The organism is Pseudomonas sp. DF5, from assembly GCF_058148225.1.
Genome location: NZ_JBYVYM010000019.1, coordinates 1 through 57,377, shown reverse-complemented (window position 1 = coordinate 57,377; position 57,377 = coordinate 1). Strand labels below are relative to the sequence as shown.

Here is a 57,377-nt window from a genome sequence, read left to right as displayed (position 1 = left end):
GGAGCGTGGGAACGATCGGTTAGGTGAGTTTGAAACTGCCCATCTGCCGCGCCAAATCATCGGCCAGGCGCTGCAACGTCTGACAGTCTTCACGACAAGCCCTGACCTCCCCCGCCGTCGCCCGCGCCAAATCGGAAATCCCCTGCACGTTGCGGTTGATCTCTTCCGTCACCGCCGATTGCTCTTCCGTCGCTGTGGCCACCTGATGGTTCATGTCGCTGATGTGCTCGACCTGCCCGGTAATCGCCGTCAACGACACCCCGGTGCGCTGGCTTGACTCAACCCCCGTGCCGGTCGCCGCTTGCCCGGCGTGCATAGAAGACACTGCATGCTCCGCGCCCTGCTTGAGGCTGCCGATCATCTGCTGAATTTCGTCGGTGGACGACTGCGTCCGTCGCGCCAGGGTCCGCACTTCATCGGCCACCACCGCAAAGCCGCGCCCCATGTCCCCGGCCCGCGCCGCTTCGATGGCGGCGTTGAGCGCGAGCAAATTGGTCTGCTCGGAAATCCCGCGAATCACCGCCAGCACTTGATCGATGGACGCCACCTGTTGGGCCAACTCACCCACCGCTCCGGCGGCGACGCCAATTTCGTCAGACATACTTTCTATATGCCGAATCGACCCACCCACCACTTCCCGCGCCTGCAGCGCTTCATCCCGCGCGGTTTGCGAAGCGACCGCCGCATTGCCGGCGTTCTGGGCGATTTCCTGCACGGTCAGCCCCATCTCATGAACGGCTGTGGCAACCATGTCGGTCATTTCCTGCTGACGTCCGGAACGTTCAGCGGTGTTTTCCACCACCCGCGCCACCTGGCCGACCGCCGTGCGCAAACGCTCACTGGTGGCCAGCACTTCGCCGATCATCTCGCGCTGACTTTCCAGGAACCGATTGAAGCCGCGAGCCAGGTCACCCAGCTCATCGGCGCGGCTTGAATCTAACCTGTGGGTCAAATCTCCACCACCGCTACCGATGGCAACCAACGCCGCTGTTACCTGACGAATCGGTCGCACCAATCCACGAGCCAGCAACACCACCAATAAAAGACAAACCAACGCCACCGCCAGACCAATGCCGCCGCTCATCCACATCGCCCGGCGAGCTTCGGCGTAGATCTGCGACTGCGGCACTTCGGCCACCAGGGTCCAGCCCAGCTCACGCAGCGGCAGGCTCAAGGCCAGAAACTCTTCGCCATCGCGGGTAAAACTGCTGCTGCCAGACGCGGTGGAGGTCATCACCGCTTGCGCCGCCGAGGCACCGATTTGTTCGACCAGCGTGCGTTTGCCGCTGAACTGCGCCTCGGGGTGAACCTGGATCAACCCGTCGGAGCGCACCAGATAGACCTTGCCGCGCTCACCGAAGTTGAAGTTGTGGATCAGCTCCGACAGCTCTTTCATGCTCAGGCCCAGCCCGGCGACGCCCACGACTTTGTCGGCCTGTTCGACCTTGAGGTCGATGAACAGCGCCAACTCGCCGGTGGCGGTGTCATTGTCGATATTGAGGGTGCGCGGTTGATTGCTGTCGAGGAACGAATAGAACCAGGCGTCATTGGGATTGGAGCGGCTTAGCGTACGGTCCAGGCCCTTTTCGGTGAAGTAATGGTTTGAAGCGGTGCCGATGATCAACGCGGTAAAGGCTTTGTGCTCGGTCCGGATGCCTTCCAGGTAACTGACGAAGGCCGCGGTCTGGGCAGTGTTTTCGCCTCCGGCCAACCAGTCGCGCACCATGCTGTTACTGGCGATGTCCTTGGCGGCGGTGAGGGGTTGAACGAGGATGCGCTCGATGTCGTTGCGCATCGCTTCGATGCTCGACGGCAACGCCTGCTCGACCAGATAGCGCTGGGCGAGGCGGTTGACCACGAGGGTATAAATGCCAACCACGATCAGAATACTGACCAGCAGGGCAGTGCCCATGCTCAGGATCAACTGCCATTGAATACTGCGTCGCCAGAACTGCATGGAGCACCCCCAAAGAATAAGAGGCTGAAACACTGCAACAGCCATGCCGATTGTATACAACCCAAGCGACAAATTATTCCTTGGTTGTGCGCAAAGCCGATCAGGCCTGATTGATCGTCTTGGCGATCACTTCAACCGTGGCGCTGACTTGCTCTTGGTAACGGTCGAGTTCCTGCTGGTGACGCTTTTGCATTTCGATCTGCTGCGAGCACAGATTCATCGCCGCCAACACCAGCAAGCGGTCACCGATCAGCGTCGGGTATTTCTTTTTGGTCTCGGCCAGGGCGGCTTTCAACATTAATGCGGCGTCCAGCAGGGTCTGCTCTTCCCCGGCCGGCGCCTTGATTGAATAGTCATCACCCAGAATCGAGACGACTTTTACCCCTGCGGCGCCGTAACTCATGCGCTGACAGGGCCGGCGCTGACGCGCTCAACCAAGGCCTGAATGCGTGCAACGGTGGCGCCTTGCTTCTCTTCCTGTTCCATCAGGCTCAGTTGCAGGCTTTCGTTTTCATCCTTGACCTGGGCCAGTTCCGCACTCAGGGATTGGTTGGTGCCGAGCAAAGTCTGGTTCTGCTGTACCAGGTCGCTGACCAGTTGTTCCAATTGACTTAGGGATGCTTCCAACATTTTGATTTCCGGGCGTTTTCAAGGGGCGCGTACGATAAAGAAAAGTCACCGTGGATGCCAGGCTTATGCAGGCGCAAGGCCTTGATTTTCCTGGCGGGCGACCTTCCTCGCGAACTTTAAAGACTGTGATTGGCGAATCTGGTTCCTGCACTTCGTCGCCGCGACCTTTATGCGACAAATACGCGCAGCGCCTCAAGACTTTAGTCGTATGACCGATAAGTCATCCATACAACAGTCTCAGCCTCGCACGGAGGCGCTTTTTTCGGTGAACACCATGTCCCTAAGAAATATGAATATCGCACCGCGGGCGTTCCTCGGTTTCACCCTGATTGGCGCCATGATGCTGATCCTGGGGGTGTTCGCCCTGAACCAGATGAGCAAGATTCGCGGCGCCGCCGAGGAGATCACCTCAAACAGCGTACCGAGCATTAAAAGCCTCGACGAATTCACTCAGCTGACCCTGCGCCTGCGTGTGCTGGCCTATCGTCTGCTCGTGAATCGTGAGCCGGACGTCCAGCAGAAAACCATCGAGCTGCTGGAAACCCGAAACCAGCAGATCCGAGCGGCTCAGGCATCCTACGAAAAGTTGATAGCCAGCCCACAGGAACGTGCAGCCTATGATCAGTATGTGCAGTTGCTGGGGCAGTACCGCCAGATCGAAGACCGGATGAAGAGCCTGTCGCGCAACAATCAGATCGACGAACAGCGCACACTGGTCAATACCGATTTGCTGAACAACTCTGAAGCCATGAACACCGTGCTCAATCGCTTGCTGGAGATCAACACCCAGCAGACCATCGACACCAACCAGCAAGCCGCCGACCAGTATTCTTCGGCCTTCAACCTGGTGGTGACCCTGCTGGTCATCGCCACCGGCCTGACCCTGCTGTTCGCCTGGCTGCTGACCAACAGCATCACCAAACCGATCGCCAACGCCCTGAGCGCCGCCGAAGAAATCGCCGAAGGCAATCTGACGCGCCCGATCACGGTCGATGGCGAAGATGAAGCCGGTCGTCTATTGGCCGCCATGGCGAAGATGCAGGACAAACTGCGCGACACCCTGCAACGGATTTCCGGTTCGGCCACCCAACTGGCGTCCGCAGCGGAAGAACTGAACAGTGTCACCGACGAAAGCGCCCGCGGCCTGACCCAGCAAAACAACGAAATCGAACAGGCCGCCACCGCCGTCAACGAAATGACCAGCGCCGTGGAAGAAGTCGCGCGCAATGCCGTGAGCACTTCCGAAGCCTCGAAAAACGCCACCACTTCGGCGGGCGATGGTCGTGACCTGGTGCAGGAAACCGTCAGCGCCATCGAACGCATGAGCGCCGACGTGCAGAGCACCGCCACTCTGATCGGCGATCTGGCCAACGAGTCGCGAGACATCGGCAAAGTGCTGGACGTGATTCGCGGCCTGGCTGACCAGACCAACCTGTTGGCGTTGAACGCCGCCATCGAAGCGGCCCGTGCCGGTGAAGCCGGTCGTGGTTTTGCGGTGGTTGCCGACGAAGTGCGCGCCCTGGCCCATCGCACCCAGCAGTCGACCAGCGAAATCGAACGCATGATCGGCAGCATTCAGAGTGGCACCGAACACGCCGTGGACTCGATGCGCAACAGCACCGAGCGCGCCGAATCGACCTTGAACATCGCGCGTGGTGCCGGCCTGTCGCTGGATACCATCAACAGCGCCATCGTCGAAATCAACGAGCGCAACCTGGTGATCGCCAGCGCTGCCGAAGAACAGGCGCAAGTGGCCCGTGAAGTGGACCGCAATCTGGTGAACATTCGTGACCTGTCGGTGCAATCGGCTACCGGTGCCAACCAGACGAGTGCGGCCAGCAACGAACTGTCGCGCCTGGCGCTGGACCTGAACAACATGGTTGGGCGGTTTAGCCTGTAACGGCCGCTCCCTGTGGCGAGGGAGCTTGCTCCCGCTCGGCTGCGAAGCAGTCGCAATTGACCCACGCGTTGAACCTGGCGCACCGCAGCGCCGGTTTGGGGGTCGCTACGCGGCCCAGCGGGGGCAAGCCCCCTCGCCACAGGGGATGATTGCCGTCAAAAGCTTTTTGACAGCATCACATTTCAACAGGTTAGAATCGCTGGCACGCGGACTGCATGGTCAGTTTGCGCCCGCCTTTATGCTTCTGGAGTACTGCCTTTGAATGCGACAACCATCAACAGCCTGTTCTTGATCGGCGCGTTGCTGGTAGGTGCGAGCATTCTGGTGAGCTCACTTTCATCGCGCCTCGGGATCCCGATTCTGGTGATCATCCTCGCGGTGGGCATGTCGGCCGGTGTCGACGGCGCCGGCATTATTTTCGATAACTACCCCACCGCTTATCTGGTCGGCAACCTCGCCCTGGCGGTGATCCTGCTCGACGGCGGCTTGCGCACCCGGGTGGCGAGTTTTCGCGTGGCGTTGTGGCCGGCGCTGTCGCTGGCCACGGTCGGGGTGTTGATCACCACCGGCCTGACCGGCATGGCGGCGGCGTGGTTGTTCGACCTGAACCTGATTCAGGGCCTGCTGATCGGCGCCATCGTCGGCTCCACCGATGCCGCTGCCGTGTTCTCGCTGCTCGGCGGCAAAGGCCTCAACGAACGGGTGACCGCCAGCCTGGAGATCGAATCCGGTAGCAACGACCCGATGGCAGTGTTTCTCACCGTCACCCTGATCGACATGCTCGCCAGCGGCCAGACCGGCCTGCACTGGAGCCTGCTCGGGCACTTGCTGCGTGAGTTCGGTATCGGCGGCGTCATCGGTCTCGGCGGTGGTTGGCTGATGCTGCAACTGGTCAACCGCATCCACCTGGCCACCGGCCTTTATCCGATTCTGGTCATTGCCGGCGGCCTGGTGGTGTTTGCCCTGACCAACGCCCTGCACGGCAGTGGCTTTTTGGCGGTGTACCTGTGCGGCCTGGTGATCGGCAACCGCCCGGTGCGCAGCCGTCACGGCATTTTGCATATGCTCGACGGCATGGCCTGGCTGGCCCAGATCGGCATGTTCCTGGTGCTGGGGCTGCTGGTCACGCCTCATGACCTGCTGCCGATTGCTTTGCCGGCGCTGGGCCTGGCGCTGTGGATGATTCTGTTTGCCCGTCCGCTGTCGGTGCTGGCTGGCCTGCTGCCTTTCAAGGCATTCCATGGACGCGAGAAAGCATTCATTTCCTGGGTTGGCCTGCGTGGCGCCGTACCGATCATTCTGGCGGTGTTCCCGTTGATGGCGGGGCTGCCCAACGCTCAGCTGTATTTCAATCTGGCGTTCTTTATCGTGCTGGTGTCGCTGTTGGTGCAGGGCACGAGCCTGCCGTGGGTTGCCAGGCTTTTGAAAGTGACCGTCCCGCCGGAACCCCTCCCGATTTCCCGATCGGCGCTGGAAGTGCATGTCACCAGCGAGTGGGAGCTGTTCGTGTATCGCCTCGGTGCCGAGAAATGGTGCATCGGTTCACCCCTTCGCGAACTGAAAATGCCCGAAGGCACACGTATCGCGGCCCTGTTTCGTGGCCAGCAACTGCTCCATCCGTCGGGTAGTACGGTGCTCGAAGTTGATGATTTGCTCTGCGTGATCGGCCATGAACACAACCTTCCGGCCCTCGGAAAACTCTTCAGCCAGGCACCGCAACGGGGGCTGGATTTGCGCTTCTTCGGCGACTTCGTACTCGAAGGAGACGCCCAGCTGGGCGCGGTTGCTGCCCTGTACGGGTTGAAAGTCGAGGGCATCGATCCGAACATGTCCCTGGGCCACTTCATTGCCCAGAAAGTGGGCGGCGCTCCAGTCGTCGGTGACCAGGTGGAGTGGAACAACACCCTCTGGACCGTCGCGGTCATGGAAGGGAACAAGATTGGGAAAGTGGGCGTCAGATTCCCCGAAGGAAGTCGCCCCGGCCCCGGCCTGTTCCTCTAAACTCCACACTTCGCCTCGTTTTCGATCGGTCTCTATGTCAACTCTGCGTACCTTTTTCATCATGGCCCTGCTGGGCTTGAGTCTTTCCATCAACACGCTGCAAGCCGCCGAGCCGCCGTCCAGCGAAGCCGTGCAAGCGAGCCTGGACAAGATCGCCGACCGCAAACTGCCGGAGGCCGATCAGAAAGCCCTGCAAGCGGTTCTGCAGAGCACGCTCACCCAGCTCAACAACCGGCGTGATTACGACCAGAAACTGATCGACCTCAAGCAGCAGTTGGCCAACGCACCAAGACAGAACATCGAGAACCAGCGCGAACTGACCCGCCTCAAGGCCACCAAAGTGGTACCAGTGGGGCAACGCTATACCAAAGAGACGATTCAGCAGCTTGAGCAACTGCTGACCGAGCGCTCCACTCAGCAAAGCGATCTGCAGAAGGCCCTGGCCGAAGCGAACAGCCTGATCATTACCGCCCAGACCCGCCCCGAGCGCGCTCAGGCCGAGATTTCTGCCAGCCAGACCCGCATCCAGCAGATCAACAACATCCTCAAACTTGGCAAGGACAGCGGCAAGACCCTGACCGCCGAGCAACGCGATCAACTCAATGCCGAACTCGCGGCACTGAACGCCTTGATCCCGTTGCGTCGCCAGGAACTGGCCGGCAACAGCCTGTTGCAGGACTTGGGCAACAGCCAGCACGACTTGCTGTCGGAGAAATCCGATCGCCTGGATCAGGAGATCCAGGACCTGCAAACCCTGATCAACCAGAAACGCCTGGCCCAGTCGCAAGAGACCGTGACCCAGCAGTCCATCGAGGCGCAGAAGGCCGGTGGCAGTAGCCTGCTGGCCACAGAAAGCGCGGCCAACCTGAAGCTCTCCGACTACTTGCTCAAAAGCACCGACCGCCTCAACGAAGTCACCCAACAGAACCTGCAGACCAAGCAGCAGCTGGACAGCGTGACCCAGAGCGATTCGGCGCTGGACGAACAGATCAACGTGCTCAAGGGCAGCCTGCTGCTCTCCAAGATTCTCTACAAACAGAAACAGTCTCTGCCGCGTCTCAGGCTCGACCGCGATCTGGCCGACCAGATTGCCGACATTCGCCTGTATCAATTCGAAGTCAGCCAGCAACGGGAACTGCTCAGCAACCCGATCACCTACGTCGATAACCTGCTGGCGACTCAACCACCCGAGCAGGTCACCCCGCAACTGCGCAAGAGCCTGCTGGACCTGGCCAACACCCGCGCGGACCTGTTGGAGCGCTTGAATCGCGAACTGAGCGCGGTGCTCAACGAATCCATCACGCTGCAACTCAATCAGAAACAACTGCTCAGCACCGCGCAAAATCTGCGGGCTACGCTGGACGAGCAGATGTTCTGGATTCCCAGCAACAAGCCGCTGGATCTTGAGTGGATACACAGCGTACCGGAACGCCTGCAACGCCAGGTCACGACCCTGCCATGGGCCTCGAGCCTGAGCGAATTGACCGATGGCCTGACGCAACGACCGCTACTGTTCCTGCCGCTGGCCTTGCTGATCGGCGCGCTGCTGTGGCGCCGCAAAAATCTCTATGCCCGTCTGAACAAAGTTCACCAGGACATCGGCCATTTCAAACGCGACAGTCAGTGGCATACCCCGCAAGCGATTCTGATCAACATCCTGCTGGCGATGCCGGTTTCACTAGGCCTGGCGTTGTGCGGCCTGGCCTTGCAGATCGACGCCCGCGGGCAGAACGCCAATATGGGCGCGGCGCTGTTGCAGATGGCCCAGGCCTGGCTGGTGTTCTACACCGCCTACCGCATCCTCGCACCGGGTGGCGTGGCCGAACTGCATTTTCGCTGGGAAAAACCCCAGGTCGAATTCCTTCAAGGCTGGATTCGCCGGCTCGGGCTGGTGGTGATGGCTCTGGTGACCGTGGTGGCGGTCGCCGAACTGCAACCGGCGACGCTGGCTGATGACGTGCTCGGCATGCCGGTGGTACTGACCTGCTACGCCTTGATGGCCTGGCTGCTCAGCCGGCTATTGGTCAGCAGCCCGACCCACGAAAACGCCTCGCTGTTCCGCAAGGCCGTGGGAGTCATGTTCACCGTCCTGCCGATCGCGTTGTTCGTCGCGGTGTGCTTCGGCTACTACTACACCGCGCTGAAACTCAGCGACCGGTTGATCAACACCCTGTACCTCTTGATGTTCTGGCTGGTGATCGAAGCCACCTTCGTGCGCGGCCTCAGCGTTGCGGCACGCCGCCTGGCCTATCAGCGCGCCCTGGCCAAACGCCAGGCTGCGAAAGAGGCTGGCGACGGCGAAGCGGTGATCGAAGAGCCGACCCTGGACATCGAGAAGGTCAACGAGCAGTCCCTGCGACTGATCCGCCTGGCCCTGCTCGGCGGTTTCATCGCGGCGCTGTACTGGGTCTGGTCAGACCTGATCTCGGTGTTCTCGTACCTGGACAACATCACCCTCTACGAATACACCAGCGGCACCGGCGCCAACATGAGCATGGTGCCGATCAGCATCGGCGACATGCTTGGCGCGCTGATCATCATCGGCATCACCTTCGCGCTGGCGCGCAACTTGCCGGGTCTGCTGGAAGTGTTTGTGCTGTCCAAGCTCAACCTGGCCCAGGGCAGTTCCTACGCCACGACCACGTTGCTGTCCTATGTGATCGCCGGTGTCGGTTTCGTCTCGACCCTGTCCACGCTCGGCGTGAGCTGGGACAAGTTGCAATGGCTGGTGGCGGCGCTGTCGGTGGGTCTCGGTTTCGGGATGCAGGAAATCTTCGCCAACTTCATCTCCGGCATCATGATCCTGTTCGAACGCCCGGTGCGGATCGGCGACACCATCACCATCGGCAACCTGTCGGGCACCGTGAGCAAGATCCGCATCCGTGCCACGACCATCACCGACTTTGACCGCAAGGACATCATCGTCCCGAACAAGACGTTCATCACCGGGCAACTGATCAACTGGTCGCTGACCGACACCATCACCCGAGTGACCCTCAAGCTCGGCGTCGACTACGGCTCGGACCTGGACCTGGTCAAAGAGCTGCTGCTCAAGGCAGCCCGCAATAACCCGCGCGTGCTGAAGGACCCGGAACCCCAGGTGTACTTCCTGAACTTCGGCGAAAGCACCCTCGACCACGAGTTGCGCATGCATGTGCGTGACCTCGGTGACCGCAACCCGGTGCTCGATGAGGTCAACCGCTTCATCAATCGCGAGTTCAAGAAGCAGCACATCAACATCTCGTTCCGGCAGATGGAGGTCTATCTCAAGAACCTTCAGGGCCAGGAGTACAAGATGGTGCCGATCGAACCGGAAGCCAAAACCGTTGTTCCGGCACCCACCAGCAAACCGCGGCAAGAGCCGCCGCCTGTCGAACTCGACTAAGCGCGCTATCCCTAGCAGAATGCTCGGACATTCTGCTGGAGATGGCCGTTGAAAGCCCTCGACGAACTGACCTTCGACAATCGCTTCGCCCGCCTGGGCGATGCGTTCTCAACCCACGTCCTGCCCGAGCCCATTGCGGCTCCGCGACTGGTGGTCGCCAGCCCCGCCGCCATGGCGCTGCTGGACCTGGACCCGGCCGAGGCCGAAACGCCAGTGTTCGCCGAGCTGTTCGGCGGCCACAAGCTGTGGGCTGAAGCCGAGCCGCGGGCGATGGTCTATTCCGGGCATCAATTCGGCTCCTACAACCCGCAGTTGGGCGACGGGCGCGGCCTGTTGCTGGGCGAGGTCTATAACGAAGCCGGCGAGCATTGGGACCTGCACCTCAAGGGTGCCGGTCAGACGCCTTACTCACGCATGGGCGATGGACGGGCGGTGCTGCGCTCCTCGATCCGCGAGTTCCTTGCCTCCGAAGCCCTGCATGCCCTGAACATCCCCACCACGCGCGCACTGTGCGTGATCGGCTCCGACACGCCGGTCTGGCGCGAGAAACAGGAACGCGCGGCCATGGTCCTGCGCCTGTCGCCGAGCCATGTGCGTTTCGGGCACTTCGAATTTTTCTACTACACCAAACGCCCCGAGCAGCAGAAAGAGCTCGGCGAGCACGTGCTGGCCATGCACTTCCCACCCTGCCTGGAACAGCCGGAACCGTATCTGGCGATGTTCCGCGAAATCGTCGAGCGTAATGCCGAACTGATCGCCAAATGGCAGGCCTATGGGTTCTGCCACGGCGTGATGAACACCGACAACATGTCGATCCTCGGCATCACCTTCGACTTCGGCCCGTTCGCCTTCCTCGACGACTTCGACGCCCACTTCATCTGCAACCACTCCGATGACCAGGGCCGCTACTCCTTCAGCAACCAGGTACCGATTGGCCAGTGGAACCTCAGCGCCCTCGCCCAGGCCCTGACACCGTTCATCAGCGTCGAAGCCCTGCGCGAGACCCTCGGCCTGTACCTGCCACTGTTCCAGGCTCACTACCTGGACCTGATGCGCCGCCGCCTCGGCCTTACTACCGCTGAAAACGACGACCAGAAACTGCTGGAGCAGCTGCTGCAACTGATGCAGAACAGCGGTGTCGATTACAGCCTGTTCTTCCGCCGCCTGGGCGATGAATCACCCGAACTGGCCGTCGCCCGCCTGCGTGATGACTTCGTCGACATCAAGGGCTTCGATGCCTGGGGTGAGCGCTACATCGCCCGGGTTGCCCGTGAAGGTGAAGCTGATCAGGCGCTGCGCCGCGAACGGATGCATGCGGTGAATCCGCTGTACATCCTGCGCAATTACCTGGCGCAGAAAGCCATCGATGCGGCGGAAAGCGGCGACTATTCAGAAGTTCGTCGACTGCACGCGGTACTGAGCAATCCGTTCGAGGAGCAGCCGGGGATGGAGAGCTACGCCGAGCGGCCACCGGAATGGGGCAAGCATCTGGAGATCAGTTGTTCGTCGTGAGGCTTGTCAGATAAAGGTCTCTACGGACACACCAAAGCGCTCGGCCAACCAGCGAACCTGCCGCAGGTTGAGCTGGCGCTTGCCGCTTAAGATCTCCGAGACTACCGATTGTGTGCCCACACCGGGCAGTTCGCTCTGGCTCAGGCCGTGTTCGCGCATCATATAGCCAAGAACCTCTGCACCAGAGGCTTCGCGCATGGGGTGATGATTGCGATCCCACTCCGCAATCCAGTCACCGATGATGTCCACCAAGCTCATCAACGGATGCGACTCATCATCGCCGGTCATCTCAAGCAATTCATCGAGTGCCCGCGCCAACATGTCATAGTCGTCTTCGTTTTTCGGTTTTCGAAGCAATGGCGAGACGAACTCCCAATGCTCAGCAGCTTTTTTGATTAGAACACTCATACCCTTCCCTCCTTCCATTTACCTCGCTCATATTCGCTGTGATCCAGCACATGCTTGATATACAGCTTTTGAGACCGATACCTGACAAAAGCGATTAGCCGCAATTTGTTGCCACCGATATCGAACACATGAAACTCGCCGACTTTGTCGGTTGCGGGAAAAATAGACTTCATCGCCGCGAAGTCTCCCGGGTTACTCCCTTTGGCGAGTCGATACCACTGCTCCAATGCATTGGCTGCCCGCGGCCACTTTTCCTTGGCCTCACGGATCGGTTTTTCGGTGAACACATGCATGCAACATCCTTATCGCATTCTGCTATGGGGAGTTAATCACAGATCCAAAATATCGCAAGTTGCGATATTTCTCAGCAGACCAACGGTCTCGCTCAGTACGATTCAGCCTAGTTTCATCGCTATACGCTGCACGATTGAAAATATGAGCAAACGTCTCCACATAGGAGTGATCGGCTTCTTAACAGGACCTCCCTCATGACCGACCCACTCCTCATCCCCTGCCCCCACTGCAACGGCCTGAACCGCATCCCCGCCGAGCGCCTCAACGATCATCCAAAGTGCGGCCGCTGCAAGGCTGATGTCCTGCTGAACAAGCCGTTCGAATTGAAGCAAGGCGATTACGCCAGTCAGATCAAGGGTGACCTGCCGTTGCTGGTGGATGTGTGGGCGGATTGGTGCGGGCCGTGCAAGTCGTTTGCGCCGGTGTTCGAGCAGGCGGCGGGGCAATTGGCGGGCAAGTGTCGGCTGGCCAAGCTGGACAGCGAGGCGAATCAGCAGTTGTCGGCGCAGTTGGGGATTCGCTCGATCCCGAGCCTGATTCTGTTCAAGAACGGCCGGGAAGTGGCTCGCCAAAGCGGGGCCTTCCCGTTACCGCAGTTGATGAGCTGGTTGCGCAGTCAGGGGATCTGACTGCCTTTCAGGCATTTTCCAACAGGTTGTGCAGTTCGACGAATTGCTGGGTCAGTTTGTGCCGCGGGTCGAGGTGGATCAGCGGCGTGTTGGCTTGATGGGATTCACGCATGCGCACCGAACTGGCCAGGTAAACCGGCAGCACCGGCAACCCTTCGGCGATCAGTTCGTCGAGAATTTGCTGAGGCAGACTGGCGCGGGCCTGGAATTGGTTGACGACGATGCCTTCGACCTCCAGCCCTTCGTTATGGTCGTCCTTCAACTCTTCGATTTCCGCCAGCAGACCATACAGCGCCTGGCGCGAGAAGCTGTCGCAGTCGAAGGGGATCAGCACACGATCAGCGGCAATCAAGGCCGAGACGGCATAGAAGTTCAGCGCTGGCGGGGTGTCGAGGTAGATCCGGTCGTAATCACCGTCCAGCTCCTCGAGCAATTTACGCAGCTTGTTGATCTTGTGTTTGGCCTCAAGCTTGGGCTGCAAGTCTGCCAGCTCGGCGGTGGCAGTGATGACGTGAAGGTTGTCGAACGGAGTTTCGTAGATGTCGACCTGACCTTTCTTCGAGAACGGCCCGGAGGACAGGGTCTGCTTGAAGAAGTCGGCGATACCCATCGGGATATCATCACCGGTGAGCCCCGTCAGGTATTGAGTGGAGTTGGCCTGGGCATCGAGATCCACCAACAGCGTGCGATAGCCTTCGCTGGCGCTGACCGCCGCCAGATTGCAGGCAATACTTGATTTACCCACGCCACCTTTCTGATTGAACACCACGCGCCGCATGTCAAAACCTCCGTGTATCAAAGAATGACCGAGTGTAGTAGTCCACAACACTGCTTAGCTACCTCGCCAGCAACTAGACTACACAGTCATGGGCAAATCTCCGGCCGGAAAAGCTGACAACTCGTCCATCGATAGCCGATACAGCCGACAGACATGTCTGCTGTATTGCAAATAATGGCCAAACGACATCTTTTCGCGAACCGAACGGTACATTTCGCTGCGCAAAATGTAACCAGTATTTGCTACACGCCCGCAGCACCGGGATAATGCGCGCCACTCGGCGTTAAGCGCCACGTCAGGTCAGCTGCGGTTTTTGCGACTCACTGCGCTAAAGGAAGCCCACAGGGGCGAGATGAATGTCTGTGATCAACTTCAACATCGCCCAATGGCGCGCGTGGGCCCCTGGGCTTGAAAGCGTGGATGATTGGCAGGCCTGGAGCCGACAACCGGTCGTGCTCGAGCCCAGCGATGCCGCCCCCGACGTGTCGTTTCTGCCGGCCATGCAGCGCCGGCGACTCAGCCGTCTGGCGCGGATGGCGTTCAGTGTGGGCTGGCCCTTGGCCGATGGTCGCCAGGACCTACCGTTGGTCTTTATTTCTCGCCACGGCGAAACCCCGCGCACCTTCGAAATTCTCAGCGACCTGGCGACCGACCAACCGTTGTCGCCCACCCAGTTCAGCCTGTCGGTGCACAACGCGGTCATCGGTCTTTGGTCGATCATGCGTGGCGAAACCAGCGAAATGACCGCCCTCGCCGCCGCCGGCGATGGCCTTGAACACGGCATGTTAGAGGCCGCGGCGCTGCTTGAGGAAGGCGCGCCCGCGGTACTGCTGATCGTCACCGAAGAGCAACCGCCCGCCGCCTACTCGGCCTGGATCGATGATGTGCCTTTCCCTTATGCAGTCGGCCTGTTGATCACCCCCGGCAATCAGTGGCAGCTGTCGCTGAACAGCACCTCGCAAACGTTGTCCAAAGCCCACTGGCCGCATGCCCTGAATCTGTTACGTACGCTGCTCGGCCAGCAGACTATCTGCCAACATGCCTGGAAAAATCGTGTATGGACCTGGCAACGCAACCCGTAACCGACAAGAACCGCGACGCCTACTACTGGCGTCTGCTGGCCACCGCTGCAAGCTTCACCCTGTTCGGGTTGAGCAGCCTGTGCCTGCGACTGGTGGTGTTCCCGCTGTTGAACTGCCTGCCGGGAGACGCTCAGGTCCATCGTCAGCGTGCGCGACATACGGTCAGCCGGTGTTTCTGGTTTTTCATTCGGTTCATGGCGCGCAGTGGCGTGCTGACCTACGACATTCAGGGGGCGGAGAAGCTCGGACGACCAGGCCAGATGATCGTCGCCAACCACCCCTCACTGATCGATGTGGTGTTTTTGATCGGTCTGGTGCGTCACGCCAATTGCGTGGTCAAGAAAAGCCTCTGGGAAAACCCGTTCACTCGCGGTCCGCTACGCTGTACCGAATACATCAGCAACGATGGCAGCATGGACATGCTCGACGCCGCTGCCGACGCGCTGAAAAGCGGCCAGACTCTCATTATCTTTCCCGAGGGCACCCGGACCCGACCCGGCCAACCGCCGGCCTTTCATCGGGGGGCAGCGGCAATCGCCCTGCGCGGTGCGAGAATCCTCACGCCTGTGATTATCAAGGTCAACCCGAGCACATTGACCAAGGCCGAACCCTGGTATCGGATACCCAAACGCCGCGTGCACTTCAGTTTCCGCGTCGGGGCCGATATAGACCCACAGGCCTTCGCTACGCAAGGCCCTGCACCCCAGGCCTCGCGCAAGCTCAATGACTATTTGCACTCTTACTTTATCAAGGAGCTCGCCGAAGATGAGCGATCAGAACACCGTTAGCCTGATGCTGGAAATCAAAGAGCTGATCATCGAAGCCCTGGGCCTCGAAGACATCAGCGTCGACGACATCGGCGACGACCAGACGCTGTTCGGCGAAGGCCTGGGCCTGGACTCGGTAGACGCGCTGGAACTCGGCCTGGCGATCCAGAAAAAATACGGCATCAAAATCGATGCCGACGCCAAGGACACCCGTAATCACTTCAGCAACGTGGCGAGCCTTGCGGCGTTCGTCACTGCAAAACAGGCAGCTTGAGACCGGACCATGCAAACTCGTGACGACATTTTCAACACCCTGCGCGATGCTCTGGTCGAACTCTTCGAGCTGGACCCCGAGCGCATCAGTCTGCAATCCAACCTGTATCAGGATCTGGAGATTGACAGCATTGATGCGGTCGACCTGATCGATCACATCAAACGCCAGACCGGCAAGAAAATCGCCGCCGAAGAATTCAAATCGGTGCGCACCGTCAGCGACGTAGTCGAGGCGGTCTACCGTCTGGTTCAACCCGCCGCATGAGCCGACTGATCGGCCTTGGCCTGCTGCTGGCAGGCCTGCTGTACCCCTTTGCGGTGTATTTCGGCATGGAACATTTCGCCCCGTGGCAGTTCGGTCTGCTGCTGGGCAGCCTGTGGCTGGCGCGAGCGCTGACCGGCGAACGACGCCCCGGCAGCCTGTGGATGGCCGCGGTCGCCATCGGGTTTTGCCTGCTGCTGGCAGTGTTCGACAGCCCGGTGCTGCTGCGCTGGTATCCGGTGTTGATCAGCGCGTTCATGCTGGTGCTGTTCGGTCTCAGCCTGAAGTACGGCCCGCCGATGGTCGAACGTCTTGCCCGCCTGCGAGAACCGGATTTACCGCCCAGGGCCATTCGCTACACCCGCCAGGTGACCATTGCCTGGAGCGTGTTTTTTCTCTGCAACGGTTTGTGCGCCGCCGCCCTGACCCTTTGGGCGCCGCTGAGCTGGTGGATGTTGTACACCGGCCTGATCTCATACGGATTGATCGGCCTGATGTTCGCCATTGAATGGCTCATACGACAACGGGTACGAGGCCACCCATGAATTGGATAAAACTTGAGCAACTGTTGCTCAAGGCTCAGCCGGAGCGTGCCGTGACGGCCGAACCGGCGTTGAATCACGCGCAATTGTGCAACCGGGCCCTGAGCCTGGCTGCCGGTCTGCAAGCTCAGGGCGTGCAGCGCATCGCCGTGCATCTTGAAGACGCCGCCGACCTGGCCATTGCCCTCCTCGGTGCCTGGCGTGCCGGAGTCAGCGTACTGCTGCCAGCCGACCTGCAAGTGCAGACGCGCCAGCGCTGGTCGACCGAGGTCGATCTGTGGCTGACCGATCAGGCCGACGATGCCCACCTGAGCGATTATCGGCATCCGCCGCTGCCGGCCCACTCGCTGGACCTGGATCGTTGTCAGCTGAGCCTGTGCACCTCCGGTTCCAGCGGTGAACCCAAGCGCATCGACAAAACCCTGCGCCAACTGGCCAATGAAGTCGAAGCGCTGGAGCACTTGTGGGGCGCAGATCTGGGCGAAGCCTGCATCATCGGCAGCGTCGCCACCCAGCACATCTACGGGCTGCTGTTTCGGGTGTTGTGGCCGCTGTGTGCCGGGCGTTCGTTCGTGCGCAAGCAACTGGCTTTCCCCGAAGACTTGCAACGCGCCAGCCGTGAACACCCGGCCTTCGCCTGGGTCGCCAGCCCGGCGCTGCTCAAGCGCATGGGCGACAACCTCGACTGGCCAGCGCTGAGTGCAGTGCGCCGAGTGTTCTCCTCCGGTGGTGCGTTGCCCGCCGAAGCGGCGCAGAGCCTGCACGAACGCCTGCAACAATGGCCGACCGAGATCTTCGGCAGCTCGGAAACCGGCGGCATCGCCTGGCGTCAGGGTCAGAACCTCTGGCAGCCCTTTGCCGGCGTAGAGCTGAGCCAGGACAGCGACGGCGCCCTGCTTATCGCATCGCCATACCTGCCGGCAGGTCATATCGAACACACCGCCGATGCCGCGCGCATCGCCGCCGACGGCCGTTTCGAGTTGCTGGGGCGGCTGGACCGGATCGTCAAACTGGAAGAAAAACGTATCTCGCTACCAATGCTCGAACACGCGCTGATGGCGCACGCCTGGGTCGCCGAAGCGCGCCTGGGCGTGGTTCAGGAAAACCGCGCCTCATTGGGTGCGCTGCTGGTACTCAGCGAGCGAGGCATGCATGCGTTGCGCAATCAGGGTCGACGCAGCCTTACTCAAGCCTTGCGTCAGCATTTGAGTCAGCATTGTGAAACCCTGGCCCTGCCACGACGCTGGCGCCTGTTGCGGCAATTGCCGCTGAACGCGCAAGGCAAACTGCCCCAGGCCGAAGTTGAAGCCTTGCTGCTGGCGCCCCGTCCAAAGGCGCCGCAAGTGCTGGAGCAGATCGAAGTCGATGGCGAGTGGAGCCTGCAACTGGCCGTCCCGCCAGACCTGGCGTACTTCAGCGGGCACTTTCCCCGGGCGCCGGTATTGCCCGGTGTGGTGCAGGTGGAGTGGGCATTGAAACTGGGCCAGCAATTGATGGGCCTGCCGGCAAAATTCGCCGGCATGGAAGTGCTGAAATTCCAGCAACTGGTGCGCCCCGGCGATGAAATCCAGTTGCACCTGCGCTTCGACCCGGCGCGCGGCAAATTGTATTTCGCCTATCGCAACGAAACCGCCACCTGCTCCAGCGGGCGGATTTTGCTGGAGGCTGCCAGCGATGCATAACCTGTGGCGAGGGAGCTTGCTCCCGCTGGGCTGCGAAGCGGCCCCAAAACCATCCGGCGCAGACTTAATGGCGAGCGCTTCGCGCTCGAACGGGAGCAAGCTCCCTCGCCACAGCCAGTCTCTGCACAATCAGGGTTCTGTGGAGGTTTCGGATGCATAACCCCTGTGCCGTAATCCCGGTCTACAACCACGAAACCGCAATCACTGCCGTGGTCGATGCGCTGCTTGCCTGCGGCCTGCCCTGCATTCTGGTGGACGATGCCAGCAGCCTCGCCTGTGCCAAGGTGCTCGACCAACTGGCCCAGCGCGACAGGGTTTATCTGATCCGGCTCACCGTCAATCAGGGCAAGGGCGGTGCAGTGATGACCGGTCTGCGGGAGGCTTCGCGCCTGGGCTTCAGCCATGCCTTGCAGGTGGACGCCGACGGCCAGCACGACCTGCAAGACGTCAAAGTCTTCATCGAATACTCACGCAACCATCCCGAAGCGGTGATCTGTGGCTATCCGCAATACGACGCCAGCGTGCCGAAAGGTCGTTTGTACGCGCGCTACCTGACTCACGTCATGGTCTGGATCAACACCCTGTCGCTGCAGATTCGCGACTCGATGTGCGGCTTCCGTGTCTATCCATTACCGCCAACCCTGGCACTGATCGACTCGGCCAGGATCGGCAAGCGCATGGACTTCGACTCCGACATTCTGGTGCGCCTGGCCTGGCGCAATCAACCGATGCAATGGCTGAAAACCAGGGTTCATTACCCGCTGGACGGCGTTTCGCATTTCCGGCTGTTCTACGACAACGTACTGATTACGAGCATGCACACCCGGCTGTTCTTCGGCATGTTGCTGCGAGCACCGGTGATCCTCTGGCGACGGTGGCGGGCATGAACGGCAATGTAGACAAACAGCACTGGGCCGATCGCCAGGAACGCGGCAGTTTCTGGCTGATGAAGTTCACCGCATTCTGCGCAAAAGTCCTGGGCCGAAGGCTGCTGAGCCCGCTGCTCTACGGCATCGTGCTGTACTTTTTCCTGTTCGGACGCAGCGCCCGCCAAAGCGCCTGGCAATACCAGCAGCGGCTCGCCGACTGGAGCGGGCGCAGCGAATTGCGTCCGACTCATTGGCGGGTGTTCGGCCAGTTCATGGCCTTCGCCGACTCCATGCTCGACAAACTCGACGTGTGGAACGGCAAGCTGAGCATCGAACAGATCGAAATCATCGACCCGGCGCTGCTGCGCAACAAACTGCGTGGCACCCGCGGGCAGATGCTGGTGGGCGCGCACCTGGGCAATCTCGAGGTCTGCCGGGCACTGGCCGAGATCGGCGAGAAAGTCACCATGAACGTGCTGGTGCACACCAAGCATGCCGAACAGTTCAACCGCCTGCTGGGCGAAGCCGGGGCCACTAATCTGCGGCTGATTCAGGTCAGCGAACTGGACCCGGTGATCATGTTGCAACTGCATGAACGCCTGGAGCGCGGCGAGTGGCTGGCGATTGCCGGCGACCGTGTGCCGCTGCATGGCGGGCGCAGCGTGACGGTGGATTTTCTCGGTCACCAGGCAGCATTCCCGCAAGGCCCGTGGCTGCTGGCCGGTTTGCTGAAATGCCCGGTCAATCTGCTGCTGTGCCTGAAGAAACCCACGGGCGACTATCGACTGACCCTCGAACCGTTTACCGAGGCGGTGGTGTGGAAACGCAGCGAACGCGAACAGGTCATTCATCAGTGGGCCTCCCGCTACGCCGAACGCCTGGGTCACTATTGCCTTGAAGCGCCCCAACAATGGTTCAACTTTTACCCTTTCTGGAAGACCGATGACGACGCCAACGCTTGAGCCGGTAACCTTCGGCGAACTCCCTTTGCGCATCGAAGATGTGCTGGCCCTGGCCAACCGTCAGGTGCCAACGCAGTTGCAGGGCGACCCCGAGTTTCGCCAGCGCATCGCCAAGGGTCCGCAATTCCTTGATTCCCTGCTGGACAAGGAAGGCGTGATCTATGGCGTGACCACCGGTTATGGCGATTCCTGCGTCGTCGCGGTGCCGCTGCACCACGTCGAGGCGTTGCCTCGTCATCTGTACACGTTCCATGGCTGCGGCCTGGGCAAATTGCTCGACGCCCAAGCCACCCGTGCGGTGTTGGCGGCCCGTTTGCAGTCGTTGTGCCACGGCGTGTCCGGAGTGCGCGTGGAGCTGCTGGAACGTCTTCAAGCCTTCCTCGAACACGACATCCTGCCGCTGATTCCGGAAGAAGGTTCGGTGGGCGCCAGCGGTGATCTGACGCCGCTGTCCTACGTCGCCGCAACCTTGTCCGGCGAGCGCGAAGTGATGTTCCGCGGCGAACGCCGGCAAGCGGCTGATGTGCACAAGGAACTGGGTTGGCAACCGCTGGTATTGCGCCCCAAGGAAGCCCTGGCCCTGATGAACGGTACCGCCGTCATGACCGGCCTCGCCTGCCTGGCTTACGCCCGTGCCGATTACCTGCTGCAACTGGCCACGCGCATCACCGCGCTGAACGTGGTCGCTTTGCAGGGCAACCCGGAGCACTTCGACGAGCGCCTGTTCGCCGCCAAACCCCATCCAGGGCAGATGCAAGTTGCCGCGTGGTTGCGCAAGGATCTGGCAATCGATGCGCCGACCGCGCCGCTGCATCGCCTGCAAGACCGTTACTCCCTGCGTTGCGCGCCACACGTGCTCGGTGTGCTGGCCGACAGCCTGAACTGGCTGCGCTCGTTCATCGAGATCGAACTCAACAGCGCCAACGACAACCCGATCATCGACGCCGAAGCCGAACGCGTGCTGCACGGCGGGCACTTCTACGGCGGCCACATTGCGTTCGCCATGGACAGCCTGAAAAACCTGGTGGCGAACGTCGCCGACTTGCTCGACCGGCAACTCGCGCTGCTGGTGGACGAACGCTACAACCATGGTTTGCCGAGCAACCTGTCCGGCGCCCCCGCCGACCGCGCGATGCTCAACCACGGCTTCAAGGCGGTGCAGATCGGCACCAGCGCCTGGACCGCCGAAGCCCTGAAAAACACCATGCCGGCCAGCGTCTTCTCGCGCTCGACCGAGTGCCACAATCAGGACAAAGTCAGCATGGGCACCATCGCCGCCCGCGACGCCATCCGTGTGCTGGAGCTGACCGAACAGGTCGCCGCCGCCACGCTGCTGGCGGCCAATCAAGGCGTGTGGCTGCGCGGCCAGGCTGAAGACGCGCGCCCACTGCCACCGGCCCTGGCCGCGATGCACGAAGAGCTGGCCAAAGACTTCCCGCCGGTCATTGAAGACCGTGCCCTGGAAGGCGAATTGCGCTTGTGCCTGCAACGCATCGCCGAGCAACACTGGAGGCTGCATGCGTAGCAAGGGAGTGCTTCACACCGACACGGAAATCCTCGTCCCGTTCTTTGACGTCGACACCATGAACGTGGTCTGGCACGGCCATTACGTCAAATACCTGGAGGTCGCCCGCTGTGCGCTGCTGGACAGGATCGGCCACAACTACGACGCCATGGTTGCGTCGGGTTACGCCTGGCCGGTGATCGACTTGCAGTTGCGCTATGTGCGCGGCGCCGTGTTCGGCCAGAAGCTGAATGTGCGCGCCAGCCTGGTGGAATGGGAGAACCGACTGAAGATCAATTACCTGATCAGCGACCTTGCAACCGGCGAACGTTTTACCCGCGCTGTTTCAGTGCAGGTTGCCGTCGACATGAGCAGCCGCGAAATGCAGTTGGCTTCGCCCAAGGTGTTTACCGACGCGGTTGAAAGGGTGCTGCCATGAATTTGCGATTCCTTTGTAGCAGCTGGCGAAGCCTGCGTTCGACTGCGCAGCAGTCGCCACCGGATATGCCTGAACGACGGCTTCGCCGCCGGACGCAGCCTCGCAGGCTCGGCAGCTGCTACGGGATTGGTGTGAGCTTGATATTGATGCTGGGCTTTTCTTCGTTGGCCCAGGCCTTCGATCTGCAGCAACTGAGCGATCAACTGGCCAAACCCGATGTGATCCACGGCAACTTCATCCAGGAAAAACACCTGCGCGCCCTGCCCCAGCCGCTGACCAGCAAGGGCACCTTCGTTCTGGCGAAAAATCATGGCCTGCTCTGGCTGCTGAAAACGCCGCTGCAACAGGACTACCGCATCAGCGACAAGGGCATTGCCCGGCGGGATGCCAGCGGCTGGCAAATGCTGCCGAACAAGAGTGCCGGCGCCGAACAGAACCGTTTGTTCCTCGCCGTGCTGCAAGGCGACAGCAGTGGCCTGCAACGGGATTTCGAGTTGTCGCTGAGCGGCGATGCGCAGAACTGGAAGCTGACCCTGACCCCGCGCTCGATGCTGCTCAAGCAGGTGTTCAATCAGATCAACATTGACGGTGGCGAACTGGTGCACAACATCGAACTGCTCGAAACCCAGGGTGACCGAACCCTGTTGCGCATGCAGGACAGCACCAGCGCCCAACCTTTGAGCGATGCGGAGCAACATGACTTTGCCGAGTGAACGGACGCTGCCACGGCTGTTTCTGATCCTGCTGCTGGCGGTGCTCGCGCTTGCCGGTTGGCAGTGGCGCGATGGCGCTCCACTGTCCGCCAACCTGATGGAACTGGTGCCAGGTACCGCGCCGGACGCGCTGGAACTGCGCGCCGAACAACGCATGCAAGAACCGCTGAACCGGGAAATGCTGGTGCTGGTCGGCCATAAAAACCGTCAGCAAGCCATCGCCATGGCGCAAAAAATCGGTGAGCAGTGGCAGGCCAGCGGCGTGTTCGAAAAGGTCCAGTGGAACCTGCAAGCCGACTTGCCAGCGCTGCGCACACAATTGCTGCAAGGCCGACTGGCGATGCTGTCCGCGGCCGACCGCCAGCAACTCATCGAGCACCCCGACGCCTTTATCCAGCAACGGGTGCAAGCCCTGTTCGACCCCTTCACCGGGTTCAGCCTGGTGCCGAGCCAGGATGACTGGCTCGGCCTGACCGGGCGCATCCAGAACAGCCAGCCACAGCGCGGCTCGGTGCAGTTGGACATCGGCAGCGGCGTGCTGGTCGCCGATGCCGACGGCAAGAGCTGGGTGATGCTGCGGGCGCGAACCGTCGGCAACGCATTCGACATGAACCTGCCGCTGCAAGTGGCCGACCTGCTCCAGCACAGTCGCGAAGAAGCCGCCCAGGCGGATGTGCAACTGCTCGCCGCCAGCGGCCTGCTGTATGCCGCCAGCGGTCAACGGCAAGCCGCGCGCGAGATCACCTGGGTCGGCGGCGGCGCCACGATGGGGATTCTGTTGCTGCTGTTGCTGGCCTTCCGGCGTTGGCGGGTGGTGCTGGCGTTCGTCCCGGTGCTGGTGGGCATGCTGTTCGGCGCGGTGGCCTGCGTGGCGCTGTTTGGTCAGATGCATGTGATGACGCTGGTACTGGGCTCAAGCCTGATCGGCGTGGCGGTGGATTATCCGCTGCATTACCTGTCCAAAAGCTGGAGCCTGAAACCCTGGCACAGTTGGCCGGCCTTGCGCCTGACCCTGCCGGGGCTGACGCTGAGCCTGATCACCAGTTGCATCGGCTACCTGGCCCTGGCCTGGACGCCGTTCCCGGCCCTGACCCAGATTGCCGTGTTCTCCGCCGCTGGTCTGCTGGGCGCTTATCTGTCGGCGGTGTGCCTGCTGCCGGCGCTGCTCAAGGGCGCGCAGTTGCGTCCGGCGCAATGGCCGATGCGTATCGCCGAGTCTTTGCTGGCGCTGCGTCAGTCGTTGCTCAAATACGTACGCACGCCGGTATTGCTGGCGCTGCTGATCGCCTTCTGTGTCGGCGGGCTATTGCAGCTGCAGACCAAAAACGACATCCGCCAATGGGTCGGCACGCCACAGCAATTGACCGACGAAGCCCAGGCCATCGCGCGCATCACCGGCTATCAACCCACCAGCCAGTTCTTCCTGGTACGCGCAGCCAATCAGCAGGAGTTGCTCGAACGCCAGACGGCACTGAGCGAGCGCCTGGATCAGTTGGTCAACCTGGAGAAACTCCAGGGCTACCTGTCACTCAACCAACTGGTCAGCCCGCCGAGCGAACAACGCAAAGTGCGTGATGCACTGGGCAAGCTGTCGCAGTTCTGGCAACCATTGCTCGACCTTGGCGTGCCTGCTGACGCGCTGCAAGCCGAGTTGGCGAAGCTACAGGCGCTGCCCACCGAAGATATCGATGCGGCGCTGGCCGGCCCATTGGCCGAGCCCTACCGCACCCTGTGGCTGGGGCCGACCGATAACGGCGTGGCCGCGATGGTCAGCCTGCAAGGCTTGAACAATCCGGCGTTGTTGCGGGTCCAGGCGCTGGACTTGCCGGGTGTGCAACTGGTCGACCGCCTCGGCGACCTGAACAAGGTATTCGCCGCAACTCAAATCAGCGCCGCTGAATTGAAACTCGCCTCCTGCGTGTTGATCGTGCTGGTGCTGATCCTGCCATTCGGTCTCGGTGGCGCACTGCGAATTGTCTCCCTGCCACTACTGGCGGCCCTGTGCAGCCTGGCAAGCCTCGGCTGGCTCGGGCAGCCGCTGACGCTGTTCAGCCTGTTCGGCCTGCTGCTGGTGACAGCCATCAGCGTCGACTACGCGATCCTCATGCGCGAACAGATCGGCGGCGCCGCCGCGAGCCTGTTGGGCACCATGCTGGCAGCCGCAACCACATGGCTATCGTTTGGCCTGCTGGCGGTGTCCAGCACACCGGCTGTGAGCAACTTCGGCCTGTCGGTGAGCCTCGGCCTGGCGTACAGCTTCATCCTGGCGCCGTGGGCCGGACGCCAAGTCCACACCGCCCCGGTTGCGGAGCCAGCAGCATGATGGTCGCGGCGTTCTGGGTCATGGCCCTGGTGTTGTTCGCCATGGCCACCCATGTCGGTAGACGTTTCGGTCTGATTCCGATCGTCAGCCAGTTGTTGCTGGCAACCTTCGGCCTGCCGCTGCTGATGTATTTCTGGATCGAACCGGGCTGGCAACTGAGCGGTGCCGACCTGATCTCGCCGGGTTGGCTGAAGAACCTCTACAGCCTGAGCTTTGCCTTGCTGCTGGGGCACATCCTCAGCGACGTGATCGACCTGCAACTGGATCGCCAGAGCCTGAAAATCGCCCTGCCGAGTTTCTGCATTCCGTTTGCCTGCGGGCTGGCGACAGCGGTCTGGCTACTGCCGCCACAGCCGTGGATCAGCTCGCTGGCGGTCGGTCTGTTGTTCGCCATCACAGCGATTCCGGTGCTGTACCTGTACCTGCGACACATCAACTACCCGCCCGCCGCCACCCGACGCCTGGTGCAGACCGCGATATTGATCGACCTGACCTGCTGGACCCTGTTCGCGCTCGCACAGGGCAGCCTGCACTTGAGCAGCCTGTTGCTGCCGCTGGCCGGCGCCTGTCTGCCGTTGCTGCTGCGACTGCTCGGCTTGCGCCAACCGTTGCTGCATAGCGGCTGCTTCTTTGCCCTATTGGTAGTCGCCGAACACTTCAAGCTCAATGCGCTGATTTTCGGCATTGGTTACCTGCTGTGCATGGCCGCGCTCAAGGTGCCGTTGGTGCTGCCATTGCCGACGGTGTGGATGAGTCGTTTGCAGACCTGGATCGCCATCCCGTTGATCCTCACGTTCGGCATCGTGCAGATCAACGTGCACAGCGCCATCGACAGTCTCGGCGCGGTGCAACTGGCCGCGCTTGTCCTGTTGCCGATTGCCAGCAAATTGTTGGGCAACTGGCTGGGCCTCGGCTGGGCCGGCGTCTCGTTTGAAGGTGCCAGCCGCTGGCGGGAAAGCCTTTTACTGAATATCCGCGGCTTGAGCGAAATCGTCTTTCTCAACCTGCTGCTGCAACAACAACTCATCAGCCCCGAGCTATATTTCGCGCTGATGTTGATGGGCCTGATCGCAACCCTGCTGCCGGCATTCGCCGGTATGCACCGAATCCCTTTGAACATCGCCGCCTCGGCAAGGAGCTCCCGTGCCAACAGTTGAAATGGAACATCGTCAGGTGGTGGTGATCGGTGCCGGCCCCTCGGGCGCTATCGCCGCCGCGCTGCTCAAGCGCAAAGGCCATGATGTGCTGATGATCGAACGCCAGCATTTCCCACGGTTTTCCATCGGTGAAAGCCTGCTGTCCCACTGCCTGGATTTCGTCGAAGAAGCCGGCATGCTCGACGCGGTCAATGCGGCCGGTTTCCAGTTGAAGAACGGTGCGGCGTTCGCCTGGGGCGATCAGTACAGCACTTTCGATTTCGGCGAGACGTTCAGCAATGGCAAGCCGACGACCTTCCAGGTCCAGCGCGCCGACTTTGACAAGCTGCTGGCCGACCAGGCTGAACTGCAGGGAGTCGACGTCCGATACGGCGAAGCCATCGTCAGCGTTGATTTCAGCTTGGCGAAACCGCAGCTCGATGTGCTTCGCGAAGATGGCAGCCAATACCGCGTCGAGGCCGATTTCGTGCTCGATGCCAGCGGCTACGGTCGCGTACTGCCTCGCTTGCTGGACCTTGAGGCACCATCGAACTTTCCGGTGCGCCAGGCGGTGTTCACCCACGTCGAAGACTGTATCGACAGCCCGGCTTTCGAGCGGGAAAAAATCCTCATTACCACCCATCCAACCCAGCGCGACATCTGGTTCTGGACCATCCCGTTCAGCAATGGCCGTTGCTCGGTGGGCGTGGTGGCGGCCGCCGAACACTTCGCAGGCCGCACCGAGAATCTCGACGATTGCCTGCGTGGCTTTATCGCTGAAACTCCAAGCCTGGCCGGGGTGCTTAACAACGCAGTGTGGGATACCCCCGCTCGGACCATCGGCGGCTATTCGGCCAACGTCAAAACCCTGCACGGCCCAGGCTTCGCCTTGTTGGGCAATGCCGCAGAATTTCTCGACCCGGTGTTCTCCTCCGGCGTGACCATCGCCATGCGTTCGGCGAGCATGGCTGCCGGGGTGCTGCACCGCCAACTGCAAGGTGAAAGCGTCGACTGGCAGACCGAATTCGCCGAACCGCTCAAGCGTGGCGTCGACACTTTCCGCTGCTACGTCGAAGGCTGGTACGCCGGGACCTTTCAGGACGTGATTTTCTATCAGGGCGGCACCGAGGAAATTCGCCGCATGATCAGCTCGATCCTCGCCGGTTACGCCTGGGATGAACGCAACCCATTCGTCAGCGAAGCCAAACGTCGACTGCGGATGATCTCGGACCTGTGCGCAAAGGATGCGACATGAGTTATTGGAGCGACAGCTACGTCGAAGAAACCCGTTTCGGCTTCTGGTTCCTGCGCAGCCACACCTGGCAGCACCATGTATTGCGAGTGGCGATCAACGATTTGCGCAGCCTGTTCAGCGAGCCATTGCCCAACAAACCGGTCTTGCTCGACGCCGGCTGCGGCCAGGGCAAGTCGTTCCAGTACCTGCGCCAGACCTTCGCACCCAAACGCCTGATCGGGCTGGATGCCGACCCTCACAGCCTGAACCTGAGCGGAGAAGAAGCGGCCCGCCAGGGCATGGAGGTAGAGCTGATCGGCAGTGACTGCGCGAGCATTAAAGTGCCGGATGCCAGTGTCGATCTGCTGTTCTGTCACCAGACCTTCCATCACCTGGTCGAGCAGGATCAGGCCATGGCCGAGTTCTATCGGGTGCTCAAGCCGGGCGGTTATCTGCTGTTCGCCGAGTCCACCGAGGCTTACATTGATACATGGGTAATTCGCTGGTTATTCCGCCACCCGATGCACGTACAAAAGAGCGCCGCCGGCTACCTGGAGATGATTCGTCGGCAGGGTTTTGAATTCGGCCCGCAAAATGTGTCTTACCCTTACTTGTGGTGGAGTCGCGCCAAGGATTTCGGCCTGCTCGAACGCTTCGGCTTGCGCCAGCCAAAACCCTTCGGCCAACGGGAAGAAACCCTGGTCAATGTGGTTGCGCGCAAGCCCCTTGAAGAGTGTGCCTGATGATCCGTTTCCTGCTTCTGGGTTGTGTCCTGCTGCTGAGCGCCTGCGCCAGCCAGGCACCGCTGCCCGAGCAAAGCCCAAGCCTGACATTGCCGCTGCAACTGCACATCGAACGGCAGATGGCCGAGCAGCGTCAGGACTGGCTGCTGGTGATCCAGCGTGAAGGCCCGAGCATTCGCTGGTCGATGATGGACCCGTTGGGGATTCCCGTGGCACGGCAGAAACTGATCGATGGCCAATGGCAAACCGACGGGCTGCTGCCGCCCAATCCGGAAGCCCGGGAGCTGTTCGCCGCCCTGTTGTTTGCATTGACCCCTGAAGGCGAGTTGCACGGCAACTATCCCGCGGCCCGCCAGCATGACGGACAACGGTCGCTGGCACCGCGCTGGAACATCCGCTACTCACAACCAAGTCTTTCGCAACCAAGCTTTTCACAACCACCGAGCTTTGAATTGAACGTGTCCCAAGGCCCGCACTATCGCGTCACCCCGTTGAGCGGGAGCACGCCATGACCGCTTACCTGAACGCCCTCGGGGTAATCTGCGCCCTCGGCCGCGACAAGCAGGAAGTTGCCCGAAATCTGTTTGCCGGCGATTGCTCGGGCATGCGCAGCGAGGCCGGCCGGGTCGCTGAGCGCTCGTTGCCAGTGGCGGCGGTGCGTGGTGATCTGGCACCGATTCCGCCTGAGCTGGCTCATCAAAGCAGTCGCAACAATCAACTGCTGCTGGAGGCAGCGCTGCAAATTCGCCAAGACATCGAGCAGGCAATCCGGACCTACGGCCGCGACCGTATCGGCGTCATTCTGGGCACCAGCACCTCAGGCATCGACGAGGCCAGCCGCGGTCTGGCCCACTACATCCGTGAACATCACTTCCCCGCCGATTATGACTATCAGCAGCAAGAGCTCGGCGCACCGGCGACGTTTCTCGCCGACTGGCTGCAATTGAGCGGCCCGGCCTATGTGATCTCCACCGCCTGCACCTCCAGCGCCCGCGCACTGATGAGTGCTCAACGGCTGCTCGACCTGGGCATGTGCGATGCTGTGTTGTGCGGTGGTGTCGACAGTTTGTGCAAGCTGACTCTCAATGGTTTCTCAGCCCTGGAAGCGGTGTCCGAACAGCGCTGCAACCCGTTCTCGGCCAACCGCAACGGCATCAACATCGGCGAAGCTGCGGTGCTGTTTCTGATGAGTAAAAGCGCCGGCAGCAGCCGACCGATTGCCCTGCTCGGCAGTGGCGCCAGCTCCGATGCGCACCATATTTCGGCACCGGAACCCACCGGCCGTGGCGCCCAGCAAGCGATGCGCAAGGCGTTGAGCCGCGCAGGCCTGCTGCCCCAACAGATCAGTTATCTGAACCTGCACGGCACCGCCACCCAACACAACGACGCCATGGAAAGCCTGGCTGTGACGGCGCTGTTTCCGCAAGGCGTGCCCTGCTCATCGACCAAACCGATGACCGGCCACACCCTCGGTGCCGCCGGAGCCCTGGAAGCGGCGTTCTGCTGGTTGAGCCTGAGCGCGGATAACTGCGAACATGCCCTGCCCCCCCATATCTGGGACGGCCAGCCCGACCCCGAGTTGCCGGCGTTGCATTGGGTGACCCCGACCGACCACCTGACGTCCATTGCACCCCGCTACCTGATGAGTAATTCCTTTGCCTTTGGTGGCAATAACGTCAGCCTGATTATCGGAGACGCCCCATGATTACCTGGCCGCTCGCCGAACTGCTGCCCCATGCCGGCGACATGATCCTCATCGATCAGATCCTGTCGTTCGACGACGAGCAGATCTATACCCGACTCACCGTCAAGCCCGGTCTGTTCAGTCGCCCCGACGGCAGTCTGCCGGCCTGGGTCGGCATCGAGCTGATGGCCCAGAGCGTTGCCGCTTATGCCGGTTGCCATGCACGCCAGAAAGGCAATGCGGTGGAACTCGGATTCCTGCTTGGCACCCGTAAGTTCGAATGCAACGTGGAACACTTTCCCGCCGGCACCGAACTGATCATCCACGGCATACGCTCGCTGGAAGACGATAACGGCATGGGCGTGTTCGAATGCCACATCACCGCTCCCGGCATCCACGCCACCGCCCGGCTGAACGTGTTCCGCCCGCCTCAAGCCGCTCAATATCTGCACGAACCCCAAGGAGTCGAGTGATGACTGAATCAGTACTGGTCACCGGCTCCAGCCGTGGGATTGGCCGCGCTATCGCGTTGCGTCTGGCCCAGGCCGGACATGACATCGTGTTGCACTGCCGCAGCGGCTTGGCGGACGCCGAAGCCGTCAAAGCCGAAGTCGAGGCGATGGGCCGTAATGCGCGTGTCCTGCAATTCGACGTGTCCGACCGCGCCAGCTGCAAAGCCATTCTCGAAGCCGACGTGGAAGCCCATGGCGCCTATTACGGCGTGGTGCTCAACGCCGGCCTGACCCGTGACGGCGCCTTTCCGGCCCTGAGCGAGGAGGATTGGGACATGGTGATGCGCACTAACCTCGACGGTTTCTACAATGTGCTGCACCCGGTGATGATGCCGATGATCCGTCGTCGCGCCGCCGGGCGGATTGTCTGCATTACCTCGGTGTCCGGGCTGATCGGCAATCGCGGGCAGGTCAATTACAGCGCGTCCAAGGCTGGGCTGATCGGTGCGGCCAAGGCGTTGGCGATTGAACTGGGCAAGCGCAAGATCACTGTTAACTGTGTCGCACCCGGCCTGATCGACACGGCGATGCTCGATGAAAACGTGCCGGTGGAAGAACTGATGAAAATGATCCCCGCACAACGCATGGGCACCCCGGAAGAGGTGGCCAGTGCAGTGAATTTCCTGATGTCGGCGGAAGCTTCGTACATCACCCGGCAGGTTCTGGCCGTCAACGGAGGCCTGTGCTGATGAAGCGCGTCGTCGTCACCGGCATGGCCGGCATCACCTCACTGGGCAGCGACTGGGACACCATCGCCGCCAACTTCGCCGCCAACCGCAGCGGCATTCGTCGCATGCACGAGTGGGATCGCTTTACCGAACTCAATACCCGCCTGGCCGGGCCGATAGACGACTTCCAGGTGCCCGGCCACTGGACGCGCAAGCAGTTGCGCAGCATGGGCCGGGTATCGCGGCTGGCAGTCGGCGCTGCAGAACAGGCCCTGGCGGACGCCGGGCTGTTGGGTGATGAGTCGATCAAGGACGGGCGCATGGGCGTGTCCTGCGGCTCGTCCACCGGCAGCACCGACGAGATCAAGGCGTTCGGCAAAATGTTGCTCAACTCGGTGGCCGAAGGCCTGAACGCCAACTCCTACGTGCGGATGATGCCGCACACCACGGCAGCGAATATCAGCATCTTCTTCGGCCTCACCGGCCGACTGATCCCGACCTCCAGTGCCTGCACCAGCGGTAGCCAGGGCATCGGTTACGCCTACGAGTCGATCAAGTTCGGCCGCCTGCCGCTGATGCTCGCCGGCGGCGCCGAAGAGCTGTGCCCGACCGAGGCCATGGTGTTCGATGCGCTCTACGCCACCAGCCTGAAAAACGATGCCCCGCAAACCAGCCCGCGCCCTTACGACAGCGGCCGCGATGGCCTGGTCATCGGTGAGGGCGGCGGCATGCTGGTACTCGAAGAGCTCGAACACGCCCTGGCGCGTGGCGCCCGCATCCACGCCGAGATCGTCGGTTTCGGCAGCAACGCCGACGGCCAGCATGCCACCCGCCCCGAGCTGATCACCATGCGCCGGGCCATGGAGCTGGCTTTGGAAGACGCCGGGCTCGACCCAAGCGCCATCGGCTATGTAAATGGTCACGGTACGGCGACAGAACAGGGTGACATTGCCGAAACACTGGCGACCAACAGCTTGTTCGGCGAACACATGCCGATCAGCTCGCAGAAGAGTTTCCTCGGCCACACCCTGGGAGCCTGCGGCGCGCTGGAATCCTGGTTCAGCATCGAAATGATGAACCGCGACCTCTACGTGCACACCTTCAACCTCGATGAGGTCGATCCGCAGTGCGGAAAGCTCGATTACCTGCGCGGTGAATTCCGGCAGATGAGCAACCAGTACGTGATGAACAACAACTTCGCTTTTGGTGGGGTCAACACCTCGTTGATCTTCCGCCGCTGGTCGTAAACGAAATACCAGGGTCAAGGAGACCAGCATGCCGGCGCCAATGCCGTGACCAACATCGTCAGCTTCTACAAGAGCAATGAGCGCGGATGCCAAGACGTATGAGTGCCACACCGGGGCGATCATGGCCGGGGTTGCATTGAAGGGGGATTTGGCGAAGGTTCAGCAACAACACTTGTGGTGAAGGGGCTTGCCCCCACGCTCAGCGCAGGGGCCGCCCAGCCACTTACTGCGCTTGAATCAACTTGCTTTCAGCGACACCAGCACGGCCTGTCTTGTCGTCGACGACTTGCAGGTTGTTACGCGCCTTGATGAAACCCACTTTCACTTCCTGCCAGACAAAGTAGTTTTTGCCCGCTTCTGCGGTGAGTTTCAGTTCCGAGTCGTTTTCCGCCGAAGACACCAGCGTCTGCTGGCCAGCCGGGACGGCCAACATCAGATAGGACTTGGCGACTGTCTGCCCTACAGGCTTGCCATTGAGGGTCACCGGCATTTTCACCCCGGCGCCCATGCTCTCGTTGCGATAAACGTAGATATTGGCTTTGTCGGGGCTCACCTGGAACGTCTTCGCTTGAGCGTCCTGGGTTTCATCGGCCATTTTTACTGAAGCACAACCACCGGTCAGAGCAAACAATGCCAGCAATGCGGTGAACGTTAACTGCTTGAACATCCTGTATCTCCCTAGTTTGTGATGAATCCAAGACGGTATCGGCCGATACGAAAAAAGATCTAGGCTGCATCCAATAAAACCTTTAAGTCCTACGGTGTCAGCGTGCGCGTCAGCGACTCAACAAACGCCTTGACCATCGGTAACTTCTGATCCTCGCGCTGCACCACCACACTTCTCGATCAAGCTACAGGTTCCCCACACCTACGTTCTCAGTAAACAAATGAAACAAAGGGAAAGCGGAGCATGTCATTTCGGAAACGTCCCACAGCCAGAGTTTTAGCTTCCCGGTAGGGTCCATGTTCCCCAACGACAGGTCGGGATTACCCCAAGGATGAAAAAAACATGAATAACAAGGCAGTCATCGTTTTCAGTGGCGGACAAGACTCAACAACCTGCTTGATCCATGCATTGAAAATGTATGATGAAATACACTGTATTACGTTTGATTACGGCCAGCGTCATCGCGCGGAAATTGAAGTTGCGCAACAGCTTTCGGCGAAGCTTGGCGTCACGGTGCACAAGGTGCTCGACACTTCATTATTAAATGAGTTAGCGATCAGCAGCCTTACTCGCGATAGCATCCCAGTACCAACCTCTTCCAGTTCAGGGGAGAGCCTGCCAAACACTTTCGTTCCCGGTCGAAATATTCTGTTTTTAACGCTGGCGTCTATTTATGCATATCAAGTTGGCGCCACGACTGTAATCACAGGCGTTTGTGAAACCGACTTTTCAGGCTATCCGGATTGTAGGGATGAGTTCATCAAGGCTATGAATAAAGCCGTTGAATTGGGGATGAACTATAAGTTACGAATTGAAACACCGCTCATGTGGCTGAACAAGTCTGAAACTTGGGCCTTGGCCGATCTTCATGGAAAGCTTGAATTGATTCAGCACCACACACTGACTTGCTACAACGGAATAAAAGGCAGTGGATGTGGTGACTGTGACGCCTGCAATCTTCGAGCAAAAGGCTTGAATGAGTATCTCGAAAACAAATCAACGGTGATGAAAAGCCTGAAAGAAAAACTGCAAATTAAATAGCGTTTAGCAGTGCAGGGGAAACCCACCCCTGCCTTTACGCAGCCTATGTTCCAGCCACATACCTCTTAAATAAGGACCTTGCCCCATACGCAGGCAACACGTTAAAAATAGCGAAACACATTTTTATGGCGACCTGGACATAAACGATACTAAGTATCTCCGCATTCGCCATCGTGCCGTAAAACGCAATAAAACAAAAAATAAAACTGTCTATTATCACTGCAAAAAACGTACTTAAAAACACACGCAAAAATAATAGCCTTGCATTCGTAAGCTCCTTTATTTTGCTCAGTAAAAAAGAATTTACATACTCAGAAAAAATAAAAGACACAGAGGACGCTACCAACACCGAGGACACGTGCGTCATGACTTCGCTGTAAGGCGCATCAAGCTTCCAACCTGACAAGCCGGGAAGATAGCTGGTCGTACTCAGCAGAATAGTAATGAACGAATTACTTGCGAAAGCAAATAAAATGGCTTTTCTTGCCAATCTGAGGCCATAAAACTCATTTAACATATCGACTATTAAAAATGTCAGCGGATACAGAAAAACTCCGGGAGTTACGACAACACCAAGCGACTCGACATACACAAGCTTTGTCGCGGCAATGTTAGTGAAAATATATAGCGCAAAAAGCAGTAGATTGAGAGCGACATAAACCATCCACGACCTTTCATGCCGATCATTTACCTCATACGCCGTCAACGCAGCCCCGCCAGAATAAAACTTCCTGTACACCGACTTCATCTCTAACCTGCTTAAATCATCCACTATTTCACTTTTTAACAACTCATCGAGCTTCACTTTTATGACCTTCCCCGTTGAGACAATCATGACAACGGCAAGACCCTTACTATTCTCGAACCCTAACAACTTATACCTTTTGTTTTCCGAAACACTATCCATTGAACCTCTCCTCCATTACCTCCCCAATTACAAGAACAACATCAGAGCAACAGCAAGGTTCACTGCTTATGGACAACCGTTTCGTCGTTTTGTCGTACACCAACTTTTCTTTACTGCCACTCGGCAAGCCCTTCTTAACTATTAACAAATCCCCCGACTCATTCACACCTCTAATTTCATTTTCCAGAAGCACACCGATTAAATTGCAGGCCGTACCGAAGTAGTAAGTCAGCGGATGGGTTGCGACCAACTCGCCAATCCTCTTACCAAGACTCCGCTCAAGCAAGCTCTCTTTAATGATAGGGACGGCTGCGGGGTTCATATTGCCCTGCAAAGATACGCTACTTTCTATGATTTCCCTTTCTTCAAAATCAACAGTCTCTATCTCCTTATAAGAGACACCAAAAAAATCAGAAATTTTGCGAATTGTAGATTGCTGAACATTCACAACCCTCCCTTCCAGAATGTTATATATCGTAGTCCGGGTTAACCCACTCGCATTGCACAAAGACAGTTGCGTTTCACCACGACTCCTTATCAAATATTTAATATTATTCTTCAAATTTTCTGTTTTTTCTTTCTTATACATTAAATATCAACCACTTATTACTTGAGCCAACTGCACCCTTGCTGAAACTACAGAGGCGCCGCTGTGAGGCACCAGCATCCTACACCTCTAGGAGTTACACAAAAATTAATGCCGCGAACATGACAAACAATCGTTAAATAATATTTCAATCCGATTCTTTGAATGCCATTCTGTTGTTATCAACCTCTCAACTTGGCGAAACGTCTTACATCCATTTCTTACAGCAAACTCCTACATAACTCGCCTGACAAGAAATGAATCATTTAATTGCGCAGATGTTCATTTATTTGATTAATTAAATAGAATTTTCTGGTAATAAATCTATCGATCCACTCTCCTTTGCACGCCACCAATCAATCTTGGCTTACTGCATGGGGTTAGTGGTTTCTTAAATCTTGAAGGAAATTCCAATATGAAAAAGATCCCCCCTACCCCCTCGGGTTCTCAAAATCCATCATCCGACAACACTATCGATTTACCCAAGCTCTCCGAAATCACCGAACGCCGCGTCAGCGCCCGCCTGCGCCATCCAGACCGCCCCGACCCTGTCAGCCACGTTTTCACCATTGTCCCGAGTGCCGACACGGAATCCCTGCTCTGTCACGCCTGCGAAACCCTTGCCTCGCTGAATGTCATGAGCACCGATCTGGCCGGCGAACTGGAAGGCTCGCGCCGCAATGTGGCGTTGGCAATCCAGCAACTGGCCGTGTTGGGGGAATTATTGGTCAATCGGGTGCTAGACAAACTGGACCTGTCCGATGGGTCATCCGCAGCTCCGTCAAACAGCCAATGCTGAGAAGTACCGTTCTGCTACCAAATGGAGGTTTTTTGTCATGGATCGATACATGCCTATTACCGGCATCGACTGCACCATCGCATCGTTGGTGATCGACACCGAAGCGCCACTGGACGTGTTGCACGAAACCGCGGCCTACCGCATTCGCACCGCGACCCAACTGCTGGAAAGTTTCGCGTTTAGCGAGGGCGTTTACAGTGAGCTGGCGCGGGTGTTGGTGACTTCATTGCGCGATGGCTGCAATTTGATGGATGTCATTGGTCGACGATTGCAGGTGCAGGTCACGGTGTAGTGCCTGGTAAAGAAAAACGGGTGACCTCACTGGGGTCACCCGTAGTTACGGCTTCAAAGGCTCTACCTTACGCGTCAACAACTCCACAAACGCCTTGGCCATCGGCGACTTCTGATCCTTGCGCTGCACCAGCCACACCGCCGAAATTGCCTCCGGATCGAGCAACGGCCGATACACCACACCATCGATACGCATCCGCTGATAAGACGCCGGCAACACCGACACACCCAAACCCGCCGCTACCAGCCCGATGATGGTCATCGCCTCGCCAGCCTCCTGGGCAAAATGCGGGCTGAAGCCGGCGTCCCGCGCCAGGCTGAGCAGTTGTGCGTACAGACCGCTGCCATAGCTGCGCGGAAAAAATACGAACGGCTCGAGGGCCAGGGCGGACAGGAACAGACCTTCTTCACTGCCATCCACCAGCGGATGCTTGGAGCTGAGCACCGCCACCAACGGCTCACGCATCAATTCCACAACGCTGAGCGAGTCCGGCAAGCCCAGCGGTCGCATGATGCCGACCTCGATCGACTCGTCCACCAGCGCATCGGCCACTTGGGTGCTGCTCATCTCCCGCAGGTTCAGGTGCACCGCCGGGAAGCGCTGGCGAAATGAGAAAATCGCCTGGGGAATGGTCGAGTTGAACGGCGCCGACGAGGTGAAGCCGATCTTCAGTTCACCCAATTCACCGAGTTGTGCCCGCCGAGCCACGTCCGCCGCTTTGTCGACCTGAGCCAGCGCCAGTCGCGCCTCTTCCAGAAACAGCCGACCGGCCTCACTCAACTCGACCCGACGATTGGTCCGCTCGAACAGACGCGCCCCCACTTCCTGCTCCAGCGCCTGAATCTGCTGGCTCAGCGGCGGCTGCGAGATGCCCAGCACCTGGGCGGCGCGGCCAAAATGCAGCTCTTCGGCGACGGCAATGAAGTAGCGCAGGTGACGCAATTCCATGAAAACTCCATTAGGTCGTTAAACCTATCAAACAGGTCGAACAATATATTGGATAGAAACATTAGCCAGCTATATGATTTTTTCATTGCCTGACCGGCTGCGTCCTCCGAGGTCCGAAGTGAAAACTGCTGTCGCCCCACTCGCCCATGAAATCCCGCCCGCCGCGCTGAATGATGTCGTCGCTGAACGCAACGAGATCTACATCGAGAAAGGCACACCGATGTTTATGCGCACGGTGCTGGCGCTGTTCTCCGGCGGCTTCGCGACCTTTGCCCTGCTCTACTGCGTGCAGCCGATGATGCCGCTGCTGTCCCGCGAGTTTTCCATCAATGCGGCCCAGAGCAGCCTGATCCTGTCGGTCGCCACCGGCCTTCTCGCCATCGGCTTGCTGATCACCGGCCCCATCTCCGATCGCATCGGGCGTAAACCGGTGATGGTCGCCGCACTGTTCGCCGCCGCACTCTGCACCATGGCCAGTGCGATGATGCCGAGCTGGCAAGGCGTGCTGGTGATGCGGGCGCTGGTCGGGCTGTCGCTGAGCGGTCTGGCGGCGGTGGCAATGACTTACCTGAGTGAAGAAATTCACCCGCAGCACATCGGCCTGGCCATGGGCTTGTACATCGGTGGCAACGCCATCGGCGGCATGTGTGGACGCTTGATCGTCGGGGTGCTGATCGACTTCGTCAGCTGGCACACGGCAATGCTGGTCATCGGCAGCCTGGCGCTGATTGCCGCCGCGGTGTTCTGGAAAATCCTGCCCGAGTCGCGCAATTTCCACGCCCGCTCGCTGCACCCGCGTAGCCTGCTCGACGGCTTCACCATGCACTTTCGCGACGCCGGCCTGCCGCTGCTGTTTGTCGAAGCGTTCGTGCTGATGGGCGCGTTCGTTACCCTGTTCAACTACATCGGCTATCGCCTGCTGGCCGAGCCGTATCACATGGACCAGGCCCTCGTCGGGCTACTCTCGGTGGTGTACCTATCGGGCATCTACAGCTCGGCGAAAATCGGCGCCCTGGCCGACCAGCTCGGCCGGCGCAAAGTGCTCTGGGCAACCATTGTGGTGATGCTCGCGGGCCTTGCGTTGACGATGTTTACGCCCCTGCCAGTAGTGATCTTCGGCATGCTGGTCTTCACCTTCGGCTTCTTCGGCGCGCATTCGGTGGCCAGCAGCTGGATCGGTCGTCGCGCGACCAAGGCCAAGGGGCAGGCAACGTCGTTGTACCTGTTCAGCTATTACGCCGGGTCGAGTATCGCGGGGACGGCGGGCGGCATGGCCTGGCATCTGGGTGGCTGGAACGGGATCGGGCTGTTCATCAGCGCATTGCTGGTGATTGCGCTGTTGGTGGCGTTGAAATTGGCGAAGTTACCGCCGTTGGAGAATTTGAAAGCTTAAGGCTGCGATCTTTTGATCTTGATGCAAAAACGCCCGGCAAATGCCGGGCGTTTTTTATCGGGCGACGATCACTCGTGATACTGCGCCGACAGCTCATGCACCGCGCGCAAGAAAGCGCCTGCGTGCTCCGGATCGACTTCCGGCGTAATGCCATGGCCGAGGTTGAACACGTGGCCACTGCCCTTGCCGTAGCTGGCGAGGATCCGGCCGACTTCGGCGCGGATGGCTTCTGGCTTGGCGTAAAGCACGGTCGGGTCCATGTTGCCTTGCAGGGCGACTTTGTTGCCGACGCGTTGACGGGCCTCACCGATGTCGCAAGTCCAGTCCAGACCCAGCGCATCAGCGCCGGCGTCGGCGATGCTTTCCAGCCATAGGCCGCCATTCTTGGTGAACAGGATGACCGGCACTTTGCGGCCTTCGTGCTCGCGGATCAGGCCACTGACGATTTTGCGCATGTAGGCCAGGGAGAATTCCTGATACGCCGCCGCCGAGAGATTGCCGCCCCAGGTGTCGAAGATCTGCACCGCTTGCGCGCCGGCCAGGATCTGGCCATTGAGGTACGAGGTGACCGACTGCGCGAGCTTGTCCAGCAGCAGGTGCATGGCTTGCGGGTTGTCGTAGAGCATGGCCTTGGTCTTGCGGAAGTCTTTCGACGAACCGCCTTCGACCATGTAGGTGGCCAGGGTCCATGGGCTGCCGGAAAAACCGATCAGCGGCACGCGGCCGTTCAGTTCGCGGCGGATGGTGCTGACTGCGTCCATCACATAGCCGAGGTCTTTCTGTGGATCAGGAATCGGCAAGGCTTCGATGTCAGCCAGGGTGCTGACGACCTTCTTGAAGCGCGGACCTTCGCCGGTCTCGAAGTACAGGCCTTGGCCCATGGCATCGGGGATGGTCAGGATATCGGAGAACAGGATCGCCGCATCCAGTTGCGGATAGCGGTCGAGCGGTTGCATCGTGACTTCGCACGCGAACGCCGGGTTCATGCACAGGCTCATGAAGTCACCGGCCTTGGCACGGCTGGCGCGGTATTCAGGCAGGTAGCGGCCGGCCTGGCGCATCATCCACACGGGGGTGACGTCTACGGGTTGCTTGAGCAGGGCGCGGAGGAAACGGTCGTTCTTCAGGGCAGTCATGTCGGCATCCGGAAAAAAAGTGCGGGCATTTTCTCAGAGCGCGACGCAAAAGGCACGAATGCAGGTCAGCCTTTTGTCTATCGGGTCAATTTGTCGCAATGATTTCGTTGGTTTCAGCAACAACCGGAAACCAATGTGGGAGCGGGCTTGCTCGCGAAAGCGGTGTGTCAGTCAATACATCAGGTGACTGATACAAAGCATTCGCGAGCAAGCTCGCTCCCACATTTTTGATCGCATTTCAGGTTGAAATGTAATCAGACGCCCAGGTAATCGAGGATCCCTTCGGCGGCATTGCGGCCTTCGAAGATCGCCGTTACCACCAGGTCGGAACCGCGCACCATGTCACCACCGGCGAAGATTTTCGGGTTGCTGGTCTGGTGCTTGTACTGACCTTGTTCTGGTGCCACAACGCGGCCCTGGCTGTCGGTCTGGATGCTGAACTGATCGAACCACGACGCCGGGCTTGGACGGAAACCGAACGCGATGACCACGGCGTCGGCCGGGATGATCTCTTCGGAACCCGGGATCGGCTCGGGGCTGCGACGGCCACGGGCATCCGGCTCGCCGAGACGGGTCTCGACCACCTTCACGCCTTCGACCTTGTCTTCACCGACGATTGCGATCGGCTGGCGGTTGTAGAGGAATTTCACGCCTTCTTCCTTGGCGTTCTTCACCTCTTTGCGCGAACCCGGCATGTTCGCTTCGTCACGACGATAGGCACAGGTCACCGCCTTGGCGCCCTGACGAATCGAGGTACGGTTGCAGTCCATCGCCGTGTCGCCGCCGCCCAGCACCACCACCTTCTTGCCTTTCATGTCGACGAAATCTTCCGGCGACTTTTCAAAGCCCAGGTTGCGGTTGACGTTGGCGATCAGGAAGTCCAGCGCGTCGTGCACGCCTGGCAGGTCCTCGCCGGCGAAGCCGCCCTTCATGTAGGTGTAGGTGCCCATGCCCATGAAGACCGCATCGAATTCTTCGAGCAGTTGTTCCATGGTCACGTCCTTGCCCACTTCGGTGTTCAGGCGGAACTCGATGCCCATGCTGGTGAAGACTTCGCGGCGATTGCTCAGCACGGTCTTTTCCAGCTTGAACTCGGGAATGCCGAAGGTCAGCAGACCGCCGATTTCCGGGTTCTTGTCGAACACCACCGGCGTCACGCCGCCACGCACCAGCACGTCGGCACAGCCCAGGCCCGCAGGGCCCGCACCGATTACCGCAACACGCTTGCCGGTCGGCTTGACCTTGGACATGTCCGGGCGCCAGCCCATGGCGAACGCGGTGTCGGTGATGTACTTCTCGACCGAACCGATGGTCACCGCACCGAAACCGTCGTTGAGGGTGCAGGCCCCCTCGCACAGACGATCCTGAGGACACACCCGGCCGCAGACTTCCGGCAGGGTGTTGGTCTGGTGCGACAGCTCGGCGGCCTGGAGGATGTTGCCCTCGGCCACCAATTTGAGCCAGTTGGGAATGAAGTTGTGCACCGGGCACTTCCATTCGCAATACGGGTTACCGCAACCCAGGCAGCGGTGGGCCTGATCGGCCGACTGCTGGGGTTTGAACGGTTCGTAGATTTCCACGAACTCTTTCTTGCGTTGACGCAACAGTTTCTTCTTCGGATCCTTGCGCCCGACATCGATGAACTGGAAGTCGTTATTCAGACGTTCAGCCATAGTTAAAACCTCATCAAACTCTTCAGGCGCATATCACTGCGGGTTGGCACGGGTGCTGGAAAGCAACGATTTCAGGTTGGCAGCCTTGGGCTTGACCAGCCAGAAACGACGCAGATAGTCATCGAGGTTTTCAGCGAGGTTACGACCCCACTCGCTGTCGGTTTCCTCGACGTATTCGTTCAGCACGCGTTGCAAGTGGCTGCGATAGGCTTCCATCGCCTCACCGCTGATCCGCTGGATTTCCACCAGTTCGTGGTTGACCCGGTCAACGAAGGTGTTGTCCTGGTCGAGCACGTAGGCGAAACCGCCGGTCATGCCTGAGCCGAAGTTGTAACCGGTCTTGCCCAGAACGCAGACGAAACCACCCGTCATGTACTCGCAGCAGTGATCGCCTGTGCCTTCCACCACAGTGTGAGCACCGGAGTTACGCACCGCGAAACGCTCGCCCGCGGTGCCGGCGGCGAACAGCTTGCCGCCGGTGGCGCCATACAGGCAGGTGTTGCCGATGATGGCACTGTCCTGCGTCTTGTAGAGGCTGCCTTTCGGCGGAACGATGACCAGTTTGCCGCCGGTCATGCCTTTGCCGACGTAGTCGTTGGCATCGCCTTCCAGGTACATGTTCAGGCCACCGGCGTTCCAAACGCCAAAGCTCTGACCCGCCGTGCCTTTGAAGCGGAAGGTGATCGGCGCGTTGGCCATGCCCTGATTGCCGTGTTTGCGAGCGATTTCACCGGAAATCCGCGCGCCGATGGAACGGTCGCAGTTGCAGATATCCAGGGCGAAATCGGCACCGCTCAGGTCGTTGATCGCCGAGGTGGCCATGTCGACCATTTTCTCGGCCAGCAGGCCTTTGTCGAACGGCGGGTTGCGGTCGACCTGGCAGAATTGAGGCTTGTCTGCCGGGATGTGATCGCTGCCGAGCAACGGGGTCAGGTCCAGGTGGTTCTGCTTGGCGGTCTGGCCTTCGAGGACTTCCAGCAGATCGGTACGGCCGATCAGCTCTTCGAGGGAGCGCACGCCCAGCTTGGCCAGCCACTCACGGGTTTCTTCGGCGACGTAGGTGAAGAAATTCACCACCATGTCGACGGTCCCGATGTAGTGATCCTTGCGCAGCTTCTCGTTCTGAGTCGCGACGCCGGTGGCGCAGTTGTTCAGGTGGCAGATGCGCAGGTATTTGCAGCCCAGGGCGATCATTGGCGCGGTGCCGAAGCCGAAGCTTTCAGCGCCGAGGATCGCAGCCTTGATAACGTCGAGGCCGGTTTTCAGGCCGCCGTCGGTCTGTACCCGTACCTTGCCGCGCAGGTCGTTGCCACGCAGGGTCTGGTGGGTTTCGGCCAGGCCGAGTTCCCACGGTGCGCCCGCGTATTTGATCGAAGTCAGTGGCGATGCACCGGTGCCGCCGTCGTAGCCGGAGATGGTGATCAAGTCCGCGTAGGCCTTGGCCACACCGGCCGCGATGGTGCCGACGCCCGCTTCCGCCACCAGTTTCACCGAGACCAATGCCTTCGGATTGACTTGTTTCAGGTCGAAAATCAGCTGCGACAAGTCTTCGATCGAATAGATGTCGTGGTGCGGCGGTGGAGAAATCAGGGTCACGCCCGGCACTGCATAACGCAGTTTGGCGATCAGACCGTTGACCTTGCCGCCTGGCAGCTGACCACCTTCGCCGGGCTTGGCACCCTGGGCGACTTTGATCTGCAGCACTTCAGCGTTGACCAGGTATTCCGGGGTCACACCAAAGCGGCCTGTGGCGACCTGCTTGATTTTCGAGCTCTTGATGGTGCCGTAACGTGCCGGGTCTTCGCCGCCTTCGCCGGAGTTCGAACGCGCGCCGAGGCGGTTCATGGCTTCGGCCAGGGCTTCGTGAGCTTCCGGCGACAGAGCGCCCAGCGAAATACCAGCGGAGTCGAAGCGCTTGAGCACCGACTCCAGAGGCTCGACTTCGCTGATGTCCAGCGGCGTGTCGAGGGTCTTGACCTTGAGCAGGTCACGGATCATCGACACCGGGCGGTTATCCACCAGTGACGTGTATTCCTTGAACTTGCTGTAGTCGCCCTGCTGCACTGCGGCTTGCAAGGTGTTGACCACGTCCGGGTTGTAGGCGTGATATTCGCCACCGTGGACGAACTTCAACAGACCGCCCTGCTGGATCGGCTTGCGCGGGCTCCAGGCTTCGGCCGCCAGGGCTTTCTGCTCGGTTTCGATGTCGACGAAGCGTGCACCCTTGATGCGGCTTGGCACGCCACGGAAGCTCAGTTCGCAGACTTCTTCGGACAGGCCGATGGCTTCGAACAGCTGCGCACCGCGATACGACGTGATGGTCGAGATGCCCATCTTCGACAGGATCTTGAGCAGGCCCTTGGTGATGCCTTTGCGGTAGTTCTTGAACACCTCATAGAGGTCGCCCAGCACTTCACCGGTGCGGATCAGGTCGCCCAGCACTTCATAGGCCAGGAACGGGTAGACCGCCGAGGCGCCGAAACCGATCAATACCGCGAAGTGGTGCGGATCACGAGCGGTCGCGGTTTCCACCAGAATGTTGGAGTCGCAACGCAGGCCTTTTTCGGTCAGGCGGTGGTGCACGGCACCAGTCGCCAGCGAAGCGTGGATCGGCAACTTGCCCGGAGCAATGTGACGGTCACTCAGTACGACCTGGGTGCGACCGGCGCGAACGGCTTCTTCGGCCTGATCGGCGACGTTACGCACCGCGGCTTCGAGACCGACGCTCTCGTCATAGTTGAGGTCGATGATCTGACGCTCGAAGCCTGGGCGATCGAGGTTCATCAGCGAGCGCCACTTGGCCGGAGAAATGACCGGCGAGCTGAGGATCACGCGCGAGGCGTGTTCCGGCGACTCCTGGAAGATGTTGCGCTCGGCACCGAGGCAGACTTCCAGCGACATGACGATGGCTTCGCGCAGCGGGTCGATCGGCGGGTTGGTGACCTGCGCGAACTGCTGACGGAAATAGTCGTACGGCGTACGCACGCGCTGGGACAGCACGGCCATCGGCGTATCGTCGCCCATCGAGCCGACGGCTTCGTAGCCTTGCTCGCCCAGCGGACGCAGCACCTGGTCGCGCTCTTCGAACGTGACCTGGTACATCTTCATGTATTGCTTGAGCTGGTCGACGTCGTAGAACGCTGATCCGTGGTCGTTGTCTTCCATGGTCGCCTGAATGCGCAGGGCATTCTTGCGCAGCCATTGCTTGTACGGATGACGGGACTTCAAGCGGTTGTCGATGGCGTCGGTGTCGAGGATCTGACCGGTTTCGGTGTCCACGGCAAAGATCTGGCCCGGGCCGACACGCCCCTTGGCGATCACGTCTTCAGGCTGGTAGTTCCAGACACCGATTTCCGAGGCCAGGGTGATGAAACCGTTCTTGGTGGTCACCCAACGCGCCGGACGCAGGCCGTTACGGTCGAGCAGGCACACCGCGTAACGACCATCGGTCATTACCACGCCAGCCGGGCCGTCCCACGGTTCCATGTGCATCGAGTTGTATTCGTAGAACGCACGCAGATCCGGGTCCATGGTTTCAACGTTCTGCCACGCAGGCGGAATGATCATCCGCACGCCACGGAACAGGTCGATGCCACCGGTGACCATCAGCTCGAGCATGTTGTCCATGCTGGAGGAGTCGGAACCGACACGGTTCACCAGCGGGCCGAGTTCATCCAGATCCATCAGATCATTGGTGAACTTGGTGCGACGGGCCACGGCCCAGTTGCGGTTGCCGGTGATGGTGTTGATCTCGCCGTTGTGGGCAAGGAAACGGAACGGCTGCGCCAGCGGCCATTTCGGCAGCGTGTTGGTCGAAAAGCGTTGGTGGAACACGCAGATCGAAGTTTGCAGGCGCTGGTCGCTGAGGTCTGGATAGAAGGCGGTCAAATCCGCCGGCATCATCAGGCCTTTGTAAATAATGGTCTTGTGGGAAAAACTGCAGATGTAGTGATCGACATCGGCGGCGTTGGCCACGGACGAACGACGACGGGCGCTGAACAGCTTGATCGCCATGTCCTGATCGCTCAGGCCTTCACCACCGACGAACACTTGCTCGATCAGCGGCAGGCGCTCGAGGGCCAGGCGGCCGAGGACGCTGGTGTCGATCGGCACTTTGCGCCAGCCGACCAGGGTCAGGCCTTCGGCCAGGATTTCGCGGTTCATGTTCTCGCGAGCGGCTTCGGCTTTCACCGGATCCTGGTTGAAGAAGACCATGCCCACGGCATATTGCTTGGGTAGTTCGACGCCGAAGGTTTCCTGGGCGATGGCACGCAGGAACACATCCGGCTTTTGAATCAGCAGACCGCAACCGTCACCGGTCTTGCCGTCGGCGTTGATCCCACCGCGGTGGGTCATGCAGGTCAGGGCCTCAATGGCCGTTTGCAAAAGGGTATGACTGGGCTCGCCCTGCATATGGGCTATCAGGCCAAAACCGCAGTTATCCTTGAATTCATCTGGTTGGTACAGACCTGCTTTCATAGACACTTTCTCACCAGGCTGCCTCTTATCGAGGCAAATTTCTTTTCAATTCAACCAGTTACCATCCGCGCCGAACGTACGCCAGCTTTGCGGGGGCAAAAGGGAGGTCATTGTACACACCGACACAGAGGCTCACAAATTTGACGACGAAATGTCGCAAATCTATGTCGCATTTGTGAAAGGTTTAAAGCGATATGCTGTGCTAGTCAAAATTTTTTTAATTTTGACCGCAGCGACTCAAAGACTACTGTGACGCAGACACCACAAGGCACGCGGCCGCAGGGACTGTTGGCGGCATGCGCTTGTAGAAATTTTGAGGTGCTTGGAGAGGCGGCCTGGGTAAGGCCGCCGAATCTTCAGCGAGTTGTTGCCAGTTCCTGTTGGACGCTGGCGACAGTGCGAGGCCAAGGTTTACCAGCCTGAACCTTCGCTGGCAAGGCCTTGATGGCAGTAACGGCTGCATCGCGGTTGGCGAAGCTACCGTAGGTGATGACGTAAAGCGGCTTGCCGTTGAGCACTTTCTTGAAATAACGGTACTCGCCGCCCTGCTCTTTGACGAAGCTTTGCGCGGCCGATTCGGAGCTGGTGCCGAGGATCTGCACCACGTAGTTACCCGGCGCCTGGCCTGCATACCAGCTGCCACCGGCGGCTTTGGCCACGGTGGCTGGCTTCTCGACAGGTTTGGCCACGACAGCCGGCTTGGCGGGCGCTGGAGCCGGTTTGGCAGCCGGCGCAGGGGCTGGCTTAGCCACAGGCGCTACTGGCTTGGCAGTCGCGACCTGAGTCGGGACAGGCGTCGGTTTGGCGGCCGGTGTTGGCGCTGGCCCCGCTGGAACGCCAGCCGGCGGCGCGGTGGTGGTCACGGTCGGCGGTGTAGCGCTGGAGCCTTCGACCGGTACGCCATCATCGCCTTCGGTAATGCCACCAGCCGCTTCGGCCAACGGACCGCGCATCACTGGCTGCGAGTTACCGACCAACGGTAATGGCATCGGCTGCGTATTACCGGCGAACTCCACGGCGGGAGCACCTCCGCTGTTAGGTTTTGGCGTGCCCTGGCCCAACGGCAGTTGTGCCTGTTCGTTGGCAGGCGCGCCGGTGGTCGGTGCTTTGTTGCGACCCGGCATCAACCAGGCGGCGGCTACCGCGACCACGACGACGGCGGAAATCGCCAATACGTGTTTCTTCGGCATGTTGAACCCCATACTTGGACGCTTGACCGCTGAGCGGCTGGCAATCATGGCTTCGATCATTGCATCGCGGGCGACCTGGTTGATGTTGCCAGGCCAACCGTCGGAGCTTTCGTGAATATCAGAGATCTGATCCGCGGTGAAAAGTTCGATTCCCCGGCCAGCACCTTCGAGACGCTGATCCAGATATTCGCGGGTTTCTTCTTCGGTGTAGGGCTGCAATTCGATGACGTGAAAACGCTCTTCCTCGAGGCTCAGCGCATCAAGTTGAGCAATCAGCGAGGACTCACCGAACAGGAATACGTGCGGACGACCTTCAGGGGCACCGGCAGCCAGGGCCAGCAGAGCCTCCAGCGCGGACTCGTCAAGTTGCTCGGCGTCGTCCACCAGCAAATAGACTTCCTGCCCCGTAAGTGCAAGCTGCACCACTTGAGCCAGGATCGCGCCGATCTCGGCCTGGGCAACGTCCAGCGCCTGAGCCACTTGATTCAGCACACCAGCCGCATCGCCGGCGCCACGGGCGGAAACCACCACGCTCTGCACTGACTGTTTGTTGGTGCTGGCCACCAAGGCCTGGCGCAACAGGGTTTTACCGCTGCCTTGCGGACCGGTGACCACCAGCAGCAACTGGCTGTAGCGAGCCAGGTGGTGTAACTGGCCCAGCACCGGCTTGCGCTGGGCCGGAAAGAATTTGAAGCCAGGCACCCGTGGAGCAAAAGGGTCATGACTTAACTGGTAATGGCCGAGGAAAGCCTCGTCGGCATGCAAACTAGTCATCGGGATCTTATTAACCTTTAAGCTGAGCCAGGGCGCGGTAATCCGCTCCCAGCGTGGCCTGTAAAACCTCTTTCGGATAATCGTCGGTCACCACTGCTTCGCCCATGTGGCGCAGCAGCACCAGGCGTAAACGACCGTCGATCACTTTCTTGTCAATTGCCATGTGTTCGAGAAAATCGGCTTCGGTCATCTCTTCCGGCGGGATGACCGGCAAGCCGGCGCGCTGGAACAGGCGAATACCACGATCACGCTCCGCTTCGCTGATCCAGCCCAGGCGCGCTGACATTTCCAGAGCCATTACGGTGCCAGCAGCGACCGCTTCACCATGCAACCAGACACCATAGCCCATATGGGTTTCGATCGCGTGACCAAAGGTATGGCCCAGATTCAACGTGGCACGCACGCCGGTCTCTTTCTCGTCGGCACCCACCACCGCAGCCTTGGCCGCGCAGGAGCGTTCGATGGCGTAAGTCAGGGCGGTCTGGTCCAGGGCGCGCAGGCGATCGACGTTTTCTTCGAGCCAGGTCAGGAATGGTTCGTCGCAGATCAGCCCGTACTTGATGACTTCCGCCAGCCCGGCAGACAGTTCGCGGGCCGGCAGAGTGTTGAGGGTGGCGGTATCGATCAGCACCACGTTGGGCTGATAGAAAGCGCCGACCATGTTCTTGCCCAGCGGATGATTGATCCCGGTCTTGCCGCCCACCGAAGAATCGACTTGCGACAGCAACGTGGTCGGCACCTGGATGAAATCGACGCCCCGCTGGTAGCAGGCGGCCGCAAAACCGGCCATGTCACCGATCACACCGCCACCGAGGGCGATCACCGTGGTGCGGCGGTCGTGCCGAGCAGTCAGCAGGCCATCGAAAATCAGTTGCAGGGTTTCCCAGGTCTTGAAGGCTTCGCCGTCGGGCAGCACCACGGAAATGACCGAGAACTGCGCCAGACTGCGGGTCAGACGCTCGAGGTAGAGCGGCGCGACAGTCTCGTTGGAGATGATCGCCACCTGCCGCCCGCGGATATGCGGGGCCAGCAGCTCAGGCTTATCCAACAAACCTTCGCCAATATGAATCGGGTAGCTGCGCTCGCCTAGATCGACCTTGAGTGTCTGCATGTGTCCCCACAGTGAAGATGGAATCAGGCGTCCTGCCTTGAGTTTACGAATTCCATGGCGTCTGCTGGTGTGACGCCGTCCGGTAGCCATCCGCCACAACCTTGAGCGACTGCGACAGGACGCCGAGGATAGCGCATTTCGCCTCGAGCATTAACGGGGCGGCAGTTGCTGCAAGCGTTCGAGAATATCGAGCACCACCATCCGCGGCGGCCGCTCATCGGTTTCCACCACCAGGTCGGCGATTTCCCGATACAGCGGGTCACGGATCGCCAGCAAGTCCCGCAGGGTCTTGGCCGGATCGGCGGTACGCAGCAGTGGCCGATTGCGATCGCGAGCCGTTCGGCCCACTTGCTGCTCGACAGACGCGTGCAGATAGACCACCCGACCACCGGCGTGCAGCGCCCGACGATTGGCCTCGCGCATTACCGCTCCGCCACCGGTCGCCAACACCACGCCGTCGGACGCGCACAGCTCGGCAATCATCGCCTGCTCGCGGTCACGAAAGCCCGGTTCGCCTTCCTTATCGAAAATCCACGGGATATTGGCGCCCGTGCGCAATTCAATTTCCTTATCGGAATCTTTGAACGGCAGGCGCAGCTCTTTGGCCAGCAACCGGCCGATGGTGCTTTTTCCAGCCCCCATCGGTCCAACAAGAATCAAATTTCGCACAGAATCAATGACTCACAGCAATCGCCTGATTGTTCATGATACGCGGAGTGAGAAATACCAGCAGCTCGGATTTTTTCTCCGAAACCACGTCACGCCGGAAAAGGCGGCCAAGATACGGCACATCACCGAGAAATGGCACCTTATCTACAACCTTGCTCTGAGTATTTGAGAAAACCCCACCAATCACGATGGTCTCGCCGTCGTTGACCAATACCTTGGCGTTGACCTCGTTTTTCTTGATCGGCGGTACATCCTGCACTTTGTTCAGGTAGTCCGGTTCGTCCTTGGTGACCTTGACCTCCATGATGATGCGGTTGTCCGGGGTGATCTGCGGCGTCACTTCCAGGGACAGCGAGGCTTCCTTGAACGACACTGAAGTGGCACCGCTGGAGCTGGCTTCCTGATAGGGGATTTCGGTGCCCTTGAGGATTTTCGCGGTTTCCTTGTCAGACGTGACCACCTTGGGCTGCGAGACGATTTCCCCGTTGCCGGTTTTTTCCATGGCCGTCAGCTCAAGGTCCAGCAGCACATTGTCGGTAATGAAGGCGATGCCGATCCCCGAGGTGTTGGATGAGGCCCCCAGGTCGACGAACGGCGAGTTGGTGCTGGTGCTGCCCGGCGTGCCAACGGTGGTCGAAGAGCCGTTAACCCCGGAGCCGTTCCAGTTACCCTTCTGCACCGAACCGCCCCAGCGCACGCCGAGGCTTTTGTCGTAATCGACGTTGGCTTCAACGATGCGCGCCTCGATCATCACCTGACGCACCGGAATATCCAGCTGTGCAACGATGCGACGCAGTTCGTCGAGGCGGTCCTGGGTCTGGTAGGCAATGATGTTGTTGGTCCGCTCATCAACAGTGATTGAACCACGCTCGTCGACTTTCGCCTCGGCACTGGTCACCGACTGGAACAGCTTGGCGATATCGGCAGCCTTGGCGTAGTTGACCTGCAACAGCTCGCGACGCAGAGGCGCCAGTTCGGCGATTTGCTTCTGCGACTCCAGCTCCTGACGCTCCCGGGCGGCGATTTCATCGGCCGGCGCCACCAGCAGCACATTGCCGATCTTGCGTTTATCCAGGCCTTTGGTTTTCAGCACCAGATCCAGCGCCTGATCCCACGGCACATTCTGCAGGCGCAACGTGATGCCGCCCTGTACGGTGTCACTGGCCACCAGATTGAGGTTGGTGAAATCGGCGATCAGCTGCAGCACCGAGCGCACATCAATGTCCTGGAAATTTAGCGAGAGCTTTTCGCCGCTGTAGGCAAAACGTTCGGCGTTGCGTTTTTGCAAGTCATCGACCGTCATAGGCCGAACGCTGATGGTCAGTTTGTTATCGGTCTGATAGGTCGAATAATCGAAGGCGCCGCCGGGCTCGATGCTGATGACAGCCCGATCGCCCGTGGCGCTGGCATTGACGAACTGCACCGGGGTAGCGAAATCCTTGACGTCGAGGCGTACGCGCAACCGTTCAGGCAATTGGGTCTTGGTGAAGGCGACGATGATCTTGCCATCGCGCTCCTGGATATCCGGGGCGATGGAGGGATCCGACAGATCGATAACCACGTTGCCTTCACCCTGGGTGCCACGCTGGAAATCCACGCCACGGATGGCTTTGCCCACGGGAGCACTGGCTCTGGCGGGCGCGGGTACCGCCGTGGCCGCGCGTGGTGCGCTGGCAATCGGTTTGGACGCCTTGTTGCCGGCCGCCTGCCCGACAACCACAAACAGATTGTTGCCTTCGACACGTGCGTTATACGGAGTCAGTTGAGTCAGACCAATGATCAGCCGCGTGCGGTCCTTGGCTTCCACCACCGTGGCGCTGCGAGCATTGCCGCCGCCCAGGTCACGACTCTTGTTCGCCAGCTGGCTGGTAACTCCCGGCAGGTCCAGCGCAATCCGCGCAGGCTGCTCCGTCGTATAGCCATGCGGCTGCGGTGGTGGCCCGTCGAACGACAACTTCAGCTCGACACGGTCACCAGGCAGCGCCGCGACATCCAGCGCTTTGAGGTTGGCCGCCTGTACCAACGGCGACAGAAACGCTATCCATAGCGAAAGACCGAAGGTTGAGAAAATCCTGTTCATTGTTCGAGTTCCACTATGAGTGCTCTTTCAAAGGGATGGTCCGCGGCCGCTCCAGCCAGGCGCCTTCGCCGTCGGGAACGATTTCGACCACATCGACTTGCGAAGCGCTGATGGCGACGATCCGCCCATCATTACGTCCCAGGTAATCGCCGACTTTCAGCCGATGCACACCACCCGCCCCACGCAGCAGCGCAAAGGAGCCAGAGGCATTGGAGATTGTGCCGACCATTTCAAATTGCTCGATGTTGAAACCTTCGAGGTACTGCTTGACCCGGTTGGGGTCGGGCTTGACGTTGCGCGAGCCGTGCTTCTGGCCGGCCAGATCGACTCTGACCTGACGGGAGAACGGGCTGCGCAGGTTGGCAGCGCTGTAGGTGAATGTCGGATAAGACTGGAACGTCGGCGTTGGCTCAATCTTGCCGGGCGCTCGCAGACGCACTTCGTTCAGGTAGGCGTCGATATCGCTGAAACCATTGTCACCGCCACAACCAGCCAGGACGACCAGACACATAACCATCGACAGGCAACGAATCGGGCTCATTTCTGCAACCCCTTGTCGTTGTAGCGGTAGGTCTTGGCAAGGATGCTCATGCGCAACTTCGGACCGCCATCGCGATTGGCTGGCACCAGGTCGAAATCATGCAGGGTGACGATCCGCGGCAGCCCCGCCACACCACTGACGAACGTGGCCAGGTCGTGATAGGCGCCGGTGACGGTGATCTGGATAGGGAGCTCGATGTAGAACTGCTGGGTGACCTCCGGGAGCAGCTTGATCTCTTCGAACTCAAGGCCGCTGCCCAAGCCAGTGCGGGTGATGTCCTCCAGCAGGCCGGGCACTTCGGTGTCGCTGGGCAGTTGCCGTAATAGCATGCCGAAGGAGTTCTCCATTTCCTTCATCTGCTGGGTATACAACTCAAGATTGGCCGCCATGTGGGCCTTGGTCGCGAACTGCTCCTTGAGCGTCGACTCCTCCTCTCGCTTGAGTTCGAGGTGGTCTTGCAGGTCGCTGATCAAGAAGCTGTAGCCCAGGGCCAGCACCAGAACCATAAGCAGGACACTCGCCAGGACCTTGATCGCCGCCGGCCAGGAACCCATGTTGTTGGTGTCCAGATCGTTGATGTCGATCTGGCGCAACCCTTCGAGCCATTCGGACGGCTTCATTTAGCCACCCCCACAATTGCCGGCTGAGTCTGACGGACGGTCAACTGGAAAACATTGGCCTGATCCAGCTGACCGGCGGTGGTCGCTTTGACCTCGGTGAGATTGGGCGCATCGAACCAGTCGGACGCATCAAGATTGCGCATCAAATCCGAAACGCGATTGTTGGACTCTGCCGCGCCGGTGATGGATAAGGTTTTGCCGACCATCTTCACTTCGGTGAAGTACACGCCGTCCGGCAAAGTGCGCGCCAACTGGTCGAAGATCCTCCCACTGATAGGCCGATTGCCTTGCAGGTCCTGGATGATGCGCATGCGCTCGACGAGTTGCTGGCGACGCGCCTTGAGGTCGCTGATCTGTTTGATCCGCTCGTCGACCACGGCAATCTGTTTGGCAATGTAATCGTTGCGGGCAACTTGCCGATCAATGGCGCCGTTAATCACCTGGTCCGTGATCAGCAACGCCCCGACCGAGCCCACCAGCACACCGACCAACGCCAGCAAAAAGCGTTTGCGACGCGCTTCGCGCAACTCTTCACGCCAGGGTAAAAGATTGATCCGTGCCATCAGTCGAAACTCCTGAGGGCCAGCCCGCAGGCGATCATCAGTGCTGGCGCATCGCTGGCCAGGGCACCGGCGTTGACCTTGCTGCCAAGAGTCATGTTGGAGAACGGATTGGCGACCTGGGTCGGCGTACCCAGGCGCTGCTCGATCAACCGATCCAGCCCTGGGACCGAGGCAGTGCCGCCGGCCAGGAGAATGTGATCGACCGAGCTGTATTGGCCGGAGGCAAAGAAAAACTGCAATGAGCGCGATACTTGTTGCACCAACGCATCCCGAAACGGCTGCAAGACCTCACTGACGTAATCGTCCGGCAAACCACCCTGTTTCTTCGCCAACCCTGCCTGCTCGACCGTCAGGCCATAACGGCGCTGGATTTCTTCCGTCAGTTGTCGGCCGCCGAACAATTGTTCGCGGGTGTAGATGATCCGCCCATTGTTCAACACGCTCAGGGTGGTCATGGTGGCGCCGATATCGACCACCGCCACGGTCAGATGCTCCTGAGAGGCGGCCAGCTGGGTTGCCAGCAAGCCGAACGATCGCTCCAGGGCATAGGCTTCGACATCGACTACTCGCGCGGTCAGCCCGGCCAGGGCCAGGGCCGCTTCACGAACCTCGACGTTTTCCTTGCGACAGGCGGCCAGCAGCACATTGACCCGCTCGGGGTTGCGCACTGACGCGCCCTGTACCTCGAAGTCGATCGCCACTTCATCCAGCGGATAAGGGATGTACTGATCAGCCTCGATCTTCAGCTGGTTTTCCATCTCGTCGTCGGAAAGACCGGCGTCCATCTCGATGGTCTTGGTGATCACCGCCGAGCCGGCCACCGCCACAGCGACATTCCTCTGGCTGGTTTTGGCCTTGAGCAGCACCCGCGCAAGAGCCTGCCCCACGCCTTCAAGCTCGGCGATATTTTTTTCGACCACGGCACTGGCGGGCAGCGGTTCGACCGCATAGGCCTCGACCCGGTACCGATCGCCCTGGCGGCTTAATTCCAGCAGCTTCACCGACGTAGAGCTGATGTCGATCCCCAAAAGCGCACTGGTTTTTTTATTGAAGAGTCCTAGCACTAGCAATTCCCTATGACTATCCGTGAGTTACGGACTCTGTAATATCCATTGCGTTCAATACCCCCCGTCTTGACAGAAGCGCAAATGACGCTCCCGGCGGAAAAATGCTTATAATGCCGAGCGTTTTTCCGCTTTCACTGCAAGCGCGGGTCATTCTCTTTATAGCCTGAACCCTGATGCCTAATTCATTCTTTGCCCTGGATATCCAAAAGCCTTGATTCGTCTGCTGAAATTTTTCGGTTGGTCCATCGTCGCCGTTTTCTGCGGACTGCTCCTGGGTCTGAGCGGCGCCTTTCTTTACCTTAGCCCTGGATTGCCATCCGTGGAGGCGCTGAGAAGTATTCAGTTGCAGATTCCTTTGCGGGTGTACAGCAGCGACAACAAGTTGATCGCAGAATTTGGCGAAATGCGCCGTACGCCGATCCGTTTCGCCGACATTCCCCCCAATTTCATCAATGCGTTACTAAGTGCTGAAGACGACAATTTCGCCAACCACTATGGCGTCGATCCCAGCAGCCTGATGCGTGCCGCCACCCAGCTGGTAAAGAGCGGACACATTCAGTCCGGCGGCAGCACCATCACCATGCAGGTGGCGAAGAACTTCTTCCTGAGCAGCGAACGCAGCTTCTCGCGCAAGACCACCGAAATCCTCCTGGCTCTGCAGATCGAACGACAGCTGACCAAGGACGAAATCCTCGAGCTGTACGTCAACAAGATTTACCTGGGCAACCGCGCCTATGGCATCGAGGCAGCGGCGCAGGTGTATTACGGCAAGTCGATTCGTGACGTCAGCCTGGCGCAGATGGCGATGATCGCCGGTCTGCCAAAAGCCCCGTCGCGCTTCAACCCGCTGGCCAACCCGGCCCGCAGCAAGGAGCGTCGCGACTGGATCCTGGGGCGCATGTACAAGCTCGGCAAGATCACCGAAGCCGACTACACCGCGGCGATCAACGAACCGCTGAACGCCAGCTACCATGTGCCGACCCCGGAAGTGAACGCACCGTACGTCGCCGAAATGGCCCGCGCCGAAATGGTCGGTCGCTATGGCAGCGACGCGTACACCGAAGGTTTCCGCGTCACCACCACGGTGCCGAGCGATTTGCAGGAAATGGCCAACACCGCGGTTCATGAAGGCTTGATGACCTACGATCAACGGCACGGTTATCGCGGCCCCGAGTCACGCTTGCCGGGTAAAACCCGAGAGGCCTGGACCCTGGAACTGACCAAGCAGCGGACCATCAGCAGCCTGGAGCCGGCGATCGTGACCCAGGTCGACAAGAACGGCGTGCAGGTGCTGACCCGCACCGGCGAAGAACACGTTGCCTGGGACACCATGAAGTGGGCCCGTCCGTTCCTGAACACCAACAGCACGGGCGCCAATCCGAAGCAGCCGTCGGATGTCGCACAGGTCGGCGATCTGATTCGCGTACAACGCCAGCCAGACAACTCGCTCAAATTCAGCCAGATCCCACAAGCCCAGGGCGCACTGGTGTCCCTTGATCCGCAGAACGGTGCCATTCGTTCGCTGGTCGGCGGCTTCGCCTTTGAGCAGAGCAACTACAACCGCGCCATGCAGGCCAAGCGTCAGCCGGGCTCGAGCTTCAAGCCATTCGTCTATAGCGCCGCCCTGGACAACGGCTACACCGCCGCGAGCCTGGTGAACGACGCACCGATCGTGTTCGTCGACGAGTACCTGGACAAGGTCTGGCGCCCGAAGAACGACACCAACACCTTCCTCGGCCCGATCCGCATGCGTGAAGCGCTCTACAAGTCGCGCAACCTGGTATCGATCCGCCTACTGCAAGCGCTGGGCGTCGACCGCACCATCGACTACATCAGCAAGTTCGGCTTCAACAAGCAGGACCTGCCGCGTAACCTGTCCCTGGCGCTGGGTACCGCGACCCTGACGCCAATGGAGATCGCCACTGGTTGGAGCACCTTCGCCAACGGCGGCTACAAGATCAGCCCGTACATCATCGACAAGATCGAAAGCCGCAACGGCGATACGTTATTCGTTGCCAACCCGCCGAGCGTTCCGAAAGGCAACGTAGTCAGCGACGGCATCGCCGTGCCGGCCGCCAATACCTTCACCGTCAACGCCACCCCAGGCGAAGCGCCGAGCGCCCAGCCAGTATCACAAGCGCCAGCGGTGGCCGAACGCATCATTGATGGCCGCACTACCTACATTCTCAACAGCATGCTCGAGGATGTGATCAAACTTGGTACCGGCCGCCGTGCACTAGCCTTGGGCCGCAGCGACATCGCGGGCAAGACCGGCACCACCAACGAATCCAAGGACGCCTGGTTCTCCGGCTACAACGCCGATTACGTGACCACCGTCTGGACCGGTTTCGACCAGCCTGAAAGCCTGGGCAAGCGCGAGTTCGGCGGCACCGTTGCCCTGCCGATCTGGATGAACTACATGGGCGCCGCCCTCAAAGGCAAGCCGCCTCATACCCAGCCGGAACCTGAAGGCATCCTCAGCCTGCGGGTCGACCCGGTCAGCGGTCGTGCAGCCACTCCAAGCACGCCTGGCGCCTACTTCGAACTGTTCAAGGCCGAAGACACGCCACCGTCAGTCAATGAGCTGGGTAACGGCAACGTACCGGGTAGCCCGCTACCAGCAGACGAGGCGGCACCGATCGATTTGTTCTGATCGCCGCCACACCAAAAGCCCCGCCTTCGAAAGAAGTGCGGGGCTTTTTATT

Annotated in this window: 51 protein-coding genes and 3 pseudogenes; 32 read left to right on the top strand and 22 right to left on the bottom strand. The window is 59.8% G+C overall.

The genetic code is table 11. The annotated features are described in order from the left end of the window. Positions 1-19: 19 nt before the first annotated feature. The 4 genes and pseudogenes from AC30D7_RS18275 to AC30D7_RS18260 all read right to left on the bottom strand — a co-directional run bounded on the left by AC30D7_RS18275 (position 20) and on the right by AC30D7_RS18260 (position 2,587). Complete coding sequence (locus AC30D7_RS18275) at positions 20-751, bottom strand: methyl-accepting chemotaxis protein (protein ID WP_490135035.1); 732 nt, start codon at positions 749-751, stop codon at positions 20-22. Between the two features lie 132 nt (positions 752-883). Next, a pseudogene (locus tag AC30D7_RS18270) lies at positions 884-1,912 on the bottom strand (HAMP domain-containing protein); the annotation flags it as partial. 145 nt (positions 1,913-2,057) lie between these two features. Continuing rightward, the gene (locus tag AC30D7_RS18265) at positions 2,058-2,360 is read right to left on the bottom strand and encodes a cell division protein ZapA (RefSeq protein ID WP_490134991.1); all 303 of its coding nucleotides are present in this window, start codon (positions 2,358-2,360) and stop codon (positions 2,058-2,060) included. Continuing rightward, entirely contained in the window at positions 2,357-2,587 is a 231-nt protein-coding gene (locus tag AC30D7_RS18260; protein WP_007936756.1) for a hypothetical protein, read from the bottom strand. The genes AC30D7_RS18265 and AC30D7_RS18260 overlap by 4 nt, the downstream gene beginning before the upstream one ends. 169 nt (positions 2,588-2,756) lie before the next feature. Here AC30D7_RS18260 and AC30D7_RS18255 point away from each other — a divergent pair. The 5 genes and pseudogenes from AC30D7_RS18255 to selO form a co-directional block, all read left to right on the top strand. Further along, positions 2,757-3,632, top strand: a pseudogene (locus AC30D7_RS18255) (MCP four helix bundle domain-containing protein); the annotation flags it as partial. Then, entirely contained in the window at positions 3,615-4,487 is an 873-nt protein-coding gene (locus AC30D7_RS18250) for a methyl-accepting chemotaxis protein (protein ID WP_371916747.1), read from the top strand. The pseudogene AC30D7_RS18255 and the gene AC30D7_RS18250, both read left to right, overlap by 18 nt. Before the next feature lie 258 nt (positions 4,488-4,745). Beyond that, the gene (locus tag AC30D7_RS18245; RefSeq protein WP_490134990.1) at positions 4,746-6,488 is read left to right on the top strand and encodes a potassium/proton antiporter; all 1,743 of its coding nucleotides are present in this window, start codon (positions 4,746-4,748) and stop codon (positions 6,486-6,488) included. 34 nt (positions 6,489-6,522) lie between these two features. Continuing rightward, positions 6,523-9,873, top strand: a complete 3,351-nt coding sequence (mscK, locus tag AC30D7_RS18240) for a mechanosensitive channel MscK (RefSeq protein ID WP_490134989.1) — start codon at positions 6,523-6,525, stop codon at positions 9,871-9,873. A 48-nt stretch (positions 9,874-9,921) separates the two neighbouring features. Then, positions 9,922-11,385, top strand: a complete 1,464-nt coding sequence (gene selO / locus AC30D7_RS18235) for a protein adenylyltransferase SelO (protein WP_490134988.1) — start codon at positions 9,922-9,924, stop codon at positions 11,383-11,385. A gap of 6 nt (positions 11,386-11,391) precedes the next feature. Here the strand turns inward: selO and AC30D7_RS18230 are convergent, their stop codons facing one another. Together AC30D7_RS18230 and AC30D7_RS18225 are read right to left on the bottom strand one after the other, a co-directional pair. Further along, complete coding sequence (locus AC30D7_RS18230; RefSeq protein WP_018928582.1) at positions 11,392-11,793, bottom strand: helix-turn-helix domain-containing protein; 402 nt, start codon at positions 11,791-11,793, stop codon at positions 11,392-11,394. Next, positions 11,790-12,086 (bottom strand): type II toxin-antitoxin system HigB family toxin, encoded by a 297-nt coding sequence (locus AC30D7_RS18225; protein WP_305410894.1) that lies wholly within the window; start codon positions 12,084-12,086, stop codon positions 11,790-11,792. Before AC30D7_RS18225 ends, AC30D7_RS18230 begins: the two co-directional genes overlap by 4 nt. Positions 12,087-12,281: 195 nt before the next feature. Between AC30D7_RS18225 and trxC the strand changes: the two genes are divergently transcribed. Beyond that, complete coding sequence (gene trxC, locus AC30D7_RS18220) at positions 12,282-12,716, top strand: thioredoxin TrxC (RefSeq protein ID WP_490134987.1); 435 nt, start codon at positions 12,282-12,284, stop codon at positions 12,714-12,716. Between the two features lie 7 nt (positions 12,717-12,723). Here trxC and AC30D7_RS18215 read toward each other — a convergent pair whose 3' ends face one another. Then, positions 12,724-13,494 (bottom strand): ParA family protein, encoded by a 771-nt coding sequence (locus AC30D7_RS18215; protein ID WP_490134986.1) that lies wholly within the window; start codon positions 13,492-13,494, stop codon positions 12,724-12,726. A gap of 356 nt (positions 13,495-13,850) precedes the next feature. On the opposite strand from AC30D7_RS18215, the gene AC30D7_RS18210 reads away from it, so the two are divergent. The 21 genes and pseudogenes from AC30D7_RS18210 to AC30D7_RS18110 all read left to right on the top strand — a co-directional run. Beyond that, positions 13,851-14,576 (top strand): beta-ketoacyl synthase chain length factor, encoded by a 726-nt coding sequence (locus AC30D7_RS18210; RefSeq protein ID WP_490134985.1) that lies wholly within the window; start codon positions 13,851-13,853, stop codon positions 14,574-14,576. Then, positions 14,552-15,364 (top strand): lysophospholipid acyltransferase family protein, encoded by an 813-nt coding sequence (locus AC30D7_RS18205; RefSeq protein WP_490134984.1) that lies wholly within the window; start codon positions 14,552-14,554, stop codon positions 15,362-15,364. The genes AC30D7_RS18210 and AC30D7_RS18205 overlap by 25 nt, the downstream gene beginning before the upstream one ends. Next, complete coding sequence (locus tag AC30D7_RS18200) at positions 15,342-15,617, top strand: phosphopantetheine-binding protein (protein WP_490134983.1); 276 nt, start codon at positions 15,342-15,344, stop codon at positions 15,615-15,617. The genes AC30D7_RS18205 and AC30D7_RS18200 overlap by 23 nt, the downstream gene beginning before the upstream one ends. Before the next feature lie 9 nt (positions 15,618-15,626). Then, complete coding sequence (locus AC30D7_RS18195; RefSeq protein ID WP_490134982.1) at positions 15,627-15,881, top strand: acyl carrier protein; 255 nt, start codon at positions 15,627-15,629, stop codon at positions 15,879-15,881. After that, on the top strand, positions 15,878-16,423 hold the full coding sequence (locus AC30D7_RS18190) for a COG4648 family protein (protein ID WP_490134981.1): 546 nt from the start codon (positions 15,878-15,880) through the stop codon (positions 16,421-16,423). Before AC30D7_RS18195 ends, AC30D7_RS18190 begins: the two co-directional genes overlap by 4 nt. Next, positions 16,420-18,102 (top strand): ApeI family dehydratase, encoded by a 1,683-nt coding sequence (locus AC30D7_RS18185; protein WP_490134980.1) that lies wholly within the window; start codon positions 16,420-16,422, stop codon positions 18,100-18,102. Before AC30D7_RS18190 ends, AC30D7_RS18185 begins: the two co-directional genes overlap by 4 nt. 152 nt (positions 18,103-18,254) lie before the next feature. Beyond that, positions 18,255-18,989: a glycosyltransferase family 2 protein gene (locus tag AC30D7_RS18180; RefSeq protein WP_490134979.1), complete on the top strand. Its 735-nt coding sequence runs from the start codon at positions 18,255-18,257 to the stop codon at positions 18,987-18,989. After that, on the top strand, positions 18,986-19,933 hold the full coding sequence (locus AC30D7_RS18175) for a lysophospholipid acyltransferase family protein (protein WP_019581879.1): 948 nt from the start codon (positions 18,986-18,988) through the stop codon (positions 19,931-19,933). The genes AC30D7_RS18180 and AC30D7_RS18175 overlap by 4 nt, the downstream gene beginning before the upstream one ends. Beyond that, positions 19,914-21,458 carry an HAL/PAL/TAL family ammonia-lyase gene (locus tag AC30D7_RS18170; RefSeq protein ID WP_253417116.1) on the top strand — a complete coding sequence of 515 codons (1,545 nt, stop codon included), beginning with the start codon at positions 19,914-19,916 and terminating at the stop codon, positions 21,456-21,458. The genes AC30D7_RS18175 and AC30D7_RS18170 overlap by 20 nt, the downstream gene beginning before the upstream one ends. Next, positions 21,451-21,876 (top strand): acyl-CoA thioesterase, encoded by a 426-nt coding sequence (locus tag AC30D7_RS18165; protein ID WP_305424017.1) that lies wholly within the window; start codon positions 21,451-21,453, stop codon positions 21,874-21,876. Before AC30D7_RS18170 ends, AC30D7_RS18165 begins: the two co-directional genes overlap by 8 nt. A gap of 146 nt (positions 21,877-22,022) precedes the next feature. Beyond that, positions 22,023-22,589 (top strand): outer membrane lipoprotein carrier protein LolA, encoded by a 567-nt coding sequence (locus AC30D7_RS18160; RefSeq protein WP_064615943.1) that lies wholly within the window; start codon positions 22,023-22,025, stop codon positions 22,587-22,589. Next, positions 22,573-24,912 (top strand): MMPL family transporter, encoded by a 2,340-nt coding sequence (locus AC30D7_RS18155; protein WP_490134978.1) that lies wholly within the window; start codon positions 22,573-22,575, stop codon positions 24,910-24,912. The genes AC30D7_RS18160 and AC30D7_RS18155 overlap by 17 nt, the downstream gene beginning before the upstream one ends. Next, on the top strand, positions 24,912-26,069 hold the full coding sequence (locus AC30D7_RS18150) for a sodium:proton antiporter (RefSeq protein ID WP_490135034.1): 1,158 nt from the start codon (positions 24,912-24,914) through the stop codon (positions 26,067-26,069). Before AC30D7_RS18155 ends, AC30D7_RS18150 begins: the two co-directional genes overlap by 1 nt. Then, positions 26,056-27,303: an NAD(P)/FAD-dependent oxidoreductase gene (locus tag AC30D7_RS18145; protein ID WP_490134977.1), complete on the top strand. Its 1,248-nt coding sequence runs from the start codon at positions 26,056-26,058 to the stop codon at positions 27,301-27,303. The genes AC30D7_RS18150 and AC30D7_RS18145 overlap by 14 nt, the downstream gene beginning before the upstream one ends. Next, positions 27,300-28,025 (top strand): class I SAM-dependent methyltransferase, encoded by a 726-nt coding sequence (locus tag AC30D7_RS18140; protein WP_490134976.1) that lies wholly within the window; start codon positions 27,300-27,302, stop codon positions 28,023-28,025. Before AC30D7_RS18145 ends, AC30D7_RS18140 begins: the two co-directional genes overlap by 4 nt. Continuing rightward, complete coding sequence (locus AC30D7_RS18135; protein ID WP_490134975.1) at positions 28,025-28,537, top strand: hypothetical protein; 513 nt, start codon at positions 28,025-28,027, stop codon at positions 28,535-28,537. The genes AC30D7_RS18140 and AC30D7_RS18135 overlap by 1 nt, the downstream gene beginning before the upstream one ends. Next, entirely contained in the window at positions 28,534-29,730 is a 1,197-nt protein-coding gene (locus AC30D7_RS18130) for a beta-ketoacyl-[acyl-carrier-protein] synthase family protein (RefSeq protein ID WP_490134974.1), read from the top strand. Before AC30D7_RS18135 ends, AC30D7_RS18130 begins: the two co-directional genes overlap by 4 nt. Continuing rightward, positions 29,727-30,182, top strand: a complete 456-nt coding sequence (locus AC30D7_RS18125) for a hotdog family protein (protein WP_490134973.1) — start codon at positions 29,727-29,729, stop codon at positions 30,180-30,182. Before AC30D7_RS18130 ends, AC30D7_RS18125 begins: the two co-directional genes overlap by 4 nt. Then, positions 30,182-30,910, top strand: a complete 729-nt coding sequence (gene fabG, locus AC30D7_RS18120; RefSeq protein ID WP_490134972.1) for a 3-oxoacyl-ACP reductase FabG — start codon at positions 30,182-30,184, stop codon at positions 30,908-30,910. The genes AC30D7_RS18125 and fabG overlap by 1 nt, the downstream gene beginning before the upstream one ends. Continuing rightward, the gene (locus tag AC30D7_RS18115) at positions 30,910-32,136 is read left to right on the top strand and encodes a beta-ketoacyl-ACP synthase (protein ID WP_019581869.1); all 1,227 of its coding nucleotides are present in this window, start codon (positions 30,910-30,912) and stop codon (positions 32,134-32,136) included. Before fabG ends, AC30D7_RS18115 begins: the two co-directional genes overlap by 1 nt. A 15-nt stretch (positions 32,137-32,151) precedes the next feature. Continuing rightward, positions 32,152-32,317 (top strand): annotated as a pseudogene (locus AC30D7_RS18110) (excinuclease); the annotation flags it as partial. A 42-nt stretch (positions 32,318-32,359) separates the two neighbouring features. On the opposite strand, the gene AC30D7_RS18105 reads toward AC30D7_RS18110, so the two are convergent. Next, positions 32,360-32,803, bottom strand: a complete 444-nt coding sequence (locus AC30D7_RS18105) for a DUF2846 domain-containing protein (RefSeq protein ID WP_018928606.1) — start codon at positions 32,801-32,803, stop codon at positions 32,360-32,362. Positions 32,804-33,145: 342 nt separating this feature from the next. On the opposite strand from AC30D7_RS18105, the gene queC reads away from it, so the two are divergent. Next, positions 33,146-33,844 carry a 7-cyano-7-deazaguanine synthase QueC gene (gene queC / locus AC30D7_RS18100; protein WP_490134971.1) on the top strand — a complete coding sequence of 233 codons (699 nt, stop codon included), beginning with the start codon at positions 33,146-33,148 and terminating at the stop codon, positions 33,842-33,844. Between the two features lie 43 nt (positions 33,845-33,887). Here queC and AC30D7_RS18095 read toward each other — a convergent pair whose 3' ends face one another. Both AC30D7_RS18095 and AC30D7_RS18090 read right to left on the bottom strand, forming a co-directional pair. Further along, entirely contained in the window at positions 33,888-34,751 is an 864-nt protein-coding gene (locus tag AC30D7_RS18095) for a queuosine precursor transporter (protein WP_490134970.1), read from the bottom strand. Next, entirely contained in the window at positions 34,744-35,340 is a 597-nt protein-coding gene (locus AC30D7_RS18090; RefSeq protein ID WP_490134969.1) for a helix-turn-helix transcriptional regulator, read from the bottom strand. Before AC30D7_RS18090 ends, AC30D7_RS18095 begins: the two co-directional genes overlap by 8 nt. Positions 35,341-35,752: 412 nt before the next feature. On the opposite strand from AC30D7_RS18090, the gene AC30D7_RS18085 reads away from it, so the two are divergent. Together AC30D7_RS18085 and AC30D7_RS18080 are read left to right on the top strand one after the other, a co-directional pair. Beyond that, positions 35,753-36,136: a DUF6124 family protein gene (locus AC30D7_RS18085; RefSeq protein WP_490134968.1), complete on the top strand. Its 384-nt coding sequence runs from the start codon at positions 35,753-35,755 to the stop codon at positions 36,134-36,136. A 37-nt stretch (positions 36,137-36,173) separates the two neighbouring features. Beyond that, complete coding sequence (locus tag AC30D7_RS18080; protein WP_490134967.1) at positions 36,174-36,428, top strand: hypothetical protein; 255 nt, start codon at positions 36,174-36,176, stop codon at positions 36,426-36,428. Positions 36,429-36,473: 45 nt separating this feature from the next. On the opposite strand, the gene AC30D7_RS18075 is transcribed toward AC30D7_RS18080, so the two are convergent. After that, positions 36,474-37,376 carry a LysR family transcriptional regulator gene (locus tag AC30D7_RS18075; RefSeq protein WP_490134966.1) on the bottom strand — a complete coding sequence of 301 codons (903 nt, stop codon included), beginning with the start codon at positions 37,374-37,376 and terminating at the stop codon, positions 36,474-36,476. A gap of 118 nt (positions 37,377-37,494) precedes the next feature. On the opposite strand from AC30D7_RS18075, the gene AC30D7_RS18070 reads away from it, so the two are divergent. Beyond that, on the top strand, positions 37,495-38,769 hold the full coding sequence (locus AC30D7_RS18070) for an MFS transporter (protein WP_490134965.1): 1,275 nt from the start codon (positions 37,495-37,497) through the stop codon (positions 38,767-38,769). Positions 38,770-38,837: 68 nt separating this feature from the next. Here AC30D7_RS18070 and hemE read toward each other — a convergent pair whose 3' ends face one another. From hemE to AC30D7_RS18015, 11 genes are all read right to left on the bottom strand, one after another. Further along, positions 38,838-39,905 carry a uroporphyrinogen decarboxylase gene (hemE, locus tag AC30D7_RS18065; protein ID WP_018928609.1) on the bottom strand — a complete coding sequence of 356 codons (1,068 nt, stop codon included), beginning with the start codon at positions 39,903-39,905 and terminating at the stop codon, positions 38,838-38,840. Positions 39,906-40,159: 254 nt separating this feature from the next. Continuing rightward, positions 40,160-41,578 (bottom strand): FAD-dependent oxidoreductase, encoded by a 1,419-nt coding sequence (locus AC30D7_RS18060; protein WP_490134964.1) that lies wholly within the window; start codon positions 41,576-41,578, stop codon positions 40,160-40,162. Between the two features lie 33 nt (positions 41,579-41,611). Beyond that, positions 41,612-46,057 carry a glutamate synthase large subunit gene (gene gltB / locus AC30D7_RS18055; protein WP_490134963.1) on the bottom strand — a complete coding sequence of 1,482 codons (4,446 nt, stop codon included), beginning with the start codon at positions 46,055-46,057 and terminating at the stop codon, positions 41,612-41,614. A gap of 356 nt (positions 46,058-46,413) precedes the next feature. Further along, positions 46,414-48,021, bottom strand: a complete 1,608-nt coding sequence (locus AC30D7_RS18050) for an AAA family ATPase (RefSeq protein ID WP_490134962.1) — start codon at positions 48,019-48,021, stop codon at positions 46,414-46,416. A 10-nt stretch (positions 48,022-48,031) separates the two neighbouring features. Continuing rightward, on the bottom strand, positions 48,032-49,132 hold the full coding sequence (gene aroB / locus AC30D7_RS18045; RefSeq protein WP_490134961.1) for a 3-dehydroquinate synthase: 1,101 nt from the start codon (positions 49,130-49,132) through the stop codon (positions 48,032-48,034). 150 nt (positions 49,133-49,282) lie between these two features. Then, positions 49,283-49,801 carry a shikimate kinase AroK gene (gene aroK, locus AC30D7_RS18040; protein WP_019581860.1) on the bottom strand — a complete coding sequence of 173 codons (519 nt, stop codon included), beginning with the start codon at positions 49,799-49,801 and terminating at the stop codon, positions 49,283-49,285. 4 nt (positions 49,802-49,805) lie between these two features. Next, positions 49,806-51,881: a type IV pilus secretin PilQ gene (locus AC30D7_RS18035; RefSeq protein WP_490134960.1), complete on the bottom strand. Its 2,076-nt coding sequence runs from the start codon at positions 51,879-51,881 to the stop codon at positions 49,806-49,808. A gap of 13 nt (positions 51,882-51,894) precedes the next feature. Further along, on the bottom strand, positions 51,895-52,422 hold the full coding sequence (locus tag AC30D7_RS18030; protein ID WP_490134959.1) for a pilus assembly protein PilP: 528 nt from the start codon (positions 52,420-52,422) through the stop codon (positions 51,895-51,897). Beyond that, positions 52,419-53,042: a type 4a pilus biogenesis protein PilO gene (gene pilO, locus AC30D7_RS18025; protein ID WP_490134958.1), complete on the bottom strand. Its 624-nt coding sequence runs from the start codon at positions 53,040-53,042 to the stop codon at positions 52,419-52,421. Before pilO ends, AC30D7_RS18030 begins: the two co-directional genes overlap by 4 nt. Further along, entirely contained in the window at positions 53,039-53,605 is a 567-nt protein-coding gene (locus AC30D7_RS18020) for a PilN domain-containing protein (RefSeq protein ID WP_490134957.1), read from the bottom strand. The genes pilO and AC30D7_RS18020 overlap by 4 nt, the downstream gene beginning before the upstream one ends. Next, positions 53,605-54,669, bottom strand: a complete 1,065-nt coding sequence (locus AC30D7_RS18015) for a pilus assembly protein PilM (RefSeq protein ID WP_490134956.1) — start codon at positions 54,667-54,669, stop codon at positions 53,605-53,607. The genes AC30D7_RS18020 and AC30D7_RS18015 overlap by 1 nt, the downstream gene beginning before the upstream one ends. A gap of 217 nt (positions 54,670-54,886) precedes the next feature. On the opposite strand from AC30D7_RS18015, the gene AC30D7_RS18010 reads away from it, so the two are divergent. Further along, positions 54,887-57,325, top strand: coding sequence for a penicillin-binding protein 1A (locus AC30D7_RS18010; protein ID WP_490135033.1), 2,439 nt, complete (start codon positions 54,887-54,889; stop codon positions 57,323-57,325). Positions 57,326-57,377 lie beyond the last annotated feature (52 nt).

Excerpts from the sequence above, each read along its gene's own strand:
- AC30D7_RS18275 (WP_490135035.1), bottom strand. The coding sequence starts at position 751 with ATGGTTGCCACAGCCGTTCATGAGATGGGGCTGACCGTGCAGGAAATC.
- AC30D7_RS18265 (WP_490134991.1), bottom strand. The coding sequence starts at position 2,360 with ATGAGTTACGGCGCCGCAGGGGTAAAAGTCGTCTCGATTCTGGGTGAT.
- AC30D7_RS18260 (WP_007936756.1), bottom strand. The coding sequence starts at position 2,587 with ATGTTGGAAGCATCCCTAAGTCAATTGGAACAACTGGTCAGCGACCTG.
- AC30D7_RS18250 (WP_371916747.1), top strand. The coding sequence starts at position 3,615 with ATGGCGAAGATGCAGGACAAACTGCGCGACACCCTGCAACGGATTTCC.
- mscK (WP_490134989.1), top strand. The coding sequence starts at position 6,523 with ATGTCAACTCTGCGTACCTTTTTCATCATGGCCCTGCTGGGCTTGAGT.
- AC30D7_RS18230 (WP_018928582.1), bottom strand. The coding sequence starts at position 11,793 with ATGAGTGTTCTAATCAAAAAAGCTGCTGAGCATTGGGAGTTCGTCTCG.
- AC30D7_RS18225 (WP_305410894.1), bottom strand. The coding sequence starts at position 12,086 with ATGCATGTGTTCACCGAAAAACCGATCCGTGAGGCCAAGGAAAAGTGG.
- trxC (WP_490134987.1), top strand. The coding sequence starts at position 12,282 with ATGACCGACCCACTCCTCATCCCCTGCCCCCACTGCAACGGCCTGAAC.
- AC30D7_RS18215 (WP_490134986.1), bottom strand. The coding sequence starts at position 13,494 with ATGCGGCGCGTGGTGTTCAATCAGAAAGGTGGCGTGGGTAAATCAAGT.
- AC30D7_RS18210 (WP_490134985.1), top strand. The coding sequence starts at position 13,851 with ATGTCTGTGATCAACTTCAACATCGCCCAATGGCGCGCGTGGGCCCCT.
- AC30D7_RS18205 (WP_490134984.1), top strand. The coding sequence starts at position 14,552 with ATGGACCTGGCAACGCAACCCGTAACCGACAAGAACCGCGACGCCTAC.
- AC30D7_RS18200 (WP_490134983.1), top strand. The coding sequence starts at position 15,342 with ATGAGCGATCAGAACACCGTTAGCCTGATGCTGGAAATCAAAGAGCTG.
- AC30D7_RS18195 (WP_490134982.1), top strand. The coding sequence starts at position 15,627 with ATGCAAACTCGTGACGACATTTTCAACACCCTGCGCGATGCTCTGGTC.
- AC30D7_RS18190 (WP_490134981.1), top strand. The coding sequence starts at position 15,878 with ATGAGCCGACTGATCGGCCTTGGCCTGCTGCTGGCAGGCCTGCTGTAC.
- AC30D7_RS18185 (WP_490134980.1), top strand. The coding sequence starts at position 16,420 with ATGAATTGGATAAAACTTGAGCAACTGTTGCTCAAGGCTCAGCCGGAG.
- AC30D7_RS18180 (WP_490134979.1), top strand. The coding sequence starts at position 18,255 with ATGCATAACCCCTGTGCCGTAATCCCGGTCTACAACCACGAAACCGCA.
- AC30D7_RS18175 (WP_019581879.1), top strand. The coding sequence starts at position 18,986 with ATGAACGGCAATGTAGACAAACAGCACTGGGCCGATCGCCAGGAACGC.
- AC30D7_RS18170 (WP_253417116.1), top strand. The coding sequence starts at position 19,914 with ATGACGACGCCAACGCTTGAGCCGGTAACCTTCGGCGAACTCCCTTTG.
- AC30D7_RS18165 (WP_305424017.1), top strand. The coding sequence starts at position 21,451 with ATGCGTAGCAAGGGAGTGCTTCACACCGACACGGAAATCCTCGTCCCG.
- AC30D7_RS18160 (WP_064615943.1), top strand. The coding sequence starts at position 22,023 with ATGCTGGGCTTTTCTTCGTTGGCCCAGGCCTTCGATCTGCAGCAACTG.
- AC30D7_RS18155 (WP_490134978.1), top strand. The coding sequence starts at position 22,573 with ATGACTTTGCCGAGTGAACGGACGCTGCCACGGCTGTTTCTGATCCTG.
- AC30D7_RS18150 (WP_490135034.1), top strand. The coding sequence starts at position 24,912 with ATGGTCGCGGCGTTCTGGGTCATGGCCCTGGTGTTGTTCGCCATGGCC.
- AC30D7_RS18140 (WP_490134976.1), top strand. The coding sequence starts at position 27,300 with ATGAGTTATTGGAGCGACAGCTACGTCGAAGAAACCCGTTTCGGCTTC.
- AC30D7_RS18135 (WP_490134975.1), top strand. The coding sequence starts at position 28,025 with ATGATCCGTTTCCTGCTTCTGGGTTGTGTCCTGCTGCTGAGCGCCTGC.
- AC30D7_RS18130 (WP_490134974.1), top strand. The coding sequence starts at position 28,534 with ATGACCGCTTACCTGAACGCCCTCGGGGTAATCTGCGCCCTCGGCCGC.
- AC30D7_RS18125 (WP_490134973.1), top strand. The coding sequence starts at position 29,727 with ATGATTACCTGGCCGCTCGCCGAACTGCTGCCCCATGCCGGCGACATG.
- fabG (WP_490134972.1), top strand. The coding sequence starts at position 30,182 with ATGACTGAATCAGTACTGGTCACCGGCTCCAGCCGTGGGATTGGCCGC.
- AC30D7_RS18115 (WP_019581869.1), top strand. The coding sequence starts at position 30,910 with ATGAAGCGCGTCGTCGTCACCGGCATGGCCGGCATCACCTCACTGGGC.
- AC30D7_RS18105 (WP_018928606.1), bottom strand. The coding sequence starts at position 32,803 with ATGTTCAAGCAGTTAACGTTCACCGCATTGCTGGCATTGTTTGCTCTG.
- queC (WP_490134971.1), top strand. The coding sequence starts at position 33,146 with ATGAATAACAAGGCAGTCATCGTTTTCAGTGGCGGACAAGACTCAACA.
- AC30D7_RS18095 (WP_490134970.1), bottom strand. The coding sequence starts at position 34,751 with ATGGATAGTGTTTCGGAAAACAAAAGGTATAAGTTGTTAGGGTTCGAG.
- AC30D7_RS18090 (WP_490134969.1), bottom strand. The coding sequence starts at position 35,340 with ATGTATAAGAAAGAAAAAACAGAAAATTTGAAGAATAATATTAAATAT.
- AC30D7_RS18085 (WP_490134968.1), top strand. The coding sequence starts at position 35,753 with ATGAAAAAGATCCCCCCTACCCCCTCGGGTTCTCAAAATCCATCATCC.
- AC30D7_RS18080 (WP_490134967.1), top strand. The coding sequence starts at position 36,174 with ATGGATCGATACATGCCTATTACCGGCATCGACTGCACCATCGCATCG.
- AC30D7_RS18075 (WP_490134966.1), bottom strand. The coding sequence starts at position 37,376 with ATGGAATTGCGTCACCTGCGCTACTTCATTGCCGTCGCCGAAGAGCTG.
- hemE (WP_018928609.1), bottom strand. The coding sequence starts at position 39,905 with ATGACTGCCCTGAAGAACGACCGTTTCCTCCGCGCCCTGCTCAAGCAA.
- AC30D7_RS18060 (WP_490134964.1), bottom strand. The coding sequence starts at position 41,578 with ATGGCTGAACGTCTGAATAACGACTTCCAGTTCATCGATGTCGGGCGC.
- gltB (WP_490134963.1), bottom strand. The coding sequence starts at position 46,057 with ATGAAAGCAGGTCTGTACCAACCAGATGAATTCAAGGATAACTGCGGT.
- AC30D7_RS18050 (WP_490134962.1), bottom strand. The coding sequence starts at position 48,021 with ATGACTAGTTTGCATGCCGACGAGGCTTTCCTCGGCCATTACCAGTTA.
- aroB (WP_490134961.1), bottom strand. The coding sequence starts at position 49,132 with ATGCAGACACTCAAGGTCGATCTAGGCGAGCGCAGCTACCCGATTCAT.
- AC30D7_RS18035 (WP_490134960.1), bottom strand. The coding sequence starts at position 51,881 with ATGAACAGGATTTTCTCAACCTTCGGTCTTTCGCTATGGATAGCGTTT.
- AC30D7_RS18030 (WP_490134959.1), bottom strand. The coding sequence starts at position 52,422 with ATGAGCCCGATTCGTTGCCTGTCGATGGTTATGTGTCTGGTCGTCCTG.
- pilO (WP_490134958.1), bottom strand. The coding sequence starts at position 53,042 with ATGAAGCCGTCCGAATGGCTCGAAGGGTTGCGCCAGATCGACATCAAC.
- AC30D7_RS18020 (WP_490134957.1), bottom strand. The coding sequence starts at position 53,605 with ATGGCACGGATCAATCTTTTACCCTGGCGTGAAGAGTTGCGCGAAGCG.